Consider the following 56563-nt stretch of genomic DNA (forward strand, 5'->3'; position numbering starts at 1 on the left):
CCCACATGGCGGTATCCAGATGCAGCTGCTGCGTTTTCAGGCCGTCTTTATTCAGGGTTTCGATCACGTATTTGGTACGCGCTTCGGCATCCGGGTGGCCCGGCTCGCCTTTCAGCAGCACAAACTGCACCACGCCGTCTTTGTTCAGATCCCAGTTGGCATTGGCTTTCCAGTGTTTCTCAATCAGCTCGCCCTGCTTGACGCCGGACTCTTTAGAATCGGTACCGACATAGTAAGCCTTGTCGTAGCTGGCCAGCGCTTTAGCAGAAGGCTCTTTGTTGAAGAAAACAATCGGAATATCGTTGGCTTTGGCTTTACTGATAACCACCGCCGCCGCCGCCGGATCGACAAGGTTAATCGCCAGCGCCTTCACGCCTTTCGCCACCATCACGTCAATCTGATCGTTTTGCGTTGACTGGCTGTTCTGCGAATCGTTCATCAGCAGCTGAATGCCGCTGCTGTTTTTCGCTTCCTTCTCGATATCCTTGCGCACCACGGACATAAAGTTGTCATCATATTTATAAATGGTTACGCCAATGCGGGTATCGGCCGCCTGCGCCGTTGCGCCAAACATCATGCTGGCAACCAGGGCTGTGAGGGTGAATGCCTTCTTCATTGTTCTCTCCGGTTCTTTGTAGGGTCGGTATGCGTGTGCAGCCGGACCGTGTTGTTATTCTGTCCCGGCCAGGCACGGCCATCTTAGTGAAGCAGATGTTAATTAACTGTGAACTTACTCACGGATTGAAAACGGTTACATGGCGGTATCGTTGCGTATAGTGATCGCCGCCACACTTTGGCAGGGCGCGACGGAATGACGGCGCACCAGCGTTGGCATAAAGCAGTGACCGGCCGACTCGTCCAGCAGGCCCGCCGCGCCTTTTAACGCCAGTTCGGTAGCCAGTTTAGCCATGGAAACAATAGGATAGCGGACGGTCGTCAGCTGCGGGTCGGTATAGCGGGAAATGGGGATATCGTCGAAGCCAATCACCGACAGCTGCTGCGGCACCGCAATGCCGTTATCTTTCAGCGCGGTCAGTGCCCCGGCGGCCATGCTGTCGTTATAGGCGAACACGGCGCTGAGGTGGAGATTACGCCCCAGCAGCTCCACCATCGCCGCCTCTCCGCCCTGCATATCCGGCTCGGCGCTGGCGATCCAGCTTTCGGCAGGCTGGGTAGCCTGCTCGGCCAGCGCCTGCCGCCAGCCCGCGCGTCGCTGGTCTGTATCTTCGATAGTATGGCTCGACCCCAGATAACCGATGCGCCGGTGGCCCTGCTGTTGCAACATGCGCATCGCCATCAGCGCGCCGCTGACGTTGTCCAGGCAGACGCAGCGGTGCGCGTAGCCCGGCACGACGCGGTTGATCAGCACCATGCCGGGCACCTGATCCATCAGCGAGGCCAGCTCGTCGTCTGCCAGGGCTTTGGCATGAACGATCAGCGCGCCGCAACGCTGACGGATCAGCACCTCGATAGCGTGCCGCTCTTTGTCCGCCTGATGATAGGAGTTGTTGATAAGTACGTGTTTTTGCATACGCTGCGCGACGGTATCCACCGCTTTGACCAGCGCGCCGAAGAAGGGATCGGAGACGTCCATCACCACCACGCCGATGGTATCGCTAACCTGGGAAGCCAGCGCCTGCGCGTTGGCGTTGGGTCGGTAGCCCAGCTGGCCGACGATGCCCAGCACTTTTTCCCGCGTTTCCTGTGTGACCGCCGCGCTGTGGTTAAGCACGCGTGAAACCGTCGCCACCGACACGCCAGCCTCACGGGCTACATCGCGAATGGTGATCATGGCTGACTGCCTGTGGAAGATAAGGTTTGCATAGCCCTCCCGGATGCGTTGTTTGCGGGGCTATTCTGACAAAGGGCAAGGCAAGACTGCGTGAATCAGGTCACACTGATGAAAACGGTTACATCCCTTTCCGTCACATTTGTGACGCTTATCATTTTTGTAACATTACGTCGCGGCTGCTCAGACGGGTGAGCTGACGCCAGCACCATTCGACCGGCCCCTGGCGGAAATAGCGCAGCCAGCACAGCGAAAAGAGGAGATTTACCAGCCAGACCAGCAGCACTACCACCAGCAGCTGCGGCCGATCGAGCCGGTTGAACCAGCCGAAATGGTTAAAAAGCGTGGTGCAAAGCAGCGTTTGCAGTAAATAGTTGCTCAGCGCCATCCGCCCTACGCTGCTGATGGCGCGCGTGAGGGTAAAACGGGCCAGCGTAGGCCAGAAACCAAAGCAAAGCGCGGCATAGCCGATAGCCTGAAGCGGCGCGCTCAGCTCGCGCGGCAGCTGTAAATAGAACGCTGACGGATAAAATGCCCAGCCGCAAGCCCACTGCAGATAAATGCCCGGTATTTCGATGATGGCCGCCAGCAGCAGCAGGATCAGCGCAGTGCGCCGGTAGTGGGTCAGGCTCCAGCGCCCCTGTAGCCAGCCGCTGCGCATCAAGGCGCCGCCAATCAGCATCAGGCCGGCCAGCTGCCAGCCGTACTGCGCCGCCAGCGACAGCAGGCCTGACGAGAGCAGATCGAGACGGTTGCGCACCGCTTCCCAACCGCCGTGGGTTTTCCAGAAGGTTTCATACTGAATATCCGCCGCCCCCGCCAGCCAGGAATTGTTAGGCTGATGGCCCGACAGCAGGCCGAACACCAGCAGCACGCCGCAGCCCACGATATAAAGCATCACGCCGGTATTAAACAGCTGCCGCGTCGAGGAGACGTCGCGGATCATCCGCCAGGCTACCAGCCCAATCAGCCCGTAATCCAGCAGGATATCCCCTTCCCAGAACAGCAGACAGTGCAGAAAACCGAGCAGCACCAGCCAGCTCAGGCGCGCCTGTAGCCAGCGTTTGCCGCGCGAAAGCAGCAGCTGCAAGCCGCCGCCAAACAGCAGCGCAAACAGCGCGAGGAATTTCAGCTGGGCAAAGAAATCGATCAGCGCCCACGTCCAGGCATCGCCCGGCGTAACGCTGCCCTGCCACGCCGGGTTCAGATAGGCGGCGCCCGGCAGACCGAAGGCGTTAATGTTGAGCAGCAGGATCCCCAGAATGGCGATGCCCCGAATAAAATCCAGCGTCTGAATACGAGGCATCGGCAGGCCCTGACTGTGGTGAAGGGTAACAACTGGCTACGACGGCGCGCCGTAGCTTAGCTGTGGCGAACGGCGCGCAGAAACTCCTGACGGGTGTTCTGGCTGGATTTGAACAGGCCGCCCAGTGAAGTGGTGGTGGTGGCGCTGGTCGCATCACGAATGCCGCGCGCTTTTACGCAGTAGTGCACCGCGTCGATGGAAACCGCGACGTTATTGGTGCCAAGCAGCGTTTGCAGCGCAACCAGGATCTGCTGGGTCAGCCTTTCCTGTACCTGTGGACGGGAAGAGAAAAACTGCACGATGCGGTTAATCTTCGACAGGCCAATCACTTTATCTTTCGGGATATAGGCTACCGTCGCTTTGCCGTCGATGATCACAAAGTGGTGCTCGCAGGTGCTGGTCAGCGTGATATCCCGCACCGTCACCATTTCGTCCACCTTCATTTTGTTTTCAATCAGGGTGATTTTCGGGAAGTTGGCGTAGTCCAGGCCGGAGAACACCTCATTCACATACATCTTAGCGATGCGGTGCGGCGTTTCCATCAGGCTGTCATCTTCTAAATCAAGATTAAGCAGCTGCATGACTTCGGTCATGTGCCCGGCGATCAGCCGCCTGCGGGTTTCGTCATCCATATCACGCGCAGGCGAGCGTAGGGGTGTTTCCAGTCCACGCGCAAGCAGCGCTTCGTGAACAAGTGTGGCTTCCTGACTTAACGTAGCCATGGCGATCTATTCTCCAGCAGGTGTAACGCCGGTCCCGACGGGACCGGTACAATTTCAGAGGGCGTATTTTGGTACACAACGCGTCGTTAATCCAGCGAATCAAGCTAAACCACCCTGAAACTGTTTCATGCAGCACCGGGATCGCGCCGCCAGACCAGCAGCCCGGCCACCAGCAGTCCCGCGCCCGCGACGTAAAGCGCTGGCTCAAGGCGATGGGTAAAAGTGGTGGAAAGTGCGGAAACCAGCGGCCCGGCCAGCTGGCCGATAGCGTAACCGGTGGTCAGCAGGCCTGCCATATACCGGCTATGGCGCGGCGCCATCTCGCGGGCATATTGCAGCGAAAGCGACACCAGGTTAAGAAAGCCAATGCCCATCAGTATTGAACCGACCACCAGCCCGCTCAAACCCGGCACCACGGCGGCGCACAGCACGCCCAGCGCCTGCGCCCACAGGTTAAACGCCAGCCGCGTATTGGATGAACCGATATGCCGCATAACAATGCCCAGCCCGACGCCTAACACCGCCGTGCCGCCAAAAATGGGCCAGACAAACTGCGCAAAAGCGCTGGCAGGAAAACGGGCCGCCGCCATCTGCGACAGAAACGTGGCGGGAATGATGTAGCCAAAGCCGGCCAGGCTGTAGCTCCAGACCAGCTTTTTCAGCCCGCTGGTCAGCACCAGCGGTTCCGGCGTGGTTTCGGGCCGGTGCAGCTCGCCTTTACGCGGCAGGAAACGAAAAATAAGAGAAGCCAGCACCAGCGCCAGCACGCCATAGGCGCACCAGGCCTGCGCGGCGCTGACCTGGCGTGCGTGAAGAAACACGGCCAGCAGCCCGCTCAGAAAGATGCCCATGCCCGGCCCGGCGAAGACGGCGGCGCTTAAGCCGGGACGGCCATATTTATGCAGCTGCTCGTTGCTCCATGCCGCTACCAGCACCATCGCCCAGCCGCTGGCCCAGCCGATCGCAAAGCGCACCACGCCGTGCAGCCAGGCGTCGGACACGCAGGCGGAAAGCAGCGTCAGGATCACCGCGCCGCCGATGCCTGCCTTAAGCCTGGCCTCCACGTGCGTGGTCGTCCGCATCGCGTTCCAGGAGCCGCAGAGGTAGCCCAGGTAGTTGAAGGCCGCGACTACCGCCGCGCTGGTCAGCGTCAGCTGATGCTCCGTAATCATCAGCGGCACCTGCGGCGTAAAGGTAAACCGCCCAATGCCCATCGCGACAATCAGCGCAATAAAAGCGCTTAGCGCTACCCGTATTGCCATTTGTTCTCCCTTCCGGCTTTATCCGGCTTGATGAAAGTGTTGCAGTCAGTCTGCATCATGGATAGACTTACAAAAAGTGAATAATAGAAACCAACTTGTTTACGAAAAGAGAATAAATGGATCTGACCCAGCTTAAAATGTTCTGCGCGGTAGCGGAGACCGGTTCGCTGGCGCGCGCCGCCGAACAGCTGCATCGCGTGCCGTCCAACCTGACGACCAGGCTGCGCCAGCTGGAGCAGGAAACGGGCATCGATCTTTTTATCCGCGAAAAGCAGCGCCTGCGGCTGTCGCCGATGGGCCATAATTTTTTGTGCTATGCGCAGCGGATCCTGGCGCTCAGCGAGGAAGCGCTGGCAATGACGCACAACGGCGAGCCTGGCGGCATATTTGCGCTGGGATCGATGGAGAGCACCGCCGCTGTCCACCTGCCTTCTTTATTGTCAACCTACCATCAGCGCTATCCTGAGGTCACGCTGTCGCTGGTCACCGGTACCTCGGGTGAAATCATTGAGCAGGTGCGGAAAGGCACGCTGGCCGCCGCGCTGGCCGAAGGCCCGGTCGTGGCCGACGAGCTGAACAGCTGCAAAACCTTTAGCGAGCGTATGGTGCTGATCAGCAACCTGCACCATGCGCCCATTCAGCGCCCTGAAGATGCCGCAGGCGATACGCTGTTCGCCTTCCGTCCCGGCTGCTCTTACCGTCTGCGTTTAGAAAACTGGTTTCGTCAGGCGGGGATTTCACCCGGCCCGTTTATGGAGATCCAGTCCTATCACGCCATGCTGGCCTGCGTAGCCAGCGGCGCCGGGCTGGCGATACTGCCGGAATCGGTGCTGGAAAGGATCGCCGCGCCGGGCCAGGTGCAAAAACATGCGCTGCCTGCGGATATCAGCGAGACCACGACTTACCTGGTGTGGCGTCGGGATGCGTTTACCCCCAACGTCAAGGCGCTGAAGTACCTGATTATAGAGCAATCACCGGACGATGAAATTCAGCCATAATTAAATGGTTTGAGCGGCGTCAGGCCGCTCGCCAGATCCCTGCCAAATGGCAACCTCTACAAGGAATAAACTGATATGCAGATGATTAAAACTCGCGCCGCTGTTGCCTGGGCCGCCGGCGAGCCGCTGTCGATTGAAGAAGTCGACCTGATGCCGCCGCAGAAAGGCGAAGTGCTGGTACGCATCGTCGCGACCGGCGTCTGCCACACCGATGCCTATACCCTTTCAGGAAAAGATCCTGAAGGCGTGTTCCCGGCTATTTTGGGCCACGAAGGCGGCGGTATTGTCGAAGCGGTTGGCGAAGGCGTTACCAGCGTGGCGGTCGGCGATCACGTCATTCCGCTGTACACGCCGGAATGCGGCAAATGTAAGTTCTGCCTCTCCGGCAAAACCAACCTGTGCCAGGCTATCCGCGCCACCCAGGGCAAAGGGCTAATGCCGGACGGCACCACCCGTTTCTTTAAGGACGGCAAGCCGATTTTCCACTATATGGGCACCTCGACCTTCTCTGAGTACACCGTTATCCCGGAAATTTCACTGGCGAAAATCAGTAAAGAAGCGCCGCTGGAAGAAGTTTGCCTGCTGGGCTGCGGCGTCACCACCGGTATGGGCGCGGTGATGAACACGGCCAAGGTAAAAGAAGGCGATACCGTGGCGATCTTCGGTCTGGGCGGCATCGGCCTTTCGGCGATTATCGGCGCGAAGATGGCGAAAGCGGGCCGGATTATCGGTATCGATCTCAATACCAGCAAGTTCGATCTCGCCAGAAAGCTGGGCGCCACCGACCTGGTTAATCCAAAAGATTACGATAAGCCCATTCAGGATGTGATTGTTGAAATGACCGATGGCGGCGTTGATTTCTCCTTTGAGTGCATCGGCAACGTTAACGTGATGCGTTCCGCGCTGGAGTGCTGCCACAAAGGCTGGGGCGAGTCCGTGATTATCGGCGTGGCTGGTGCAGGCGAAGAGATTTCTACCCGCCCGTTCCAGCTGGTGACCGGACGCGTCTGGCGCGGCTCCGCGTTTGGCGGCGTGAAAGGCCGCTCGGAGCTGCCGGGGATCGTCCAGCGCTACCTGGATGGTGAATTCCAGCTGAATGATTTCATCACCCACAATATGCCGCTGGAAGAGATCAACGACGCGTTCGATCTGATGCACGAAGGGAAATCTATCCGTTCCGTGGTGCATTTTTCTAAATAAGGAGACAAGGATGGTATCCACCCTGGAGTTACTGGAAGAACACCGCATGTTTGGCGGCTGGCAGCAGCGCTATCGCCACCAGTCGGCCACGCTGAACTGCTCTATGACCTTCAGCATTTTTTTGCCGGGTCCGAAAGGCGATACCGCCCCGCCGGTGCTCTGGTTTCTGGCCGGGCTGACCTGTAGCGACGAGAATTTCTCGACCAAAGCGGGCGCGCAGCGCGCGGCGGCAGAGCTGGGTCTGGTGCTGGTGATGCCGGATACCAGCCCGCGCGGCGAAGTGGTGCCCAATGACGAAGCCTACGATCTGGGCCAGGGTGCCGGATTCTATCTGAACGCGACCCAGGCGCCGTGGGATGCGCATTTTCGGATGTACGACTACCTGACGGAAGAGCTGCCCGCGCTGATTGCCGGCAACTTTAACGTCAGCGATAAGCAGGCGATTATGGGCCATTCTATGGGCGGTCACGGCGCGCTGATGCTGGCGCTGCGTAATCCGCAGCGCTATGTTTCGGCCTCCGCCTTTGCGCCGATCGTTAATCCAACGCAGGTGCCGTGGGGCGAAAAAGCCTTTACGGCCTATCTGGGCGAGGATCGCGCGCTGTGGGAAGCCTGGGACAGCTGTCTGCTGATGCAGCAGGCGACGCATCCGCTGCCGATGCTGCTGGATCAGGGCGACAGCGATCAGTTCCTCGCCGATCAGCTGCGCCCGGAACGGCTGGAAGCGGTGGCCAGCGAGAAAAACTATCCGCTGACCGTGCGCATTCAGCCCGGTTACGATCACAGCTACTACTTTATCGCCAGCTTCGTGGAAGATCATCTGCGCTTCCATGCCCGCTATTTGCTGGCGTAACCCTTCAGGGCCGGGATCTTCCCGGCCTTTTTTTTCTTGCGCTCCCCTCAGGATCCGCCCTGCAATAGCAATACATCCTCCTGTCGGCATGGCCATAACCACTTGTAGTGAAGCCGTAATGGTTATTATAATAATGGTTACTATATGGAGCGGAGGCCAGGGAAATGGCGATTTATATCCATAAGCGCCTGGACAAGATGTTTGCAAAAGCTGGCATTGCAGATACCGACCTTTGTCTGGCCGCAAGGGAGATTGAGTGCGGCAACTATGAGGCAGATTTGGGCGGGGGCGTTAAAAAAAAGCGGATTGCTTTGAATGCAGGCAAACGCGGCGGCGCCCGCACAGTGGTATTTTTTAAAAAAGATAACAATCTGTTTTTTTTATGATGGCTGGCTGAAAGACGGTTCGAAAAAAGCGGCAAAAGAGATTGGCGAGGATGAGCTGGAGATTTATAAGAAGCTCGCCAGAGCTTATTTTAAAGCGGATAAAAACATGCTGGATCGACTGAAAGCAAGCGGGACGTTCAGAGAGGTAAAACAATGAAAACGAAACCGGCCGAGTTACATGAGATGCTTGACGATGCTAAAGAGCTACAGGCGCTGGGGCTAATGAGCAATAACGATGTGCAGGAAATCGCTGCCCGCGTCAGCCTGCGTGAGTTTCGTCAACGTATTGCCGCAGTCCGCACCATGTCCGCCAGCGAAATCAAAGCCGTTCGCGCCCGCTGGGGACTGACCCAGGCCACGCTGGCCTATACGTTGGGCATGACGGTAGACAGCGTTTCCAAATGGGAGCGTGGCGAGATTACCCCAAGCGGCCCGGTTCTGCGCATACTGAACACGCTGGCGGTAAAAGGCCCCGATGTTTTCGCTATCTGAGCACAAACGCAGGGTAAAAATCTGAGCGTCAGGGAATTAACAATGATGCGCCAGACAGAGAGGGAAGCAATGCACAAGAGAGCCGGCAAGAAACCGACTCGTCCATTCAGGAAACCGGCTCGCTGACCAGGCCATCAATCAGCACCTGCGGCGTCCCCTGCGAGCAGCGCTCAATACGGCCCCGCACGCCGTATACCTTCGCCAGGCTTTCCGGTGTAATCACCTCTTCCGGCAGACCGTCAGCAATCAGGCCGCCGTTTTGCAGCATCAGCACGTGCTGACCGTGACGCAGAGCGATATTGATATCGTGCACCACGACTACGGTAACGATATTCCGCTTGCTGGTTTCCCGGCGCACTAAATCCATGACGTGGAACTGATAGTTAAGATCCAGCGCGCTTAGCGGCTCGTCCAGCAGCAGCAGCTCCGGGCGACGGATCAGCGACTGCGCCAGGCCAACCAGCTGCTTCTGGCCGCCGGAAAGCTGATCGAGGTAGCTCAGCGCCAGATGCGCGATGCCCAGCCTTTCCAGCAGCGCCATCACTTCCGCCTCGCTCGTCGCGCTACCGCGTGCGCCGGAAGCGCGCTGGGCGACAATAATGGATTCAAGCACGTGCAGATGCACGCCAGCGGGCAGCGACTGCGGCAGGTACACCACTTTTTCCGCCCGGCGGGCAAACGGCTGGCTCAGCAGCTCCGTGCCGTTCAGCCACAGCTCGCCCTGCGCCTGATTCAGTCCGGCAATCGAGCGCAGCAGCGTGGATTTTCCGCAGCCGTTCGGCCCCAGCAGCACGGTGATTTTGCCTCGCGGCAGCAGCGGCACGTTCAGGTTGCTGATAATCTTGCGTTTAGGATAACCGGCGTGAAAGCCTTTAATAGCTAAACCGTCCATCAGACGCTCCCCCGATGACGCAGAATAATGCTCAGGAAGAACGGCACGCCGACCAGAGAAGTGACGATGCCGACCGGGATAATCACGCCGGGCACCAGGTTTTTCGACACCACCGACGCCATTGACAGCACCAGCGCGCCGGTCAGCGCGCTGGCTGGCAGGTAAAAACGGTGATCCTCGCCAAAGATCAGGCGAGCGATATGCGGCGCCACCAGGCCGATAAACCCGATTGGGCCGACAAAAGCCACCGCCAGCGCGGAAAGCACGCTGATGCGCAGCAGCGTGCCCAGACGCAGGCGGCGCACGTCAATACCAAAACTGACGGCGCGATCTTCGCCCAGGCGCAGCGCGGTGAGCTTCCAGGCGCTCATCATGGAGAACGGCAGAACCAGCAGCAGCGCCAGCGTCAGCACGCCCAGTTTCTCCCAGGAGGCGCGCGCCAGGCTGCCCATCGTCCAGAACACCAGGCCCTGCAACGTATCTTCGCTGGCGATAAACTGCATCATGGATACCAGCGCGTTAAAGGTAAACACCAGCGCGATGCCGAACAGCACCACGCCGGAAGTCGCCACGCGCGTCCAGCGGGTAACGCCGTCCAGCATCAGCGCGGCCAGCAGCGCAAAAATAAAGGCGTTAGCTGAGATAAACCACTGATCCGGGATACCGGGCAAACCGATGCCCAGCACGATAGCCAGCGCGGCGCCAAAGGCGGCGGCGGAAGAGACGCCCAGCGTAAACGGACTGGCCAGCGGGTTATTCAGGATAGTCTGCATTTCCGCCCCGGCCAGCCCCAGCGCCAGCCCGACCACCACTGCCATCAGCGCGTAAGGTAAACGAATATCCCAGACGATAACGCGCGAACCGGCATCCACGCTCTGCGGCGACAGCAGCGTTTGCCACAGCGTTTCCAGCGACAGGCCCGACGGGCCTAAAGTAAAGTCGAACAGCAGCGAAGCGAGGATAGCCAACACCAGCACGCCCATAAAAAACAGGCGGCGGCGCAGCAGATGATGATAACGATCCATCGCGCCTTCGTGCTGTTGGACGCTGGCGTAGCGGTCGGTGTTGTGGGTCACGCTCATGGTTTCTACCTGTCATGGAGTTCGCACCAGGCCGGCTGCAAACCCTGAAAATTAGCAAAGCGGAAAACGTACGGCGCTAACAATAAAGGAAATGATAATAGTTATCAATCCTATATGTAACAGAGTATGTCAAAGAAAAAGGCGCGGAAACCGCGCCTTCACCCTTATTTAAATTTGGGGAACTGCATTTCGCTGTATTTCACAAAGCGCGTGCGCTTCGTCAGCTTGTAGCCGAACCAGATAATCAGGAACAGCGGGATGCCGATATAGGTTGCCGCCGCGCCGTACCAGTCGATGCGATCCGCCAGGAACGCCTGGTAGTTTTGCCCCAGGGTGATGATCAGGCAGAGCACGAAAGCGAAGATCGGCCCCAGTGGGAAGAACTTAGAGCGGTACGGCAGATCGTTGATATCGTAGCCCTGCGAGACAAAGCCGCGACGGAAACGGTAATGGCTGATGGCTATCCCCAGCCAGGCGATAAAACCGGTCATGCCGGAAGTATTCAGCAGCCAGAGATAGACCGTCTGGTTGCCGAACATTGAGGTCAGGAAACAGAGCGCGGCAACCACGGTGGTGGCATACAGCGCATTGCGCGGCACGCCGCCTTTTGACAGCTTGCCAAACATACGCGGCGCTTTGCCTTCGCGCGCCAGCGTAAACAGCATACGGGTCGACGCATACATGCCGGAGTTGCCCGCTGACAGAATAGCGGTGAGGATCACGGCATTCATGATCGCCGCCGCTGAAAGCAGCCCGGCATGTTTAAACACCAGCGTGAACGGGCTGACGCTGATGTCTTTCACATCGTTACGCAGCAGGCTTGGGTCGGTGTAAGGGATAATCAGGCTGATCACCAGGATCGCCAGGATATAAAACAGCAGGATGCGCCAGAAGACCTGACGAACCGAGCGCGGAATATTTTTGGCCGGATCTTCCGATTCGCCTGCGGCGATACCAATCAGTTCCGTTCCCTGGAAGGAGAAGCCGGCAATCATCGCCACGCCGATCATGGCGGAAAAGCCGCCGGAGAAAGGCGCATCGCCGATCTGCCAGTTACCCCAGCCCGCGACCGGCTGGTCGCCGCGCAGAATGCCGAGGATCATCATCACGCCCACTACGATAAAAATCACTACCGTGACCACTTTGATCAGGGAGAACCAGTATTCTGCCTCACCAAAGCCCTTTACCGAGATGTAGTTGAGCAGGAAAATAACGCTCAGAAAGAGTACGCTCCAGATCCAGCCGGGCGTATCGGGGAACCAGTAGGTCATCACCAGCTGCGCGGCAACCAGTTCAATCGCCACGGTCACGGCCCAGTTGTACCAGTAGTTCCAGCCCAGCGCAAAGCCGAAGCCTTCTTCAACGAAGTTGGAGCCGTAGGTAGAAAAGGAGCCGGATACCGGCATAAAGGCGGCCAGTTCGCCGAGGCTGGTCATCAGGAAATAGACCATCAGGCCGATCAGGGCATAGGAAAGCAGCGCGCCGCCGGGGCCAGCCTGGGAGATAGTCGCGCCGGAAGCGACAAACAGGCCGGTGCCTATGGAACCGCCGATGGCGATCATCGTCAAATGACGCGCCTTTAGTTTGCGCTGTAATTCAGGCTGTTGTGTTGTTTTTGTGTCATGATCCATTGGTAAATGCTGTGCTCTGGCTAAAATGAGGCGCGATTGTAACAAACTCCTTCGTCAGAAGAAGTCATTCCGCGACGTTATAAGATAGCTTCATGATCTGCGGCGAATTATTAGCGCCTGATTAAGCCCCGTTTTTCTGACTGCTCCGCTTTATTCCGCGCAGTAGCTTAGAAAACGCAGCAGCGCCTTCGAGAGATGCTTCTGCCGATGATGAATACGGTACAGCGTGCGTTTGAGTTTGGGCAGCGGGATCGGCACTTCTTTTAACGTGCCTGCCGCCAGCTGTTCCGCAATAACCCGCCGCGACAGACAGCTGATGCCCATCCCGTGGCGCACGGCATGCTTGATTGCCTCTGAGTTGCCCAGCTCCAGCGCCAGGCTAAACTGCGGCAGATGCGAAAGCAGCAGATAATCGACGATTTCGCGCGTGCCGGAGCCGTGTTCGCGCAGGATCCACGACGCGGCCGCCAGGCTTTCCAGCGTCACCGGCTGACGCAGAATAGCCGCGTCGGCGGCGGCAAAAACCACCAGCTCATCTTCCAGCCAGGGTTCGCCAACCAGCTCGCTGACGTGGCACGGCCCTTCGATAAAGCCCACATCGACGCGAAAATCAGCCACGGCGTTAATCACATCCTGGCTGTTGCCCACGCTCAGCTCCAGCGGCAGCTCGGGAAAGTCGCGCCGCCAGCCGGCAATCATGCCCGGCAACAGATAGTTACCAATGGTGCTGCTGGCGTAGACCCGCAACGCGCCGTTATCTTCGCGAAACAGCTGTTCGATTTCAGTGGTTTGCTCCAGCAGCGCCACCGCCCGTGGATAAAGCAGGCGGCCGTGCTCGTTAACCACCAGCCGTTTTCCGACCCTGTCGAACAGCTGAACGCCCAGCTGATTTTCCAGATCCGCCAGCGCCGCGCTGACCGCCGACTGCGACAGCGACAGCACCTGCGAGGCCTGAATTGTCGAGCCGCTTTTCAGCACCTCAGCAAAGACCTCAAGCTGCCTTAATGTGATATGCATTGTTCTTCCTTACTGACTCCATGTCTTCACCAGCCAGATAATCATCGCCAGCCATACCAGCAGCACTATCGCCAGCCAGCCGCCAAGCTTCTTTTTCCTGTGGGCCTGCCGGGCGGTTCGCTGTTGGCTGGCGGCCCTGACCTCCGCCGGCAGCAGGCGCAGCAGCAGCATCATGCCCGACGGCACGATAATAGCGTCGTCCAGTAGCCCAACAAAGGGAATAACGTCGGGAATAAAATCAACGGGGCTTAGCGCATAAACCGCCAGCAGCACGGCCATGCCCTTTTGCCACAGTGGCGTACGCGGATCGCGGCAGGCATACCACAGCGTGACGCCATCTTTTCTGATTACGCTTACCCATCTTGTTAATCGCCTGAACATCCCCGCCCTCTCATATCACTTATTCTGGTTAATTATAAATATATAATCAATTTCTCTTTTAAGCCAGCCTGCGCCATGCTGCGTCTGTCTACTAAGGAGGCTGATATGGCTGAACTGGCATTTCCTTCTTCTCGTCCGCTGCGCTATGGCGCAGGCCTCGGGCTGGCAATGCTGCTGGCCGCTGCTGCCCTTCAGGCTGGCAACCTGCCCGTGCTGAAAACGGCCGGGCTGGGCACCTTAACGCTGGCGATGCTGTTGGGGATCGTAGCAGGCAATACGGTTTATGGCCGCCTGGCTGCGCGCTGCGGCACAGGCGTACACTTTGCCAAACAGCAGCTGCTGCGGCTTGGCATCATGCTGTACGGTTTTCGGCTGACCTTTCAGCAACTTGCCGATATCGGCTTAAGCGGCGTGCTGACCGATCTGCTGCTGCTGACCTCCACTTTTCTGCTGGCCTGCTGGCTGGGCCGTCGCGTGTTGCATCTGGATCGCGATACCGCCTGGCTGATTGGCGCGGGCAGCAGCATTTGCGGCGCGGCGGCGATTATGGCGACGGAGCCGGTAATTAAAGCGGAGCCGCAAAAAGTGGCGGTAGCGGTGGCTACCGTGGTGCTGTTCGGCACGCTCGGCATCTTTCTTTATCCACTGCTATGGCATGAGCTGGCCGCTCTGCTGCCGGGCCTGACGCCGACGCAATGGGGGATCTTTACCGGCTCTACGCTGCATGAAGTGGCACAGGTAGTGGCGGCCGGGCACGCCGTGAGCGCGGAAACGGAGAACGCGGCGGTCATTACTAAAATGCTGCGCGTGATGATGCTGGCGCCCTTCCTGCTGCTGCTCAGCCGTTTCGTGCGTGCCGACGACAGCGGCGGCGGCGAAGTAAGCTTTCCCTGGTTCGCGCTGGGTTTTATCGGCGTGGCGCTGTTTAACTCGCTGCATCTGCTGCCGCCGTCGCTGGTTAGCGGCCTGAACGAGCTGGACAATTTTTTACTGGCCGTGGCGATGGCGGCGCTGGGATTAACCACGCAGTTCAGCCTGTTGAAAAAGGCGGGACTAAGGCCTTTACTGCTGGGCCTGCTGTTATTCGTCTGGCTGCTGCTGGGCGGCGGCGCGATAAACCTGGCTATCCAGCATTTGCTGGCATAAATCCGCGCCGTTTCCGGTTATCATGGCCCGCTTTACAGTAAAACCAACAGGAGAGCAGGCATGAAATATATCGGCGCCCACGTCAGCGCATCCGGCGGCGTGGATCAGGCGGTGCTTCGCGCCCATGAAATCGAGGCGACGGCCTTTGCGCTTTTCACTAAAAATCAGCGTCAGTGGCGCGCGGCCCCGCTGAGCAAAGAGGTGATTGCCGCTTTCCGCAACGCCTGCGAAAAATATCACTACAGCGCCGCCCAGATCCTGCCGCACGACAGCTTTTTAATTAACCTGGGCCATCCACAGGAAGAGGCGCTGGAGAAGTCCCGCCTCGCCTTTATCGACGAACTACAGCGCTGCGAGCAGCTGGGCCTGACGCTGTTGAACTTCCATCCCGGCAGCCATTTGCAGCAGATTGACGAGGACGCCTGCCTGAAGCGCATCGCCGAATCGGTTAACGTCGCGCTGGATAAAACCCAGGGCGTCACCGCCGTGATTGAAAATACCGCCGGTCAGGGCAGCAATCTGGGCTTCCGCTTTGAGCACCTGGCAGCCATTATCGACGGCGTAGAGGATAAGTCGCGCATCGGCGTCTGTATTGACACCTGCCACGCCTTTGCGGGCGGTTACGATCTGCGTACTGAAGAAGATTGCGTGAAAACCTTTGAGGAGTTTGGTCGCGTGGTGGGCTTTGAGTATCTGCGCGGGATGCATCTTAACGATGCCAAAAGCGCGTTTGCCAGCCGCGTTGACCGTCATCACAGCCTGGGCGAAGGTAATATCGGCAATACGGTGTTCAGCTGGCTGATGAAGGATGCTCGCTTCGACGGTATTCCGCTGATCCTGGAAACCGTCAATCCTGATATCTGGAAAGATGAAATCGCCTGGCTCAAGTCGCAGCAGGTCTGATCTATAGACGAAAAAAAAGCGCGGTCGCCCGCGCTTTTTTATTATGCCCGCCTGGATCAGGCTTTAGCCATTTCCGCTTCCGGGCGCTTCAGCACCGCGTAAGAGAGTCCGGCAACCAGCGTGCCGACGATAATCGCTATCAGATAGCCCAGCACCGGCGTAATAGCGCCAGGGATCAGCAGCACAAACAGCCCGCCGTGCGGCGCCATCAGCTTCGCGCCTACCCACATAGAGATAGCGCCGGTCAGCGCGCCGCCAACGATACAGCATGGCAGAACGCGCATCGGGTCACGCGCCGCAAACGGAATAGCGCCTTCGGAAATAAAGCACAGGCCCAGCACCAGCGCCGCTTTGCCGCCTTCCTGCTGGCCTTTGTTGAATTTCCGGCGCGCCACCAGCGTAGCGACGCCCATCGCCAACGGAGGCACCATGCCGCCCGCCATAATGGCCGCCATCGGCGCATAGGTTTGCGAACTGAGCAGGCCGACGCCAAACGCATAGGCCACTTTGTTCACCGGGCCGCCCATATCGGTACACATCATGCCGCCCAGTACCGCACCCAGCAGAACCGCGTTACCCGTGCCCATATTGCTCAGCCAGTGGGTCAGCCCCGCCATAATCTGGGCAACCGGGCCGCCAACCACATAAATCATCAGCAGGCCGGTGATCAGACTGGCGACCAGCGGAATAATCAGGATCGGTTTTAACGCCTCCATACTCTGCGGAAGCTTAAGCTTAGCGCTGATAAACTTCGCGGCGTAACCGGCAATAAAACCGGCAATAATGCCGCCAAGGAAACCGGCGTTGATGGTGCTGGCCAGCCAGCCGCCAATCAGGCCAGGCGTCAGACCAGGACGATCGGCAATTGAGAAGGCGATAAAGCCCGCCAGCACCGGCACCATCAGTTTGAAGGCGCTGCCGCCGCCGATTTCCATCAGCGCCGCCGCCAGCGTGCCCTGCTCTTTAAACGCGGTAATGCCGAAGGCGAAAGAGAGCGCGATGCTCAGGCCGCCTGCCACCACCATCGGCAGCATATAGGAAACGCCGGTCAGCAGATGACGATAGGCGCCTGCGCCCTCTTTTTTCTCGCCCTGCGCCGCTGGCTGGCCGCCGCCCTGCGGCTGATAAGGTTTGGCCTGCGCCAGCGCCTTATCAAACTCCTGTGCGGTTTTCTTCAGCGCCAGGCCGGTCGAGGTGCGATACATCGGCTTACCGGCAAACTTAGCCAGATCGACTTCAATATCCGCCGCCACGATAACCAGGTCAGCCTGGGCCACTTCTTCCGGCGTAATGGCATTGCCCGCGCCTACGGAGCCGCGCGTTTCGACTTTCACCCACCAGCCGCGTTTTTTCGCTTCGGCGTCAATGGCTTCGGCCGCCATAAAGGTGTGCGCCACGCCGGTTGGACAGGCGGTAATGGCGACGATGCGTTTTGGCCCGCTGGCAACCGCGTCGGCCGTGTTCACCGCGGCAGGTTTAGCTACGGCGGCAGGCGCCTGCCAGGCTTTCGCCTCGGTTTGCGCGCGGGCCAGCTCTGCTTCCGGCTGGCGCAGCAGCTGCTCCGCCGTGGTCTGATAAACGGTTTTACCCGTCAGGTCGATGTTGGCGGGCAGCGTGTCGCCCACCAGGATCACCTGGTCCGCTTCGGCCAGATTTTCCGTTAGCGTCAGCCCTTTTGCGGCCGCGCTCGCTCTGGTGATATTTTTTGCCAGATGACCGGTAGCCAGTCCCAGCGAAGGATCAAGTATCAGCAGCGTTTTCATTATGCCTCTCCTGCTGTCAGTTAAAAGGTTTCAGGTCGACGCGCGCCATCATCGCGGCCAACTGGGTACGATCGCTTACGCCCACGTTGCTCTGGCTTACGGCCAGGGCTGCTACGGCGGTAGCCAGGCGTAGGGTATGCTCGCTGGATTCGCGCATCAGCAGGCCGTAAATCAGCCCGCCCACCATTGAATCCCCGGCCCCCACGGTACTCACCACCTCACAGGCCGGCGGTTTGGCGATCCATTCGCCTGAAGCGTTAACCCACAGCGCGCCTTCTGCGCCCAGCGAAATCACTACGTGGGCGATCCCCTGTTCACGCAGCGCATGCGCCGCCTCAATCACATCCTGCAGGGTCGGCAGCTTGCGCCCGGCCCAGATTTCCAGCTCGCGACGGTTTGGCTTAACCAGCCAGGGCGCGGCTTTCAGGCCCGCCACCAGCGCTTCGCGGCTGCTGTCGAAAATAATGCACGGGCAGTGCGTGCGCAGCGCGATCATCCACTCCGTAAAGGCATCGGGATTGACGCCTGCGGGCAGGCTGCCGCTGACGCAGACCATATCGAACTGGCCCAGCCACGTCAGAGAATCCGTGGTGAAGCGCTCCCAGTCCTGCGGGGTGACGTCAAAGCCGGAAAAGTTAAGATCGGTGACCTCGCCATCTTTTTCAGTCAGCTTAACGTTGATGCGGGTACGGCCTTCGACCACCTGAAAACGGTTAGCAATGCCCAGATCGCTAAACAGATGCTGAAAGCCATCCTGATTCTCTTTGCCCAGGAAGCCGCCAACGGTGACATCGATGCCCAAATCTTTCAGCACTTTGGCAACGTTGATGCCTTTCCCGGCGGCGTGCAGGCCGGTGGTTTTCACCAGGTTGACTTCGCCGCGCTCGATTTCCGGCGTATAGCCCACCAGATCGTAAGCGGGGTTCAGCGTGATGGTTGCTACGCGTCTGCTCATGCCGCCCCCTCGCCTAAACCAGCGCTGATAGCCTCGCCGATCGCATCCAGCGCCGCGCGGGCATCTTCGCCGCTGGCGGTGAAGCGCAGGCGGTGGCCTTTTTTCACGCCCAGCGCCACTACTTTCATCAGGCTGCGGCCGTTAGCCGGCTTGCCGCTGCCGTCAAGGTTGGTCACCGTGACGTCGCAGTTGAATTTTTTAATGACGCTGACCAGCGCCGTGCCCGGACGGGCATGCAGGCCGTGCTCGTTGCGGATAGTAAACTCTTCCGTCAGCGTATCGGCCTGCTCGGAGACTTCGCTGGTCAGCAGCGCCAGGATCCCTGCGGCATCGGCGCTCAGCAGGCGATCCGCTTTTTGCTTAATCAGCAGATCGCTTAGATAGTTCAGCACGTTCAGCGGCTGCTCGTCGGCTACGGCAACGGTCACCAGCAGCGCGGCTTTTTCGCCGTCTACTTCAAAGGGTGTCGCGCTGCGGCTTACGGCGACGGCGCTGCCCAGGTTGCCTTCGGTGCTGTCGCTCAGCCAGACGCCCTGCCCTAAATTCAGCGGGCGCGAAGCGATAACGCGGCTGACAAAGCTCGCATCAACCGCGCCGGCCTGCTGTAGGCGACCGGCGTTCAGCGCCTGGAGCGTCATCAGATCGGTGGCCGCCACGTCAACTGTGATCAGCGAGGTGTCGAATTTAAATTCCGTTCCCTGCTTTTCCCCCATCAGCAAACCGCGCAGTGTTTCTGCGGAATCCGTGGTTTTCAGCTGTTCCGCCACGCTGTCATCGCTCAGCACGTGCGTCAGCTGACGCAGCAGCGCCAGATGCTCGTCCGATTTAGCGGCGATGCCGATCACCACATAGGCGGTCTGGTCTTCGCCCCAGGCGATGCCCTGCGGAAACTGATAAACCTGCACGCCGGTTTTCAACACCAGATCGCGCGTGTCGGTCGTGCCATGGGGAATAGCGATGCCGTTACCCAGATAGGTCGAGGTTTGCTGCTCGCGGGCCAGCATACCGTTAACATATCCTTCACCCACGTTGCCGGCTGAGGTTAAAGCGGCTGCCACCTGTCGGATGGCCTCTTCTTTATCTCCGGCCCTGGCACCGGGATGGATTGCATTCAGTTCAAGCTGGAACATAGTTCTCCTCACTGCTTCATTGAATCGTTTCAGCTGGCGGACGGAAAAATAAGCTTTCAGGCCGCTAACTGCCTGTGCAGACGACGCTGAAACGTTTCAATGATTTTGGCCCCGTTCCTGCGTTTATGGCAAGTTTTACTGCCAACGGCATAGCAGATTTTTGAAGCGACGCACACTTCGACTTTTCTTTTTGGGAAAAAGGTTTCATCGGCTGATGGATGGCTGATGCCTTACTTTTAGCCAACAGGCAATTAACACCAGGCGGTCTGTTTTTCCAGATCCAGTAGCCAGACCATCGCCTCTTCCCGACTGTTACGGCACATTTCAGCATCGGGTTTCAGGCTGCCGCAGACCGACGGCCGCAGCGGCGAGGTAAAGATTTTGCAGCGCTGCTGTTCATCCAGCTGAACGCAGGGCGTGTTGGCCGGTTTGCCGTCGGGCATTCCGGGGATCGGTGTGGAAATAGACGGCGCGGTACAGCAGGCACCGCAGGAAGCTCGACATTGCATTGGTTATCCCCTTTAAGAGACGCGACAATAGCAGGCGCGCTGTGGGAATACTATGGCAGCCATCCCCGCTTTTCTTCCTCGTTCAGCACTTGCCTGAAGCCGTCAGCAAGAGTAATTTGTCGCGAACATTTTCATTGCCCCTTTCATCGAGATAACACAATGCCAAGAGCAAACGAAATCAAAAAAGGCATGGCCGTCAGCCATAACGGTAAGCTGCTGTTAGTCAAAGATATTGATGTCCAAAGCCCCAGCGCGCGCGGGGCTTCTACCCTTTATAAAATGCGTTTTACCGATATTCGCACCGGCATGAAAGTCGAGGAGCGCTTCAAGGGTGACGACATCCTGGAAGCGATCTCACTGAGCCGTCGTCAGGTTACCTTCTCTTACGTAGACGGTGACGAATACGTCTTTATGGATGACGAGGACTACACGCCTTACGTCTTCAAAAAAGATCAGATCGAAGAAGAGCTGCTGTTTATCCCGGAAGGCGGCATTCCGGGCATTCAGGTGCTGACGATGGACGGGCAAATTCTGGCGCTTGAGCTGCCGCAAACGCTGGATATGGAAATTATCGAAACCACGCCGGGCATTAAAGGCGCTTCCGCCAGCGCGCGTACCAAGCCTGCCACCATGAGCACCGGCCTGGTGATCCAGGTGCCGGAATACCTCAGCAGCGGCGAGCGCATCCGCATCCATATTGCCGAACGCCGCTATATGGGCCGCGCAGACTAATAAAAAGGTATTCGCGCCTGCCCTTATGGGCCACGCAGAATAACAATAACGGCAAGCGCGCCAGTTCTCATAGGCCGCGCAGACTAATAAAACGGCGAGCGCGCCACGCCTCGCCGTTATTGTTATATTATTACACTACTACCGATAGTTAACGATCAGTATGCCCTGTCGTCGCGCCTGGTCCAGCCATTCAACGTCGATACGGGCGATGCCGGATGGCAGCGTACCGTTGGCCTGTAGCGAGATCGGCGATACTTTTAGCTGGCCGTCGCGATAACAGGTAGCGCTGATTTGATTCTGTTCCTGTTGCACAGCGCAACCCGGCTCCGTGATCGCTCCGGAAAAAGTGATAACGCCGGTGCCTGCGGCTACCGTCGCCAGCGCGCTACCTGCCGGAACCATCAAAAAAAGGGCCAGCGAAAAGTTAAGTTTGCTCATACTTACCTCATTTATTAGCGTCTCTTAATTAACATAGTCGGCAATACGCTTTCCGAAAGCCGATAAGCACAACCGGCCACAACTCAAGGAGAAAATAATGACTCGCGTAAACCTGATTACCGGTTTTCTGGGCAGCGGCAAAACCACTACGCTGCTGCATCTGCTGGCGCAGAAACCACAGGGAGAAAAGTGGGCGGTGCTGGTTAATGAGTTCGGCGAGGTAGGTATAGACGGCGCGCTGCTGGCGGAAAGCGGCGCGGTGCTAAAAGAGATCCCTGGCGGCTGCATGTGCTGCGTTAACGGCCTGCCGATGCAGGTGGGCCTGAATATGCTGCTGAAGCAAACCAGGCCCGACCGTCTGCTGATTGAGCCGACCGGCCTTGGTCACCCTAAACAGATCCTCGACCTGCTGTCTGCGGAGGTTTATCAGCCCTGGCTGACGCTGGATGCCACGCTCTGCCTGCTCGATCCACGTCAGCTAGGCGATGCCCGCATTACGGCTAATGAAAACTTCCGCGATCAGCTCGCCGCCGCCGATATTATCGTGGCCAATAAAGAGGATCGCTGGGATGAGGCCACGCTGGCAGCGCTGCAAGACTGGCGCGCGCAGGACGCTTTACAGCGCCCCATTATTCCCGCGCGTTTCGGCCAGATCGCAGGCGAACTGCTGACGCGTCCACGTTTGAATCAGCAGCCGCTGCCGCAGGCGGCACACCATCATGCCAGGCCCGCTTCGCGACTGGCGGCGCTGGCACCCGTGCAGAATACGCGCTGGCGGCGTTCGCTGAATCAGGGCCAGGGCTACTATTCCTGCGGCTGGGTGTTTGATGCAGAAACCGTGTTCGATACGGTTGGCGTGTTGGAGTGGGCGCGGCTCGCTCCGGTTAGCCGGGTAAAAGGCGTGGTGCGCATTCAGGAAGGCCTGCTGAGCGTGAATCGTCAGGGCGAGGATCTTAATATCGAAACGCGTCAGGCTGCGCCGCCAGACAGCCGGATCGAAATTATTCATGAAGAAGAAGCCGACTGGAACAGCCTCCAGGCATCTTTGTTGAAACTTCGTTTAACTGCTGTTGTATAATGTACGCCGTCACTTCTTCTTAACTTAATCTTAATAAAATGCGTGCTAATCAACTGATCACTATCCTGGTGCTTAACGCGCTGGGACTGGCGCTCTTTTTTTCCTGGTATTTGCCGGAAAACCACGGCGCCTGGTTTACGCTCGATAAAAGCCTTTTTTATTGGTTTAACGAGCGGCTGGTAACCAATAAAGCGCTGTTATGGCTGGTGGCTATTACCAACTTTCGCCCTTTTGACGCGGTGTCGCTGCTGGCGATGGGCGCGCTTTATTACAGTTTCTGGCGGCGTGAAACGCCCCAGGGGCGCAGGCGGCTGCTGGCTATCGGTATTGCTATGCTGCTGACGGCGGTGGTGCTGAACCAGCTTGGTCATCTGATCCCGGTTTCGCATCCCAGCCCGACCAAATATTTCCCGGACGTTCATCACGTGACGACATTAACCGGCATTCCAACTAAAGATGCCTCTTCCGATAGTTTTCCTGGCGATCACGGCATGATGCTGATGATTTTTGCCAGCTTTATGCTGCGCTACTTTGGCGTTCGTGCTTTTTTAATTGCCGTGGGGATCGTGCTGATATTCGCTACGCCGCGCATTATGATTGGCGCGCACTGGTTTACCGATGTTGCGGTAGGCTCGCTTTCCGTGGTGCTGGTAGGGACGAGCTGGTGGTTAATTACGCCGGGCAGCGACTGGCTGGTGAATATTTTATATCGTGCTTTACCAGGTAAATATAAGCCGGCTAATTAATTAAGCCGCTTTTTTTACCGTTTTCAGGAAGCAACGAAAAGCGATTTACGCCACTTTCGTTGCTTTTTTATGCGATGTAGCTCTCAAAATCCCACTTTATGCTACAGCTGCCGTGATGTTTGATCCCCAGCGGAATCTTCTGCCTTTAAGAAACGTACAGCAGTATTAAACTGAATTGTGGCTAACACGCATTTTTTAACGCTCTTTTAGCCTTTCACGCCTCAGGTTTTCAGCGTTTGTGCCGATAAAGTGGCCAGACTACGACCTCTCTGTTTCTTATGATAAAAATCAATAAAAAAGTCGTTAAAACCCCTCGCCAGCACGCAGTTAATCGGGTAATCTCATTTCCGATTAGGACAAAGCTGTAAGATATTTCCATTATTTACATTTTAAACTGTGCGCTTTCGCACAATTTGAATTTTGTGGAATTGTTTTGCCCGTGTGCGCTAATTAATCTCGTTCCGTTTCGCATAGCTAGCGACTTCTGTCGTTAAGGACTTCAAGGGATCACAAACATAATGGTCAAGTCTCAACCGATTCTGAGATATATATGGCGGGTATTGCCCGCAGTGGCTTTAGCCACGCTGCTTTCAGCCTGTAGCTCGACGAATACCAACAGCAATGCACAAACTGATACGCATGCAGTTAATGGCCATAACGGCTTTTTACTTCAGGCGTCTCAGGATGAATTCGAACAGATGGTTCAGAATGTGGATATTAAATCCCGCCTGATGGATCAATATTCGGACTGGAAGGGCGTTCGTTACCGTCTTGGCGGTACCAGTAAACGCGGCATTGACTGTTCTGCCTTTGTGCAGACCACCTTTCGTGAACAGTTTGGCCTGGATCTGCCCCGCTCAACCTATGAACAGGAAGACACCGGCAAAAGCATCCAGCGCGGCAAACTGCGCCCGGGCGATTTAGTGCTGTTCCGCGCCGGCTCTACCGGCCGCCATGTCGGCATCTACCTGGGCAACGATAATTTCGTGCATGCCTCTACCAGCAGCGGCGTGATGATTTCCAATCTCAACGACGCTTACTGGAAAAATCGCTATCGCGAAGGCCGCCGGGTACTAAGCCGAACGCAAAGCTGATCCCCCTGAAGTCTGTGCAAAACGGTTCCGAGCCCCGCTATAAGCGGGGTTTTTTATGGGTAAAGGCTGGCTGCTTCCTGGCTCTTCCCCTTTTTCACTAAAGCCCCGTTGGAAAACGGCAAAGAGAGGCCAGCACAAAGAAACCTGTTTCCCGCTGAGCCTGACACTCTTGCTTTAATATTAACTGGCACTAATTTGTTATTAATAACAGACGCACAAATATTTATATTCAAAAGCTTTTTGGCTACATCGGCCGTTCTGATGGTTTGTTTTATTGCGCCCTGCCTGCGCGCACGAGCGAAATAACTGACATAATGCGTTAAAAAACCGAAGCTAATCATAATAATAAGAAGACAAACGGCACTTTCCCGGTATATCCTGCCGGATTGAAACGGCGTCTGTTGTGCAGGACAGCGCAATGACTTAACCGGCACTTTCGGGAGATAAACCCCATGCCACTCTCATCAAGCCTTACGCGGCCACTTCTCAATCCTCGCAAGATTGCCTGCTTCAGCGCGACCCTCGGCTTACTTCTTTTTCTGGCATTTATCATCATCGCGCTGGCCGTTATGCTTCATCGCCGGGCCGACAATCACGATGAAATGGCCAGAAACACCCAGGCCTATGTGCTGACGATGCTCGATGAACTAAAGCGGAAACTGTTGCCGCTACAAACGTCGCCTCGCCCTGCCTGCTCCGCCATAAAAAATGACCTGATTGAGCGCGCCGCCCTGGATGATAATATTCAGGCTATCCTGATGGTTAATCACAATCGGGCATGGTGCTCTTCGCTGGCCGGAGAAACCCAAATCGCTATGCGCCAGTTTTCCCCTACGACGGACACCCGCAAGCCGCTTGATATTCAGCTTGCCGCCGCGCCGCTGACGCCTGATAAACCGGTTCTTCACCTCTGGTTGCAGAATGGCGAGGCAGGCAACGGCCTGCTGGTCACGCTAAAGATTAATCTGACGCCCTGGCTACTGTATACCGAACGGCAGCATGAGATTTCAGGTATAGCTATTGTGACCGGCAAGCGGGCGTTAACCAGCTGGGAACAGCGCGTAACGGCAACCAGCTCGCTGCCCGACGATCCGTCAAAAACCATGACGCTACCCGGCTATCCTTTACAGCTAAAGCTTTATGGCGGCAGGCTGAATAGTGACGATATTACGCTGGTGCTGCTGGCCGGTTTGTTGCTGAGCCTGACCGGCGGCTTTGCCTGCTATGCCCTGCTCACGCTCTTTATCCGACCGGGCAAGGAAATCCTGCAGGGCATTCGGCGCGGGGAATTCCACGTAGAGTACCAGCCGGTTATTGCCGCGGCGACCGGCCAGGCCTGCGGTCTGGAAGCGCTGCTGCGCTGGACGCATCCCGAAGCTGGCGCCATCCCGCCCGACGTTTTTATCCGCTACGCCGAAAACAAAAATTTGATTGTGCCCTTAACCCGGCACCTGTTTGAACTGGTGGCGCGCGATTGCCATACGCTGCAACATGCCGTGCCGGCCGGCATCAATCTCAACCTGAACCTTTCGCCTGCTCACCTGGGCGATAAAACCTTTTTCCAGGACGTTTTAGCATGGCTGGAAGCGATGCCTAAGGATCACTTCAGCTACGTTTTTGAAATTACCGAACGGACTATGGTAGAAACCCGCAACGCCCAGTCGGTGTTCGACTGGCTGCGCGGCCAAAATATTCGTATCGCGCTGGATGATTTCGGCACCGGACACAGTGCCTTAATTTATCTGGAAAAATTCCGTTTTGACTATCTGAAAATAGATCGGGGATTTGTAAAAAACATCGCCCGCGAGTCGTTTTCTTCGCCGGTGCTGGATGCGGTGCTGGCGCTGGCGAAAAAACTCAATCTGCTGACGGTAGCTGAAGGCGTAGAAACCGGTGAGCAGGCGCGCTGGCTGCGCCACCGTGGCGTCTGTCATTTTCAGGGCTATTTATTCAGCCGCCCGCGTACGGTGACGCAGCTGATTGATTATTTTCAGCATGAGCCCCGCAGCGAACCGGCTGCCGGATGAGTTATTGCGCTACGCTTTTTAAATGTGCTTCGCTGGCGCATTGCGCAATGCTCTGGCAGGCTGGGGATCGCGCTGCGTTTTTTATCAGGATCGGATAATAAGATGATTTTTCGCTGGTTAGCTTTGCTGCTGTTCTGCTGCGCCGCGACGACGGCACGGGCTGAAGAAATTCATGAGAGCTACGCCTTTGCCCAGCTGGGCGAGCCTAAATATGCCGTGAACTTCACGCATTTTGACTACGCCAATCCGGCTGCGCCCAAGGGCGGTAGCGCGACGCTTGCCGCTATCGGCACTTACGATAACTTTAACCGTTTTGCCTCGCGCGGCAATCCGGCGCAGGGCACGGATACGCTTTACGATACGCTGTTCGTGAACTCAGAAGACGAAGTGGGCAGCTACTATCCGCTGATTGCCGAATTCGCTCGCTACCCGGATAGCTATCGCTGGGTGGAAGTCACGCTGAATCCCCAGGCGCGTTACCAGGACGGTTCATCCATCACCGCAGAAGATGTTGCTTTTACCTTTAATAAATTTATGCAGCAGGGCGTACCGCAGTTTCGGGTGTTTTACAAAGGCGTCACGGTCAAAGCCATTGCGCAGCTGACGGTGCGCTTTGAGCTGCCGGTCGGCAACAAAGATATGATGCTTTCGCTGCTTACGCTGCCCGTTTTCCCGCAGAGCTTCTGGAAGGATCATAATCTCAGCGAGCCGTTACCTGCGCCGCCGCCCGGCAGCGGGCCGTATCGCGTGTCGGCCTATAAAGTCGGTCAGTCCGTAACCTGGTCACGGGTCAAAGATTATTGGGCCGCTAATTTGCCCGTCAATAAAGGCCGTTTTAATTTCGATACGCTGCGCTACGATTACTATCTGGATGACAATGTGGCTTTCGAGGCGTTTAAAGCGGGCGCGTTTGACTTTCGTGCCGAAGGCTCCGCCAAAAAGTGGGCCACCCAGTATCGCGGCCGGAATTTCGACAGCCATTACATCGTGAAAGACGCAAAGCCGAATACCGTGGCTACCTCCTCAAACTGGCTGGCGTTTAACGTACAGAAACCCCTGTTTGCCGATCGCCGCGTGCGCGAAGCAGTTTCGCTGGCGTTCGATTTTGAGTGGATGAATAAGGCGTTATTTTACGGCGCTTATAAGCGCACCCGCAGCTATTTTCAGAACACGGACTATGCCGCTACCGACTATCCCGACGCTAAAGAACTGGAAATTCTGGCGCCCTTTAAGGGCAAAATTCCTGATGAGGTTTTCTCGCAGATTTATCAGCCGCCTCACACCGACGGCAGCGGGTACGATCGCGCCAATCTGCTGAAGGCCACGGCGCTGCTGGAGCAGGCCGGCTGGACGTTGAAAAATCAGCGCCTGGTCAACGCCAGCGGCCAGCCTTTCACCTTTGAACTGCTGCTGCGCAGCGGCGGCAACGATCAGTGGGTGCTGCCTTTTCAGCACAATCTGGCGCGCCTGGGCATCAACCTGGTCATCCGGCAGGTAGACAGCTCGCAATATCTGGCCCGCATGCGCAAAAGCGACTTTGATATGCTGGTTTCGCCCTACCCGGCTATCCCCTACCCCGACAGCAACCTGCAAATTTACTGGTCAAGCGCCTATGTAAATTCCACCTACAACCGGCCGCATGTCGCCAGCCCGGTAATCGACCAGCTGATTGAAAAGATAAATCAGCATCAGAGCGATGAAGCCGCGCTGCTGCCGCTGGGTCGCGCGCTGGATCGGGTGCTGCTGTGGAACTATTACATGATACCGATGTGGTATGGTGCCAGCGATCGCTATGCCTGGTGGGATAAATTTTCGATGCCCGCCACGCGGCCGACTTATTCTTTAGGCTTCGACAGCTGGTGGTATGACGTTAATAAAGCCGCGCAGCTGCCGGCCCAGCGTCGTTAAGGAGAGCAGTTTGGGCGCCTATTTGCTACGCAGACTTCTATTAATCATTCCCACGCTGTGGGCGATTATTACGATTAACTTTTTTATCGTGCAGATTGCGCCGGGCGGCCCGGTCGATCAGGCGCTGGCCAATATCGAATTCGGCCAGACTACCGGAATGCCGGGCGCCGGCAATACGCCGCAGGCGCAGGGACGCAGCGCGCTGCATGCTCAGCCCGGTGACAGCCAATATCGCGGGTCGCGCGGGCTGGATCCGGAAGTGGTGGCGGAAATCACCAAACGTTACGGTTTCGACAAGCCGATGTATCAGCGCTACCTGGATATGCTGTGGAACTATGTGCGCTTCGATTTTGGCGACAGCCTGTTCCGCAGCAGCTCGGTTGTGCAGCTGATTAAAGAGAGCCTGCCGGTTTCCGTCTCGCTGGGGCTGTGGAGCACGCTGATTATCTATCTGGTCTCTATCCCGCTTGGCATCCGCAAAGCCGTGCATAACGGCAGCGCCTTCGATATCTGGAGCAGCTCGCTGATTATCATCGGCTACGCCATTCCCTCGTTCCTGTTCGCCACGCTGCTGATCGTGCTGTTTGCAGGCGGCAGCTATCTGGACTGGTTTCCGCTGCGCGGGCTGGTGTCGGCGCAGTTCGACTCGCTGCCCTGGTACGGCAAAATCACGGACTATCTCTGGCATATTACCCTGCCGGTGCTGGCGACGGTGATCGGCGGCTTCGCCACGCTGACTATGCTGACCAAAAACTCGTTTCTTGATGAAATCCGCAAGCAGTACGTGGTCACGGCGCGGGCCAAAGGGCTGGACGAGAGCAAAATTCTCTACCGTCACGTTTTCCGCAACGCCATGCTGCTGGTGATCGCCGGTTTCCCGGCCACCTTTATCAGCATGTTCTTTACCGGATCGCTGCTGATTGAGGTGATGTTCTCTCTGAACGGGCTGGGCCTGCTGGGCTACGACGCCACCATTCAGCGTGACTATCCGGTTATGTTCGGCACGCTTTACATTTTCACCCTGATCGGCCTGCTGCTGAATATCCTCAGCGATATCACCTATACGCTGGTCGATCCGCGCATTGATTTTGAAGGTCGCTGATGAGCCGATTAAGCCCCGTTAATCACGCGCGCTGGCAGCGTTTTCGACATAACCGTCGTGGCTACTGGTCGCTGTGGATTTTTGCCGTTCTGTTTGTGCTCTGCCTTGGCTCCGAGCTGCTGGCTAACGATAAGCCGCTGCTGGTGCGCTACGATCATCGCTTCTATTTTCCGCTGCTGGTGGACTACAGCGAAACCGATTTTGGCGGCCAGCTGGCGACCAAAGCCGACTATCAGGATCCGTGGCTGAAATCTCGCCTGGATAAGGAAGGCTGGGCCATCTGGGCGCCGATCAAATTTGGCGACGGCACCATCAATTTCGCCTCCAGCGTCCCCTTCCCTTCGCCACCCTCGCTGCAAAACTGGCTGGGCACCGATGCTAACGGCGGCGACGTGCTGGCAAGGATCCTCTACGGCGCGCGTATTTCGCTGCTGTTTGGCCTGATGCTGACGCTGATGTCCAGCGTAGTCGGCATCATCGTCGGCGCCTGTCAGGGCTATTATGGCGGGCGGGTAGATTTGTGGGGCCAGCGCTTTATCGAAGTCTGGTCGGGTATGCCTACGCTGTTTCTGATTATTTTGTTGTCGAGCGTGGTGCAGCCCGGCTTCTGGTGGCTGCTGGCCATTAACGTGCTGTTTGGCTGGATGCAGCTGGTCGGCGTGGTGCGCGCTGAATTCTTACGCGCGCGCAACTTTGACTATATTCGCGCCGCGCAGGCGCTGGGCGTCGGCGACCGGACTATTATGCTGCGCCATATGCTGCCGAATGCGATGGTGGCGACGCTGACCTATCTGCCCTTTATTCTGTGCGGCTCTATTACCACGCTGACCTCGCTGGATTTCCTCGGCTTCGGGCTGCCGATGGGGTCGCCTTCGCTGGGCGAGCTGCTGCTACAGGGCAAAAATAACCTTCAGGCGCCCTGGCTCGGCATGGCGGCCTTTTTCTCGCTGGCGATCCTGCTGTCGCTGTTGATCTTTATCGGTGAGGCGGTTCGTGACGCCTTCGATCCCAGTAAGGTGCACTGATGTCGTTGCTGACCGTCAAAAACTTAAGCATTGCCTTTCGCCAGGCCGGCGTTGAGCGTCAGGTTGTCGATAATTTGTCGCTGAGCGTCGCAGCGGGCGAGACGCTGGCGCTGGTGGGCGAATCCGGCTCGGGCAAAAGCGTGACCGCCCTGTCGATGATGCGCCTGCTGCCCACGCCGCCGGTGGTCTATCCGCAGGGCGAAATCCTGTTCGCCGGTCAGGACGTGCTGAAGGCCGACGAGCGCACGCTGCGCGGCCTGCGCGGCAACCGTATGGCGATGATTTTTCAGGAGCCGATGGTGTCGCTGAATCCGCTGCACAGCATTGAAAAACAGCTGTATGAGGTGTTATCGCTGCACCGTGGCATGCGCGCGGCGGCGGCGAAGGCCGAGATCCTTAGCTGTCTGGATCGCGTGGGCATTCGGCAGCCCGCCAGGCGAATGGGCGATTTTCCGCATCAGCTTTCCGGCGGCGAACGGCAGCGGGTAATGATTGCGATGGCGCTGCTGACGCGGCCTCAGCTGCTGATTGCCGATGAGCCGACCACCGCGCTGGACGTTACCGTGCAGGCGCAGATCCTGGTTCTGCTGAAGGAGCTGAAGCAGGAGATGAATATGGGCCTGCTGTTTATCACCCACAACCTGAATATTGTGCGGCAGCTGGCCGACAACGTGCTGGTGATGCGTAACGGCCAGGGCGTGGAGCGCAATACCAGTCGCCAGCTGTTCAGCGCGCCCGAACATCCCTATACCCGCACGCTGCTGGATGCGGAGCCGGAAGGCAGCCCCGATCCTGTTGACAGCGCGGCGCCACCGCTGCTGAAGGTCAGCAACCTCAGCGTCGCTTTTTCCCTGAAAAAGGGTCTGATGCGCCGCGTAGTGGGTGCGCATCAGGCGCTGAAGTCGCTGAGTTTTGAGCTACGTCCGGGCGAAAGCCTGGGGCTGGTCGGGGAATCCGGCTCGGGCAAAAGCACCACCGGCCTGGCGCTGCTGCGGCTAATCAAGGCCAAAGGCGAAATCTGGCTGGGCGACAGACCGCTGCACCAGTGGGATCGCAGGCAAATGCTGCCGGTACGTCGGGAAATGCAGGTGGTTTTTCAGGATCCGAATTCTGCGCTCAATCCCCGGCTGAACGTGCAGCAGATCATTGCGGAAGGCTTGCAGGTGCACCAGCCTGAACTGATCGCGGAACAGCGCGAGGCGCTGGTGATCCAGGCAATGCAGGAAGTGGGACTGGATGCGGAAACCCGTCATCGTTACCCATCGGAGTTTTCCGGCGGACAGCGGCAGCGCATCGCCATCGCGCGCGCGCTGATCCTTCAGCCGCAGCTGATCGTGCTGGATGAACCAACCTCTTCACTGGATCGTTCCGTACAAAAACAGATCCTGGCGCTGCTGAAAAAGCTCCAACGGGATCGTCAGCTGGCCTATATTTTTATCAGCCACGATCTGCGCGTAGTCAGATCGCTGTGCCACCAGGTGGTGGTGCTGCGACAGGGAGAAGTCGTGGAGCAAGGCGATTGCGAAACTATTTTTACCGCGCCGAAAGCGCGCTATACGCAGGAGCTAATTGCGCTTGCCTGAGGCCTGGCTCAGGCAGGTATATTTTTAAAGGCTTCAGCAATGCCGACGCCAAAGTTTTTCAGGCGGCAGGTAGTGGCGCATTCATCATTACGCGCCACGAACAGGCACGGCTCGCCTTCCCACTCGACCACGGCGCAGTCGAGCTGAATTTCCGCCAGCGCCTCTTTCAGCATCTGCATGATATCCCAGGCCTGTACGCCCTGATGACTGAGCAGGCTCAGGCCTACCAGGTCATCCTCCGCCTCTGTACCACTGAGCGCACGCGGCTCCAGCCGCTTTCCGGCTCCCCAGCGATAGCTTTGCGGCAGGCGATGCACCACCGAATGTTGTAATCTGTTCACCCCTACTCCCCAGCCCGTAGCCATCATCATTTCTGCCTGTTTCTGGTCGTGGACATACCCCATCTGCGAGGGCTTAGTACCGCCAGTTCGTGATTTTGTTCTCATTTTTACCGCGTCGGCGCCGTAATAACAATCAATTTTGTTGCACAAAAGTAATTTAAGCTTAGTTATTTTTACAATAAGGCAACATTATAGCGTGTATCAGCAGAAAAGCCGGGAAGCAAGGCTTCCCGTTTTGGCGAGGATTAAGCGGGTCAGGCTATTACGCGGATGCGGGCGTCGATGTTATGGCAAGCTGCGCTGACGGCTTTTACGCGGGCGCGTGGCGTAGATAAACAGCAGCACGGAAAACGTGGCGCAGATAAAAATGGAGCCAACCATCGGCCAGGCGCTGGTAAAGGTCATGGTGGAGAGCAGCGCGCCGACCAGCGCGCCCACGCCAAAGCGCAGCGTGCCCGCCAGCGAGGAAGCGGTGCCCGCCATATGCGGAAACTCTTCCAGGATCACCGCCATGGCGTTAGAAGAAACCATCGCCACGCAGCCGATAAACATTGCCACGCCAAACACCAGCGGCAGGAAACCGAGGTTCAGTGCGCTGACCACCACCAGCCAGATGCCCATCGTAAACTGGATCAGCAGCCCCAGACGGAACATCGCCAGCGGGCCGAAGCGGCGCACGCAGCGGCTGTTCAGCAGCGTCATCAGGAACAGGAAAACCACGTTCAGCGCAAAGTAGTAACCAAAATCCTGCGGCGAAATATGGTTCAGCTCGATATAGACAAAGGGGCCGGCGTTAAGGAAAGAGAACATCCCGGCAAAGGAAAAGCCGCTGGCCATCATATAGCTGAACACGCGCTTGTGGCGAAACAGCGACAGAAAGTTGCGCAGCGTGGTGCGCATATTGAATTTTTGCCGCTTATCGTGCGGCAGCGTCTCTTTGATCTGCGTGACCACCAGCAGCGTGGTGACCACGGCGGCCAGCGAGATAGCCCAGAAGATGGCGTGCCAGTTCCACAGCAGCAGCATCCAGCCGCCCAGGATAGGCGCCAGCAGCGGCGCGATGGTGGTGACCAGCATGACAAAGGACATCATGCGCGAGAACTCCTCTTTCGAGTAGCTGTCGCGCATCAGGGCGCTGATCACCACGCTGCCCGCCGCCGCCGACAGGCCGTGCAGCAAACGCATAAAGATCAGCTGATCGATGGTTTGCGCCAGCGCGCAGGCCGCCGCCGCGACGGCGAAAATCAGCGTGCCCACGGCTATCACTGGCTTGCGGCCAAAGCTGTCGGCCAGCGGGCCGTAGATTAACTGCCCCAGCGCAAAGCCCAGGATATAGAGGTTCAGCGTCATCTGCACGCTGCCGGCCGACACGCCAAATTCGCGGGCGATTTGCGGAAGCGCAGGCAAATACATGTCGATCGACAACGGCATTAGCATAGCCAGCAGGCCAAGAATAACGACCAGTCCCGCCGACGAGTTCTTTTCCTTACGCATCCCTGTTTCCTTATTTTAATTCTGCGGGCAGTCTCACGCTGGCGATCTCTTCCGCCGTCAGGGCGCGATACTCGCCCGGCTCCAGTTCCTCATCCAGCACGATATCGCCAATACGCTCGCGATGCAGCGCCACCACGTGGTTACCCACCGCAGCGAACATCCGTTTTACCTGGTGATAGCGCCCTTCGCTGATGGTCAGCCGCACCTGATTTTCACTGATGACTTCCAGGCTGGCTGGCTTAGTGAGGTCTTTTTCGTTATGCAGCTGCACGCCTGCGGCGAACTGCTCCGCCGTATCCTCGGCCAGCGCGTTTTCCAGCGTCACCAGGTAGGTTTTTTCACAGTGATGGCGCGGCGAGGTGATGCGGTGCGACCACTGGCCATCATCGGTCATCAGCACCAGGCCGGTGGTGTCGATATCAAGCCGCCCTGCCGCGTGCAGTTTATACGCGGTGGGCTCTTCCAGAAAATAGAGCACCGTTGGGTGATCCGGATCGTCGGTGGAGCAGACGTAGCCCTGCGGCTTGTTCAGCATAAAATAGCGCGGGCCGATCTGCAGCCGTAACGGATTGCCGTCATATTCCACTTCGCTTTCCGGGCTGAGCTTAAAAGACCCTTCGCGCACCACTTCCCCATCAACCGTCACCTTACGCGCGCGCAGCTCGCGAGCGGCAATCGCCCGGCTGACTTCCAGTTGCTGAGATAAAAATTTATCAAGTCGCATTAAATCTGCACTGCCTGTTTCAATGAATGAATTCACCGTTCCTGTAGGGAACGTCAGAAGAGAGTAACAGCAGAAGTATATCGGGAGTTGCGGCTCAGGCACAGAGGCGCGCGCGCACGGAGCGGACTTTCGTGGCATAATGCGGCTTTGCTCGCGGATTTAATCATGTCCTTTACCCTGCGCCCCTACCAACAGGAAGCCGTTGACGCCACGCTCAGCTACTTCCGTCGCTCTCACCAGCCCGCCGTGATTGTCCTGCCGACCGGCGCGGGCAAAAGCCTGGTGATCGCCGAACTGGCGCGGCTGGCGCGCGGACGCGTGCTGGTGCTGGCGCACGTCAAAGAGCTGGTGGCGCAGAACCACAGCAAATATCAGGCTTACGGCCTGCAGGCCGATATCTTTGCCGCCGGTCTGCAAAAGAAAGAGAGCCGCAGCAAGGTGGTGTTCGGCAGCGTACAGTCGGTGGCCCGCAATCTGGCGCAGTTCGACAGCGAGTTTTCGCTGCTGATTGTGGATGAGTGTCACCGCATTGGCGACGCCGAAGACAGCCAGTACCAGCAGATCCTCAACCATCTGCGCCAGCGCAATCCGCAGCTGCGCCTGCTGGGCCTGACCGCAACGCCCTATCGCCTGGGCAAGGGCTGGATCTATCAGTTCCACTATCACGGCATGGTGCGCGGCGACGAGCGGGCGCTGTTTCGCGACTGCATCTACGAGCTGCCGCTGCGCTATATGATCAAACACGGCTTTCTGGTGCCGCCGGAAAGGCTGGATATGCCGGTGGTGCAGTACGATTTCAGCCGCCTGACCGCCAGGGAAAACGGCCTGTTCAGCGAGGCGGATCTCAACCTGGAGCTGAAGCAGCAGCAGCGCATTACGCCGCATATTATTCAGCAGATCGTTGAGTTTGCGCAGGATCGCCAGGGCGTGATGATTTTTGCCGCCACGGTCGAGCATGCCAAAGAGGTGCTGGGCCTGCTGCCCGACAGCAAGGCGCTGATCAGCGCCACCACGCCTGCCGCCGAGCGCGATGCCCTTATTACCGCCTTTAAAGCGCGCGAGCTGCGCTACATGGTTAACGTGGCGGTCTTGACCACCGGCTTTGACGCGCCGCACGTCGATCTTATCGCCATCCTTCGCCCTACGGAATCGGTCAGCCTGTATCAGCAGATTGTCGGACGCGGGCTGCGGCTGTGCCCTGGCAAAACCGACTGCCTGATCCTGGACTACGCGGGTAATCCGCACGATATCTTTACGCCGGAAGTGGGCGCGCCCAAGGGCAAAAGCGACAATAAACCGGTGCAGGTTTTCTGCCCGGCCTGCGGCTTTGCCAATACGTTCTGGGGCAAAACCACCGCCGACGGCACCATTATTGAGCACTTTGGCCGCCGTTGTCAGGGCGTGATGGAAGACGACGACGGCGAGCGCGAGCAGTGCGACTTCCGCTTCCGCTTTAAAAGCTGCCCGCACTGCAACGCCGAGAACGATATCGCCGCCCGCCGCTGCCATCAGTGTGACGCGGTGCTGGTCGATCCCGACGATATGTTGAAAGCGGCGCTAAAGCTGAAGGATGCGCTGGTGCTGCGCTGCGCTGCGATGGTGCTGGAAAACGGTCGCGATGAGAAAGGCGAGTGGCTGAAGGCGCGCTATTTCGATGAGGAAGCAACCGAAGTGAGCGAGCGCTTCCGCCTGAGTACGCCCGCGCAGCGCAAAGCCTTCGAGCAGCTGTTTATGCGACCGCATCAGCGAGCGCCCGGCGTGCCGCTCGGCTGGGAAAACGCGGCGGATATCGTAGCGATGCAGCCGCTGCTACGCCATCCCGATTTTGTGGTGGCCCGCAAACAGCGCAATTTCTGGCAGATCCGTGAAAAAGTGTTCGATTATCAGGGCCGTTTTCGACGCGCTAATGAGATCCGTTAGGGCACACGGTGTTTAATGCGTTGCCCGCACCGGCCTTGCCTGCTACAATGCGCCCCGCTTTTGCCGCTGGCGAAAGCTGAACAATCCAACCTGTTGCTGGGTCGCCTGTAGCAGGATAATTACTTAGAAAGAGACTGAACAATGTTCACTATCAATGCAGAAGAACGTAAAGAGCAGGGTAAGGGTGCGAGCCGCCGCCTGCGTACAGCTAACAAATTCCCGGCCATCATCTATGGCGGTAACGAAGCAGCTGTAGCTATCGAACTGGATCACGACTACGTGATGAACATGCAGGTTAAGCCTGAGTTCTACACCGACGTGCTGACTCTGGTTGTTGACGGTAAAGAAACTAAAGTAAAAGTGCAGGCTGTACAGCGTCACCCGTTCAAGCCAAAACTGCACCACATCGACTTCGTTCGCGCTTAATCGCCGACCGATCTCTGTGTGAAGAAAACGCCGCTTAATGCGGCGTTTTTTTATGGGCGTTTGTCAGCAGCGGGCATCCCTGCCGCTGCGCTTATTTGCCGCCGCTGCGACGCTGTAGCTGGTCGCGCAGATTAGGCGGCGTGCCTTTGATGGTCAGCGTATCGGTAGCCGGATCCCAGAAAATGCGCTCGCCCAGCAGCATGGCGTCAAAGTTAATGGTCAGCCCGCCGCCGCTGCCGGCGAACTTCGTCAGCTGGCGCAGCGTGCTGCGATCCGCCGGGAAGCTCTCTTCCAGCTCGTAGCCCTGCTCCTGGGTGAAATCCTGAAAGGTTTTTTCGCCCAGCGGCGCCAGCTCTTTCGACAGGCCTTCCAGCTCAATCTCTTCGCCCGACTGCAGCTGTTCGTTACAGTAGCTGTAAACCTGCTGGCGATAGTTCTGACGCTCGTTTTTATCCAGCGCCGCCTCGGCACAGTAGTCGTCCACCGCCTGGAGCAGACCACGGTTTTGCGCTTTGGTATCCAGGCCCACGCTGGCACCAAGGAAATCCATAAAGAAGTCGGCGACCTTGCGCCCTACTCTGCCACGCAGGAAGGTCAGGTAGCGAGTTGATTCCGGATTGGTTTCCCATTCGGTCAGATCGATACGCGCCACGATATCCGCATGGTTGATATCCAGATAGTGCGTGGTGCTGATATCCAGCTCTTCGTTAACGCGCATGCTGTTCTGGCTGTTCAGCACCGCAACCAGCAAATACTCCACCGCCAGATAGCGATAGTGGGCAAACAGCACGACGCCGCCGTCCGCAAAGGGATACTTAGCGAGTTCGTCGCGTAAACGTCCGGTCGCCGCGCGGCTGAAGGCCAGAAAATCATCCTGGCCCTTCCGGCAGTTGCGCAGCGCGTCGGCCAGCTCGCTCTCTTCATTAAACAGGCCGTAAGCCTTGCTTTTGGCGCTGTAGACGCGATGCAGCTCCTCCATCATCGCCGTAACCGGGCCAGTGGCCGGCAGCAGCGACTCCCGCAGCACCAGCTCCAGCGTCTGCTCGTCACGCTTAATCATCTGATGAAGGGCAATCTGCTCGATATCCAGACTCATGTAAACTCTCCTTTAAACTTAAGCGCGTATTCAATCACCGAGCGTGGTCGGGATCAACAGGCAACAACATTAACCTTTTCCACATGATAAAATTGCAGAAAGAATCGCGCTTTTACGGTAAGATGCCGCCTTTTAATACTCGATAAATTTGACGCTATGCCACAATCATCCCGTTACAGCGACGACCGCGTGGAAAAACTCCTCGCCGAAATGGTCAACGTGCTTGAAAAAGACAAGGCGCCCACCGATCTCTCTTTGATGGTGCTGGGCAATATGGTGACTAACCTGCTGAACACCAGCGTTGCTCCGGAGCAACGCCGCGCGCTTGCGCGTTCATTTGCCGAGGCGCTTCAGGCTTCGGTACGTGAAGATAAAGCACACTGATGTGATCCCGCTATGGTAACAAGTCAGCCGCGCTACCGTGATAAAGTCTCCCAGATGATTGGCTGGGGGCACTGGTTCGCCCTGTTTAACATTATCTTTGCCCTTATCCTGGGTAGTCGCTATCTGATTGTTGCCGACTGGCCTGCCTCGCTGGTCGGGCGTATCTATGCGTTTACCAGCTGGACAGGCCATTTTAGCTTTATTGTTTTCGCCGCCTATCTGCTGATTGTTTTTCCCCTGACGTTTGTGGTGATGTCGCAAAGACTGCTGCGCTTTCTTTCCGCCATCATCGCTACCACCGGGCTGACGCTGCTGCTTATTGACAGCGCGGTGTTCGCCCGCTTCCACCTGCACCTCAACCCGGTCGTCTGGGAGCTGGTGGTCAATCCCGATCAAAGCGAAATGGCGCGTGACTGGCAGCTGATGTTTATCAGCGTACCGGCTATTTTCCTGGTCGAGATGCTGTTCGCTACCTGGAGCTGGCAAAAGCTGCGCAGCCTGAATCGCCGCAGCTTTGGCAAGCCGCTGGCCGTGCTGTTTATCGTCACGTTCTTTGCCAGCCATTTGATGTATATCTGGGCCGATGCGAATTTCTATCGGCCTGTCACCATGCAGCGTTCCAACCTGCCGCTCTCTTATCCGATGACGGCCCGCCGCTTTCTGGAACGCCATGGCCTGCTGGATGCGCAGGAGTATCAGCGCAGGCTGGTGCAGCAGGGTAATCCGGAGGCGCTTTCGGTCGCCTATCCGCTGAACGATATTACTTTCCGCGATGGCGGCACCCGCAGCAATCTGCTGATCGTCACCGTGGATGGCCTGAACGAGGCCACGATGCCGAAACAGCTGCCGCATCTGGCCCGGTTCGCTCAGGACAACGTGCGTTTTACGCAGCATTTCAGCGCGGGCAGCCAGGCCGACAGCGGTCTGTTCGGCCTCTTTTACGGTATTTCGGCAGGCTATATGGACGGCGTGCTCTCTTCGCGCGTGCCTTCGGCGCTGACGGAGGCGCTGGCGAAACAGGGTTACCAGTTTGGCCTGTTTGCCAGCGACGGCTTTGCCTCGCCGCTCTATCGTCAGGCGCTGCTGGCGGACTATTCGCTGCCCACTTCAGAAAGCCAGTCTGATGCACAAACCGTTGCGCAGTGGCAACGCTGGCTGGAGACGCAGAAAGCGAAAAGCGCCCCCTGGTTCTCCTATCTTTCTTTGTCCGGCGGCAAAAACGCTGGCGTGGCGAAAGAAGCGGCACGGCGCTACGCGCGCAGTGCGGCAGAGGTGGATGGGCAAATCCAGAACGTGCTCGCCACGTTACAGGAGAAAGGCCTGCTGGATAATACGGTGGTGGTGATCACGGCGCAGCACGGCGTGGCGTTGAACGACGATGACGATATGGGCAACCGTGCAAACCTACAGGTGCCGCTGGTGATCCACTGGCCGAATACGCCATCGCAGCAGATTGATAAGCTGACCAGCCATCAGGATATTATGACTACGCTGATGCAGCGGCTGCTGCACGTGCGTACGCCAGCTTCTGATTATTCGCAGGGCGAAGATCTGTTTGCCGTGCGCCGCAGCCATAACTGGATAACCAGTATGCATGACGGCCAGCTGGTGGTGACTACGCCGAACCTGACGCTGGAGCTGAACAGCAACGGCAGCTATACCGCCTGGGATGCTCAGGGCCAGCGGTTGAAAGATCACAAGCCGCAGCTGACGCTGCTGTTGCAGGTGCTGACGGAAGAGAAACGCTTTATCGCTAACTGAGGCGTGGGTTTTAAAGATTATTTCCCGCGCCCTGCTCTGCGTAAACCAGACGGCAACGTTGGCTATTTTCATAGCAGTCAACGTGTTAGCCGCTTGCAATCGTAGCGAATTTGCGTACTATTAGCTCACGCGTCGGCACGTAGCGCAGCCTGGTAGCGCACCGTCATGGGGTGTCGGGGGTCGGAGGTTCAAATCCTCTCGTGCCGACCAAATACATATTCTTTCAGTACCGGTTACTGATGGAAACCCCGCAAGAACCCGCATTCTCTTTGAGTTTGCGGGTTTTTTGTTGCCTGTAGGTAGCGGGATTTAACGTATACAAATGGATTTTTTAAGATCGGCCTGGAGAGGCTCACAACTCTGTCCGACCGGGCAACGAACTGTTCCTGACAGGTGTAAGTCGCTTCGTTAATAGTCACTATATGTACACTCATCGCCACGCTGTAAGGCTTTATTTGCATCGTGATGCACTAAAAGTAAGGCTTATTTGCGGTCAATCCACAGTAGTTATGGCCTGGCAAAGGCATCACTACTGAGTCTGTCAGTCAGGGACTCATTTTGGGATCAGGATAGTACAGAGCGCTTGATAAGCCTGTCCTCGTATGATGTACATTTCCCCAAATGCCCCATAAAAAAGAGGCTCATCAGTCCCTTCCTGGTCAGTTTCTCTTCAAATAGCCTACAAACTGCCCTTGCTTCATCAAAGCGACTTTACCGCTCTTATAGATGATCACACTAAACAGCCCTTGCTGATAGGCTGTAGCCTTCTCTGTGATTTCATCCACAGCCGCTGGTTTTCCGTCAACAGTGACAATCCCTAAGCTGTCCCTCTTAACAATGACATCATATCCTTTCCATTGCGCAACCTTACCAGCAGGAACGGTGTGATTGGGTGTAGGAGACACACAGGCAAAGTTAACTATATTCATGGAAATAGCGACTATAAGTAAAAGTTTCTTCATTTTTTATCCATCCACTCTCTGACAAGATGAGAAGCAGCAAAGCCAGCAATACCACACACGGCAAAAGCTATCCAACAGAAGCTAAGATCCGCGCTGCCCTCTCAACAATAGACAGATCCTGTCCTCACGCTGAAACCTGTCCGCAGGCCTACGGACTAATGCCCCGGGATGGCTGTGATACCGGGCCTGATTTCAGAGCACTTCAATGTAATCGAAGATATCGGCGCGGGCCAGATCGCGAGTTTTGTAGATCCTTTTCTTATACGCTCTTTTTTCAGTAAATCGAAGAACGACTCGGCCACCACATTATCCCAAATATTGTCATGCCGGCTCATACCCGGTGCAAGGCTGTTAGCCCGGCGGCGCTCTTTGTTATGAGAAAATCCTGACATATTAATTTCATTAACTGAATGATATCTTTGAGAATCCCTGAGCCAACGTGACTGATAGCAATGGCCAGCTATACGGGCGGTTACAACAGTGGCCGGGCACAGGGAAAACTAAAGCGGTTTTAACTCTCATTCTTTCAGGAAAACTGACTATGACGGTGAATATAAGCGGCAAGAATACCCAACGGCACGTGGCCATTTTTAACTGCGCTGAACAAGGACACGTCAACCCGACCCTGGGGCTGGTCAAGGCACTGGTCGCGCGGGGCTACAGGGTCAGCTATACCACCTCGCCAGAGTTTTCCTCTCTTGTCGCTTCCTGCGGCGCCACGCCGGTTCTGTTTGAACCCACTTTTACCAAAGAGAAGCCACGACCAGAGGAGATGGGCTACGTTGTCCGCGAGCTGGCACGGGAAGCACAGGCGACCTGTCGCCCTTTGCTGGCGGCCTTTGAGAACGACCGGCCCGACATTATCGCCTACGGCCCGCTTAGCTGGCTGGGCAAGATATTCGCCCATCTTTGGCAAGTTCCGGCCATCAGCCTTAATCCTACCCACGTCAGCTATCAGGGGCAGTCCGAGGAGTGGCTGGGCCTGTCGGGCGAAGAGTGGCCCTGCATACCGATTCTGGAAAAAATGCTGCACGACAATAATTTGAACGTGGATCTTCGTGCCATCCTGGCTGCCCGCGATACTGCCATTGCCTTTATTCCGCGCTCTTTTCAGGAAAAACCAGACACTATTCCCCCTGGCGTAACCTTTGTCGGGCCCGAAATCAGGCCACTGGCCGCGCAGCCTGGCTGGCGACTAAAAACAGCAGGACGGCCGGTTGTCGTCATCTCGCTGGGTTCGGTTTATACGCATCAGACCGCCTTTTTCCGCACCTGCATTCAGGCTTTCACCAATAGCGAGTGGCATGTCGTAATGGCTATTGGCCGCTATGTCGATTCTGCCCAGCTGGGAGAGCTGCCCGCCAATATTGAAATTCACCGTCAGATACCCCAGCTTGATGTGCTACAGGCGGCAAGCCTGTTTATCACCCATGCCGGAATGAACAGCCTGATGGAGGCCGTTTATTTCGGGGTGCCGATGATAGCCGTACCGCAGCAGGCCGAACAACGCCTCAATGCCCGGCGGATTCAGGCGCTGGGCATAGGAAAATATTTGCCTCGGGAAACCCTTTCTGCAGCCAGTCTGCTTATGGCATCGCAGGAGATAAGCGCCGATCCGGCCTGTCAGAGAAACCTGGCCGTCTTACAGCAAGAAATCTCTCAGGCAGGCGGTGCCAGCGCTGCCGTAGACGTGTTCGATCGGATCATGGCAGCAGGTCAACACGCCGCCTGACTGGCTTTTAAACCGCTGGTGATGGCCCGCAACGGTGTGAGGGCCTGAACTGATGGGCAGACGTCAGGCTTTTAAAGATAGATCAAAGCCCCTCACAGGGCTATTTTATCGCAAATGCATTCAGGGGCTGAAAATGACCAGAAGGGAAAAGCCAAAAGCGTGCGGCTGATATCAACGAGGTGGTAAACGCAGCGTAACCAAGACTGTCCTCGGCCCCCCCGTTAGCGCCTCTCTTTATGCTTATCTGTTTCCTCCTTTGCTGAACATCTACGCCTGACCGCATGCTGCTGCCTGCCCGCAAATAACTCCCCAGGTCTGTTGGCCAGCGACGTCGTAGCAGGATATAGCCTTTTCTAAACCTTCAAACTATGTAAAAAGTGTGATGACGATCACTTTCGGATTGAATTTTATGCGGCCGGCTCTAGAATGACGCGTTTTGAGTTTTGCGGAGCAGAAGCCTATGACTGATATGAACACCGTTACCGTTTCACGCAAAGTTGCCTGGTCACGCGTTCTGGCTTTGGCTGTTGCTGCGTTTATCTTTAATACCACGGAATATATGCCTGTCGGCCTGCTGTCCGATATCGGCCATAGCTTCGGCATGGAATCGGCGCAGGCGGGCATTATGCTGACCATCTATGCGTGGATTGTGGCGCTAATGTCGCTGCCACTGATGCTGATGACCAGCAATACCGATCGGCGCGTGCTGCTGATTGCGATCTTTGGCCTGTTTACCTTTAGCCATGTGCTGGCCTTTTTCGCCTGGAGCTTCGACGTGCTGCTGCTGAGCCGCGCGGGCGTAGCGCTGGCCCATGCGCTGTTCTGGTCTATTACCGCATCGCTGGCGGTCAGGCTGGCCCCGCCGGGTAAAAGAGCGCAGGCGCTGAGCCTGATTGCGACCGCTACCGCGCTGGCTTCCGTGCTGGGCCTGCCGTTGGGCAGAATTATCGGTCAGGCATTCGGCTGGCGCAGCACCTTCCTGGCCATTGGCGTCGGAGCTTTAGTGCTGCTGGGTCTGATTTTAAAAATTATGCCGCGCGTGCCGTCGGAGCATACCGGCTCGCTGAAAAGCCTGCCGGATCTGCTGCGCCGCCCTGCGCTGGTAGGCCTTTACGTGCTGGCCGTCGCCGTGGTGACCGCGCACTTTACCGCGTTTACCTACATTGAACCTTTTGTCGAGAAAGTAGCCGGATTTGACCAAAGCTTCGCCACGCTTCTGCTGCTGATTTTCGGCATTGCGGGCATTACCGGCAGCATTATTTTTGGCAAGAGCGGCGAAAAACGCCTGTCGCCGCTGCTTACCGGCTCTATCGCACTGCTGTCGATCTGCCTGCTGCTGCTGGCGTCGGTAGCGGCCAGCAAGGCCGGTCTGATTGTGCTGGGGCTGTTCTGGGGCATGGCCTTTATGATGATCGGCATGGGGATGCAGATGAAAGTGCTGACGCTGGCACCGGACGCCACCGATGTTGCTATGGCGATGTTCTCCGGTATTTTCAATATTGGCATCGGCGCGGGCGCGCTGCTGGGCAATAAGGTTAGCCTGGATCTTTCCATGTCCTCGGTGGGCTATATCGGCGCTATACCTGCCGTCGCGGCGCTGGTGCTGGCGGTGGCGCTCTTCCGCAAGACAAAAGAGCAGCCGTCCACCCATGAAGGCAGCGTGATTACCGAAGTGAAATAAACTCAGGGCGCAGTCATCTGCGCCCTTTTTTACGGCTTTACGGCCGCTGTGCCCTCTCTGCCAGCAACCGCCCTGCCCGTTCGCGCTTAGCCGTTGGGCAGTGCCTTCTTTTTCCCTCGGAACAGAATAAGGTTCCTCAGCGTATCTCTGACGGCCGGTTCAATGTATTTAGTGATCAGCCAGGCAACCAGGTAAAGCGCGGCGACTACCGCTATCGGCATAAAGACCATCACGTAATCGCTGCTGATATGGCGCTCCAGCTTCCTTAACGTAGCGATCAGCATGTTTTCATGCAGCAGATAGATGGTGTAGCTGATAAAGCCGGTGAGCGTCAGGAACTTTCCTGACAGCAGTCGTTCCACAAGCCGGCTGTAAAAGCTGACGATAAACAGCGCCAGCATCAGCAGCAGCGGTAAAATAACGATATAGCCATTGTTTTTGATGTAATAACTGAAGTTAATCAACACCGCCACCAGCACCAGTGCGTAATGGAATTTGGCGTCGCGCTGATGCAGCCGCTCATACACCAGGCAACCGATCATAAACCATGAGTAGTGGATAAAGCCGAACTTGGAGATAAAATCCGCAATGGCCGGATGACCAATCATTTTGAAGGCGGAGGCGCCCGCCACCAGAAACATCGGCACCAGCAGCGAAGGCAGGCAGTATTTTCTGCCCAGCGTAAAGTAGACGGCACCGATAAAGATATAAAACGCGGCTTCAACGTAAAGCGACCAGAACGATCCTTCCAGCGGTTTAAAGGTCACACCGGTCAAATACTGGAGTATCTCCGGACTGATAAAAGTCAGGCCCGGAATGGCATTGGCCGGATGCGGGACGCCGAGCGGTCTTTCGCTAAATAAGCTGGCCGTAGCGAAGATCAGCAGCGTTACTATCAGCATGGCCGGGAAGAGCCGCAGCCAGCGCTTAAACATAAAATTTATAAAGCTTTTTGATTTATCCAGGGTCATAAAAATAACGAACCCGGAAATCATAAAGAACAGCGGCACGCCCAGATAGCCCCAGGCGAATAAAGGAAAATCCTTAGTAAACGAAACGTACCCCAGGTATTCAGGCCATCTGGCCCAGGCATGAAAGCCGATCACCAGCAGTATTGCCAGTCCCCGCATTCCATCCAGGTGTTTTATTCGCGTTTCCATGGTGACCTCTGATAGCCTAAAACAACAAAAGCGGCAACATAGCACTCATAAACAACACTTCACACATGGGAGGAATCTTAGAAAAGGATGCGGCATAAAAGCTGGCCGCCAGAGAAGCAGGGTTGTAAAAAAATCACCTTAATTTTAAATAACTTACAAATTATAACGAAAACGAGCATAAGGTGACGTCTCTTACCGGAAAGTTCTGAAAAAGCTTTGCCTGTCTGTAAACGTTTACAATTCAGCCTTTTTGCCCGCCGCCCAGCTTATTCAGATAGTGAAAGTAACCATTTTCCACACTTGAATATCGCGCTAATTAATTATTATCAGAAATTATCAGCCAGTGGTTACTGAGATATCAGCCAGATCAAGGCGGTATGGTGGTTTAGCGCTGACTGGCCAACAGCCTGATACAGCCGCGTATAATTCCTTACAGCCTTCGGGGCTCAGGCGTCAGGCGTCAGGCGTCAGGCGTCAGGCGTCAGGCGTCAGGCGTCAGGCGTCAGGCGTCAGGCGTCAGGCGTCAGGCGTCAGGCCAGCATTTTCAGCGCGCTGCGATCCTGAGGCCAATTATAAATCATTAAAAAGTCGCTAATTTATCTTCAATGCGTTGACCAGAAAGCCTCTACGAAAGTGCTTCCGTCATAAAGCACACTTCTTGCCGGCCCGGTTGGCATTAGCCTTAATCTTAAAGCCAGACGCTGCAACAAAACTGTCATCTTCTTGACATAGGCTGACCCTACACTTTTTGAGGCAGTAACAGGTAACCCAATGGCAATCATTAAGGCAAGAAATTACAGGGACGCTGAAGAGATGCTGCAGTCCGGTATCAGCAAGGTTGAACTGGCCTATGACATTGACAGCGATGATTTTTTTCGATTCGCCAGCCACTGGTGCGATCGCGGCGCGAAGATTTCCCGCGGCAATAAGCACTTTGTCGTTTCACTGAAAGGGCTGCACATTCCTCCCAACAAGTAACCTGCGCCGCGCTTTACTCTCGGTACGCTAACCTGCTTAAATCCTCTTTTTGATTAACAGGCAGAAGAAATGCGTTCTGATTGGCTCAACAGACCGGCACAGAGCGAACCGGCGATTTTGTCGGGCGCCACCTTACCCAAAGATCGGTTTTTAGCCGCGCCCGTCAGTTCCCGACTGGCAGAACATCCTGATGTTCTGCTGGTACAGGCCCGCTACGATCTGGCTTATTACAGCGACCAACTGTTCACCGACTATCGCCTGCCCTTCCCTGCTCACCTGAATAAAGCCGTGGCGAAACGCCGGGCGGAATACCTTGCCAGCCGCTTGTGCGTGCGTGCAGCGCTGCGTCAGTTTGGCTTTGACGACTTCCTGTTGACTAACGATGCCGACCGCGCGCCGGTCTGGCCAGAAGGAATAGCGGGTTCCCTTTCGCATACCCGCGCCTGCATCAGCCTCCTGCTGGCCGATAAGGTGACGGGAAAGCAGCCCGGCGTGGATTGCGAAGAGATTATGCGGCCCGAAGCGGCGGAAGAGATGCGTGAGATGATTATTAACGAGCGCGAACACGGCATTTTACAGAGCAGTGGCGTGCCGTTCGCGACCGCGCTCACCGCCGCTTTTTCCCTCAAGGAGAGTCTGTATAAGGCGCTGTTCCCGCTTTTCCGCCAGTTTATGCATTTCAACGAGGCGGAAATCATCGCTTGCCGGGCCGGACTGACCAACGTCACGCTGCGGTTGAACCGGGCCTTATCGCCAGGCTTTCCCGTCGGCACGCTGTTTACCGGCCGCGTGGCGCTGGCTGAAGGGCAGCTGACCAGCTGGGTCATCGTCACGCAGGCGGCCGATACGCCCACTGGCCCTTATTAAGCCATAGCCTCAGGCTGGCTTATCCATTTTTTAGCCAGCCTGAGTGACGGCAAGCCGGCGTCGGCAGGCTAGTCGGTGCCGGTGCGTTTTACCGCATCCAGCGTAGCCTGATCGCGCGCTTCGCCGATCAGCTCGCTTAGTTTGCCTTCACGCATTTCCAGCAGCCTGTCGGCGTGCAGAAAATAGTGGTCGTCATGGCTGATGGCAACAACGGTTTTGCCCATCTCTTTCAGCCACGGCAGCAGCTCGCGGTAGAAGATGCGGCGGAAATGCGGATCCTGATCGGCGGCCCATTCGTCCAGCAGCAGAATGTCGCGCTGCTCCGCCGTAGCAAGCAGCATCGCCAGACGCTTGCTCTGCCCTTTCGACAGTTTAAGGTTCAGCACCCGGTTGCCTTCCAGCTTGAGTTTATCCTGCATATGCAGGCGCTCCAGCCACAGCTGTACCTGAGCCGGATCGGCCGGCTCGCCGCTGGCGTCGATCAGGCGGTCAAACAGGTGAACATCGGTAAAGACGGCGGAGAAAAGGCGTCGATAGTCCGCCATCTCCGTTGCCGCCACCGGCACGCCGTCCAGCAGGATCTGCCCGGATACCGGCTGATAAAGGCCGGTCAGCAGCATCGCCAGCGTGGATTTACCGCTGCCGTTGCCGCCGATCAGAAAGACCAGCTCGCCGCGTTTCAGCGTCATGTCGATCGGGCCGACGGCAAAGCCGCCGTCGCCATAATGAAACACCACGTCACGCAGCTCCAGCGTTTGCCACGCACGCGCGGCGGCGGGCTGCGCAAAGCTTTCCTGGTAAGCCGCCAGCCTGAAGGTGTGGAGCTTGTTAAAGGCAACCTGGGCGCTCAGCAGCGTAGGCAGCGCGCCGACGGCGGAAAGCAGCGGCGTGCGCAGGAACAGCAGCGTCAGCGAATAGGTCGCCGCTACCGCCGTATTCGCCCAGCCCAGACCGTTAGCCATAAAGAAGACCAGCCCGATGGCGCCCAGCATCATGATATTCGACCAGTTCACCGCGCTGAGATGGAAAGTATCGGCGCGCACAATATGGTGACGATATGCTCGAGCGTCTTCCTGATAAACCGTCTCGTAAATTTGCTGCGCGCGCTGGCGGTTAAGCGCCAGCTCTTTGCGCCCTTCGATAATGGTTTGATAGTCGGCGTAAAGCGCGTCTTCAAGCTCGCGCAGCTTCGCCAGATGGCGATAGACTCTGGAGACCAGCAGCCAGCCGCCGACGATGGTGATGGTCAGCCAGAGAGTGGTGATCAGCAGCATTTTCGGCGACAGCCACGCCAGGTAAGCGGCCGAACCTAAAGTCAGGATCACGCCCTGGATCAGCTCGGGCAGGCGCACAAAGGCAAGGGTAATGCTGCGGACGTCGCTGGTCAGCGCGGCCAGCAGCTGGGCGCTGCCGATCTGTTCGATACGTTCGATCTGCGTATCCAGAATGCGTCGAATAAACTCACCGCGCAGCCGATAAACAAAATGGTGGCCAAGCAGCGTCAGCGCCAGCTGCGAGGCCAGGGTCACCGCCATCAGTAGCAGCAGCAGCCCAAGGAAAGACGGCAGCAGCCAGGTACCGGCGTTCAGCGAAACAATCAGCTCGCGGTTGATAAAAGCGATCAGCCCGATACCGAGCGCGGCGCTCAGCAAACTGAGGCCAATAACCAGCACAAAAGGCCAGCGATACTGGCGGTAAACGACGCGAAGCAACTCCATGACACTATCCCATTATTCTGAGCAGCCTGCAGTTTAATGAGAAGCGGGACGATAGCAATAATAATTCTCGTTTACCGAAAAGCGCGCCGGAAGGTCAGATTATAGCGAAATGCGCCGGTGGCCGGATGGCTGCCCGCTTTTAACGGCAGGATGCCGTGATAGCGCAGGCGCGACGGCCCGCCCCATACCACCACGTCGCCATGCTCCAGCAGCACGCGCTGCACCGCGTCGCCTCGCTCGAAGCCGCCAAACTGAAACACGGCGGGCAGGCCCAGCGAAACAGAGACGATAGGCTGGCGCATATCCTGTTCGTCCTTGTCCTGATGCAGGCTGAGCTTCGCCTCCGGCGCATAGCGGTTAATCAGGCAGGCATCGGGCTGAAAATGGGGAAAACCGGCCTCTTCCGCGCAGGCCACCGCCAGCTGACGGAAGCGATCCGGCATCGCCGGCCAGCGCTGGCCGCTAACGCTGTCGTATTCGCTGTACTGATAGCCGCGCGCGTCCGTCGACCAGCCGAAATCGCCGCAGTTGGTCATCGCCACCGACATGCGGTGTCCGCCCGGCGTAATGCGGTGATGAAAAGGATTCTGCGCGGCGATATCGTCAACCAGCGCCAGCAGCGCTGCCGCCTCGTCCCGCGCGCGTCGACGCAGGATAGCCGCGCCTTCCGCCAGCGGCTCCAGCCAGGGCGCTTCTTCACTAAATAAGTCCAGCATAATGGCTCCTTAGCGGGCCGTTGCCCGTGAGTAAATGCCGCTATTGCGCTTCCGGCAGCAGGAAGGCGCTGAACTGCGGCGACATCCAGCTGCTAAAGCCGTTGCCCTGCTTCACGATCAGATAAACCGCCAGCTGTTCGCGCAGCGCCAGCGCCTTCGCCTGCTCTTCGCCAAGCACCATCAGGCCGGTATCCCAACCGTCTGCTTCCAGCGCGGTGGTCGCGATCACCGTTGCGGAAACCAGCTTGTGCTGGATCGGCTCGCCGGTGGTCGGATCGATCACATGCGAAATGCGTTTGCCGTTCAGCTCATAATAGTTGCGATAGCTGCCGGAGGTACTGATACCGTGCCCCTGCAGATCCACTACCGCCTGCACCGCGTTTTCTTTATCGGTAGGCTTCTGGATCGCTACTTTCCACGCCTTGCCCTCGGCGTTTTGGCCGCGCGTCAGCACCGCGCCGCCAACGGAAACCAGGTAATTATTGATCCCTTCTTTTTCCAGCAGGCGCGCCAGATGATCGGTGGCGAACCCTTCTCCCATGGTGGACAGATCGACATAAAGATTCGGCAGATCCTTTTGCAGATAAGCCCCTTCGCTGCGCTGGATAACGCGCAGATGTTGCAGGCCGGTCAGCGCGCGCGCCGCCGCAATCTGCGCCTGCGTCGGCACGGTGGCAGGCTGCTTAACCGGCCCAAATCCCCACAAATTGACCAGCGGCCCGACGGTGATGTCCATTTTGCCGTGCGTTTTCTGGCCGATGCGCAGCGCCAGAGTGACGATGTCCGCCATGTTGTCGCTGACCGGCTGCGGGTCGCTGCCGCGATACTGATTAAAGCGCGAAAGCACCGAATCGGCTTTCCAGGTCGACAGCTCCCGATCGTCATTGTCCAGCTGCTGCTGTACCGCTTTTTGCAGATTTTCTTTCAGGCCGGGGTCAACGTTGGCGAGGCTAACCCTCCAGAATGTTCCCATAGTGCGTCCTTCCAGCACCATGGCTGACGCACCAACGGTTTCACGATGACGGTCACAGCCGGAAAGCAGGATAAATGCTGCCATAACAGGATAGTACAGCCATTTCTTCTTCATATTACGCAAATTTCCCTGCAATAGTTTTGGTCCTGAAAGCGTGAAAATGCAGCATGGCGCCGGACCAGGCGGGGTTGATCTTCTGACGGATGCTACTCAGTATACCCATTGAACCCACTTTACCGCGGCGCTTTGCCGCAATAATGGAGGTCTTTATGATCTACTTTCTGCTGCCTTTCGTCTGTCTCGCGCTGATTATCTTTTCAGGCTACAAGCATTACAAGCAGACGCATACCAGACAGCTCAATCGTCCACGTTTTCGCTGAGAAAGTGGTCAGGGAGGTACGCTAAGCGCAGGGAAACGGCGAAGAGTTAAGAAGCGGGAGCGCATGGCGCGCTCCCGCGTAAATCAGAACTGGTATACTAAGCCCAGCGCTACTACGTCATCGGTGTTGATGCCGGCAGCGTCGGTAAAGTTGTTGTCATCAAGCAGGTTGATCTGGTAGTCAACGTAGGTAGACATGTTTTTGTTAAAGTAGTAAGTCGCGCCTACATCCACATATTTTTTCAGGTTCTGCGTGCCGTATCCTTCGATATCGGAGCCGCGAGAGCTGACGAACGCCAGAGACGGACGCAGGCCGAAGTCAAACTGATACTGCGCCACCACTTCCCAGTTATCCGCCGTGTTGGCGTAACCGTAGATGCTGTCGTCGCTTCTGCTGTCGCCAAAGCGGGTTGCGTTGTAAGAACGGGTATACATCGCCGCCAGGTAGATGTTGTTAGCATCATATTTCAGACCGCCGGTATAGGCTGTTGCCTTGTCGCCGTTACCCAGAATGCCGTTGGTGTTATTGTTCTGTTCGTTGGTGCGGTCAGAGCTGAACATCGCCGCGCCGATACCGAAGCCGGAACCCAGATCGTAAGTGGTGGACAAACCCCAGCCGTCGCCGTTGCGCGCCAGCACGTCACGTCCGTCCAGCTCGGTGCCGCTGTTGTTTTTGCCCTGATACTGGATAGCGAAGTTCAGGCCTTCAACCGCACCGAAGAAGTTGTTGTTGCGGTAGGTCGCCAGGCCGCTGGAGCGCTGGAACATAAAGTTGTCCGCGCCGTAGGTGTCGCCGCCGAACTCCGGCAGCACGTCGGTCCATGCGCCGATATCGTAAGCCACGCCGTAATTACGACCATAGTCCAGAGAGCCCGCATCGCCGAATTTCAGACCGGCAAAGCCAACACGCGTGTAGCTGTCTGCGGTGCCTTCATTTTCCGTGGTGTTCAGCGCCGCCTGGTATTCCCACTGGCCGTAACCGGTCAGCTCGTTGCTGATTTGGGTTTCGCCCTTGAAGCCGAAGCGCAGATAAGACTGGTCGCCATCGGAGCCATCGTTATCAGAGAAATAGTGCAGGCCGTCTACTTTGCCAAACAGGTCGAGCTTGTTCCCGTCTTTATTGTAGATTTCTGCCGCGCCGGCAGAACCTGCGATCAGCATGGCCGGAACGACCAGGGAGAGAACGCGAAGTTTCATTTTGTATTACCCTCTTGTTATATGCCTTATTTACCACTGCGTGCTGAACGTCGAAAATTCAGTCGGCACCCTCATGGTAGAGCGCGGACAGTAATAATCTATAAAGAAAATGCTACTAAATTTCCGAATGTGTTTCATTTTGTAATTCAAATATTACAAAATGATAATAACCGGGAACTTTATGGCCGCACGCAGTGATAAAAAATAACGCACGTAATGTCAAGCAATAGCTAATCTTTGAAGATTCATATGGTTATGTAATGTTACTTGTGTGAGCACTGAATGATAAAAAGGCGTAGCATTTTGGTTTATAATAACCGGGCTATCATCATTTTATTTCATTATTACCTTCATTCACCCCGAATGTTTTGTTTTACCCTATTTTTCGGCCGAACCTTGTGTTCGGCTTTTTTTATGGCCGCTATCTGCAGAACGCCTCGCTGTTTCTACGGTTATAATTAAGGCCAAAAAAAACCGCTGAACGGCGAATGATAAAAGTTTATTTCATTCACTATTCAGCGGCGTAAGTAATTATCTTTCGCGCAGCGACTCTTTAACCTTATTCAGCGGCTTAACCAGGTAATCCATGACCGATTTCTGGCCGGTTTTAATTTCAACGTTCGCCACCATGCCGGGCACGATAGGGAATTTTCTGCCGGCCTTATTGACCAGCTCCGCCTTCTGCGTACGTACGTAAACGCGATAGTAATACTGGTCGCGTTTAACCTCGTCCTGCAGCGTATCCGGCGAAACCGTCTCCACTTCGCCATCCAGATTGCCGTAGATAGAAGAGTCGTAGGCGGTGATTTTGACCACCGCAGGCAAGCCCGGACGGATATAGGCGATATCGCGCGGGTTGATGCGGGTTTCAATCAGCAGCTGATCCTCCAGCGGAACAATCTCCATCAGCTTACCGCCCGGTTGCAGCACACCGCCGACGGTGGTGACCTGGATATCTTTGACGATGCCGCGCACCGGCGAATAGAGCGTGGCGCGCGTCAGCTGATCCTCTTTACCGGTCAGTACCTGGAGCTGAGCATCCAGATCGGCATTGTTTTTAACCTGTTCCTCGCGCGCGCGTACCGCGTAGTCATTTTTTGCCTCGTCGATCTTACCGCGCAGATCGCTAATCTGCCGACGCAGCCGGATCACCTCCACCTGCCCCGCCGCGCCTTTCGCCACCAGCGGCTCGGTCATGCGCAGCTCGTCCTGCACCAGCTTCATCGACTGGGTAAGGTTGCTGACCGTTTCCGTGAGGTTGCGCCGACGCGACTGGAAAAGCTGCGTCTCGCGCGCCACCAGCTCCGGCTCCTTGAGCGTTTCAGCGCTGAACGCCAGCGGCGCGCCGGTCAGTTCAGCACGCAGTCGTTCCGCCGAGGCGCGCAGCGTGCGGGCTTTAGCTGCCGCCTCGCCAAAATTGGACTGAAAGCGCGTGGGGTCGAGACGGCCCAGCACCTGGCCCTTTTCGACGATATCGCCTTCATGCACGTTCAGCTGATTGACGATGCCGCCGTCCAGGCTGTCGATAATCTGCGCGCGGCTGGACGGCGTGACTTTACCGGTGCCGACCGTGACCTCGTCCAGAATGGCGAAATGCGCCCAGACAAAAAAGATCACCAGCGCGGCGGTACAGAGCCAGATAATAGCCGAGGTGCGCTTTTCGTTACGTTTCAGGCTGCGGTCGATCAGTATCAGGCTCATGCTGCGTCCCCCTGTCCGCCGGTTTGCTTCGCCGTCTGCGCGGCGGCGGCGCGTAAAATGTCATCGCGCGGGCCGTCCGCCACGATGCGCCCGTTATCCATAACGATAATTCTGTCCACCAGCTTCAGCAGCGCCGGACGGTGCGTGACCAGCACCAGCGTGCGGCCCGACAGCCAGCCCTGCATCTGCCGGATCACATACTCTTCCAGCGCTTCATCCATCGAGGCGGTCGGCTCGTCCATCAGCACCACCTGCGGCTGCCGCAGGATCATGCGGCTGAGCATCACCATCTGCCGCTGCCCGCCGGACAGGCCACGCCCGCCCTCGTTGATAATACGGTCAAGGCTGGACGCATCCTGCTGCACCAGGCTCAGCGCGCCGCTGACCTTCAGGGCCTGGAGCATTTCCTGCTCGCTGGCGTGCGGATTGCCCAGCATCAGGTTTTGCCGCAGCGTGCCGAAAAACAGGCGCGAGTCCTGCGACAGCCAGCCCAGCTGACGACGCAGATCTACCGGATCGATGCGCTGAACGTCCACGCCGTCGACGATCACTTTGCCCTGCGTTGCCCGCGCCTGGCCGGCCAGCAGCTTCAGCAGCGTGGATTTCCCCGCGCCGACCTTACCGAGGATCGCCACGCGCTCGCCCGGCTTGATTTGCAGCTGGTTGATGGTCACCACGTTTTTGACGTTTTCCTCATCGTAGCTGTATTGCACGCCGCGCAGATCGTAATGGCCGGTCAGCGTCGGACAGTGCGCCATTTCGCCCTCTTCCGGCTGATCCAGCGGTTTTTTCAGCAGCTCATCCAGACCCGCCATCGCGGTTTTGGCATGTTGCCAGCGCGAAAACACCATGGTCAGCTGCATCAGCGGCGCGATAGTGCGCGACGAGAGCAGACTGCTGGCGACCAGCGTCCCGGTGGTGATATCGCCGTTCAGCACCAGGTAAACGCCGAACACCAACATGCTGGCATAGGTCAGCTGCTGCACCGTCGAGGCCCAGCCGGTCAGCCTCGCGCCCCACAGCCTTTGCTGCATGCCGATGGTGGCGCTGACCTCATGCGTCTGCTCCCACTGCCGCTGGAAATAGGGTTCCGCCTGTAAAGATTTGATATCTTCGATGCCTTCGATGGTTTCCACCAGCACCGCGTTGCGCAGCGCACCCTCACGTAGCCCCTCTTTCGCCAGCTTCGCCATCGGGAACTGTACCAGCAGCCCCGGAATAACGATCAGCGGGATCGCCAGCAGCGGAATAATCACCAGCGGGCCGCCGATAAAGCCCATCAGGCATAAAAACAGGATCACAAAAGGCATATCCGCCGCCGCGCCAACGGTGGTCGAGGTCAGCAGCTCGCGAACCTGATCGATTTCACGCAGCTGCGAGATAAAAGACCCGGTGGATTTTGGCCGCGCTTCGTTGCGAATATTCATCGCGCGCGCGAACAGCATGGAGGAGACTTTCAGATCGATGCGCTTTCCCATCAGATCCGAAACCTGGGTGCGCATCAAACGAATCACATATTCGATGGCGGCGGCAATCAGCACGCCGGCGAACAGTACCCACAGCGTCGGCTCCGACTGCGCCGGGATCACGCGGTCATAAACCTGCATGGAGAAAAGGATGCCGGCCAGCGCCAGCACGTTGCCGACCACCGAAGCCAGCGAAATCTCCATGATGCGGCGGCCCATGCCGCGAAAGTTTTCCCAGAACCAGTGCTTTTTGTACGGCTGCACAAATTCGTCGATGCGCGCGTCGCGTCCGCGCGCCGCCACGCCGACAATGCCGACCTGCTCCTGGCTTTGCGCCAGCAGCAGCGCCAGCTCGCTTTCCCGCACCACGTCGCCGCCGTCGCTCAGCCAGTAGCGCGCTTTGCCCTCCGTATCGATGGTTTCCACCACCACCACGCTGCCGTTTTCCATAATCAGCACCACCGGCGTCACCTCCTGCCGCCAGCGAATTTTATCGCGCGGCATCATGGTCAGATGCAGGCCCAGCAGGCCCGCCAGCCGTTCCAGCTGCTGCGCGGGCGTCAGATGCTCGAACCAGCGCATCTGCTGACGCAGCGTGGAGCCATCCGCCGGTTTGCCAAAGCGCGCCGCCACGCGCAGCATCGCGTCAATCCAGTTTTCAGTACTAGCGGTTTTGGTCATAAGTACGGCCTTATCTTGTTTGGCATCAGAGCGATGGCAGGGTTTGTCCGCTGGTG

General features: G+C 57.1%; 53 protein-coding genes, 1 tRNA gene and 1 pseudogene (2 of these 55 running past the window's edge). 26 read left to right on the forward strand and 29 right to left on the reverse strand.

Annotation, left to right across the window (positions count from 1 at the left end):
• From mglB to QZH36_RS13905, 5 genes are all read right to left on the reverse strand, one after another.
• Window positions 1-616, reverse strand: the 5' portion of a protein-coding gene (gene mglB / locus QZH36_RS13885) for a galactose/glucose ABC transporter substrate-binding protein MglB (RefSeq protein WP_253459968.1). Its footprint begins 377 nt before the window's first position; only the first 616 of its 993 coding nucleotides appear in the window; the start codon lies at window positions 614-616; the stop codon falls past the left edge of the window.
• Window positions 617-751: 135 nt separating this feature from the next.
• Window positions 752-1792, reverse strand: a complete 1041-nt coding sequence (gene galS, locus QZH36_RS13890) for an HTH-type transcriptional regulator GalS (protein WP_253459965.1) — start codon at window positions 1790-1792, stop codon at window positions 752-754.
• A gap of 151 nt (window positions 1793-1943) precedes the next feature.
• Entirely contained in the window at window positions 1944-3095 is a 1152-nt protein-coding gene (yeiB, locus tag QZH36_RS13895; RefSeq protein WP_301251136.1) for a DUF418 domain-containing protein YeiB, read from the reverse strand.
• A 56-nt stretch (window positions 3096-3151) separates the two neighbouring features.
• Window positions 3152-3817 (reverse strand): GTP cyclohydrolase I FolE, encoded by a 666-nt coding sequence (folE, locus tag QZH36_RS13900; RefSeq protein ID WP_125288176.1) that lies wholly within the window; start codon window positions 3815-3817, stop codon window positions 3152-3154.
• A gap of 125 nt (window positions 3818-3942) precedes the next feature.
• Entirely contained in the window at window positions 3943-5079 is a 1137-nt protein-coding gene (locus QZH36_RS13905) for a YbfB/YjiJ family MFS transporter (protein ID WP_253459959.1), read from the reverse strand.
• Between the two features lie 116 nt (window positions 5080-5195).
• Here QZH36_RS13905 and ptrR point away from each other — a divergent pair, with 116 nt between their 5' ends.
• From ptrR to QZH36_RS13935, 6 genes are all read left to right on the forward strand, one after another.
• Window positions 5196-6077 (forward strand): putrescine utilization regulator PtrR, encoded by an 882-nt coding sequence (ptrR, locus tag QZH36_RS13910; protein WP_253459956.1) that lies wholly within the window; start codon window positions 5196-5198, stop codon window positions 6075-6077.
• Window positions 6078-6152: 75 nt separating this feature from the next.
• Window positions 6153-7277, forward strand: a complete 1125-nt coding sequence (locus tag QZH36_RS13915; protein WP_253459953.1) for an S-(hydroxymethyl)glutathione dehydrogenase/class III alcohol dehydrogenase — start codon at window positions 6153-6155, stop codon at window positions 7275-7277.
• A gap of 10 nt (window positions 7278-7287) precedes the next feature.
• Window positions 7288-8130, forward strand: coding sequence for an S-formylglutathione hydrolase (gene fghA / locus QZH36_RS13920; RefSeq protein WP_253459950.1), 843 nt, complete (start codon window positions 7288-7290; stop codon window positions 8128-8130).
• A gap of 164 nt (window positions 8131-8294) precedes the next feature.
• On the forward strand, window positions 8295-8516 hold the full coding sequence (locus QZH36_RS13925; protein WP_253459947.1) for a type II toxin-antitoxin system RelE/ParE family toxin: 222 nt from the start codon (window positions 8295-8297) through the stop codon (window positions 8514-8516).
• Window positions 8446-8673, forward strand: a complete 228-nt coding sequence (locus tag QZH36_RS13930; protein ID WP_253459943.1) for a type II toxin-antitoxin system RelE/ParE family toxin — start codon at window positions 8446-8448, stop codon at window positions 8671-8673. Before QZH36_RS13925 ends, QZH36_RS13930 begins: the two co-directional genes overlap by 71 nt.
• Window positions 8670-9008: a helix-turn-helix domain-containing protein gene (locus QZH36_RS13935; protein ID WP_253459939.1), complete on the forward strand. Its 339-nt coding sequence runs from the start codon at window positions 8670-8672 to the stop codon at window positions 9006-9008. The genes QZH36_RS13930 and QZH36_RS13935 overlap by 4 nt, the downstream gene beginning before the upstream one ends.
• Window positions 9009-9114: 106 nt before the next feature.
• Here the strand turns inward: QZH36_RS13935 and QZH36_RS13940 are convergent, their stop codons facing one another.
• From QZH36_RS13940 to QZH36_RS13960, 5 genes are all read right to left on the reverse strand, one after another.
• Window positions 9115-9903, reverse strand: a complete 789-nt coding sequence (locus tag QZH36_RS13940; RefSeq protein ID WP_253461271.1) for an ABC transporter ATP-binding protein — start codon at window positions 9901-9903, stop codon at window positions 9115-9117.
• A complete protein-coding gene (locus tag QZH36_RS13945) occupies window positions 9900-10982 on the reverse strand; it encodes a FecCD family ABC transporter permease (protein ID WP_253459936.1) in 1083 nt (360 codons plus the stop codon). The genes QZH36_RS13940 and QZH36_RS13945 overlap by 4 nt, the downstream gene beginning before the upstream one ends.
• 164 nt (window positions 10983-11146) lie before the next feature.
• Entirely contained in the window at window positions 11147-12613 is a 1467-nt protein-coding gene (locus QZH36_RS13950; RefSeq protein ID WP_125288184.1) for an amino acid permease, read from the reverse strand.
• A gap of 150 nt (window positions 12614-12763) precedes the next feature.
• On the reverse strand, window positions 12764-13630 hold the full coding sequence (gene yieE / locus QZH36_RS13955) for a DNA-binding transcriptional regulator YeiE (RefSeq protein ID WP_301730487.1): 867 nt from the start codon (window positions 13628-13630) through the stop codon (window positions 12764-12766).
• Between the two features lie 9 nt (window positions 13631-13639).
• On the reverse strand, window positions 13640-14011 hold the full coding sequence (locus tag QZH36_RS13960; protein WP_253459930.1) for a YkvA family protein: 372 nt from the start codon (window positions 14009-14011) through the stop codon (window positions 13640-13642).
• Between the two features lie 105 nt (window positions 14012-14116).
• On the opposite strand from QZH36_RS13960, the gene QZH36_RS13965 reads away from it, so the two are divergent.
• Window positions 14117-15157: a YeiH family protein gene (locus QZH36_RS13965; RefSeq protein ID WP_253459927.1), complete on the forward strand. Its 1041-nt coding sequence runs from the start codon at window positions 14117-14119 to the stop codon at window positions 15155-15157.
• 60 nt (window positions 15158-15217) lie between these two features.
• Window positions 15218-16060, forward strand: a complete 843-nt coding sequence (nfo, locus tag QZH36_RS13970) for a deoxyribonuclease IV (RefSeq protein ID WP_253459924.1) — start codon at window positions 15218-15220, stop codon at window positions 16058-16060.
• 56 nt (window positions 16061-16116) lie between these two features.
• Here the strand turns inward: nfo and fruA are convergent, their stop codons facing one another.
• From fruA to QZH36_RS13990, 4 genes are all read right to left on the reverse strand, one after another.
• The gene (fruA, locus tag QZH36_RS13975; RefSeq protein WP_253459921.1) at window positions 16117-17823 is read right to left on the reverse strand and encodes a PTS fructose transporter subunit IIBC; all 1707 of its coding nucleotides are present in this window, start codon (window positions 17821-17823) and stop codon (window positions 16117-16119) included.
• A 16-nt stretch (window positions 17824-17839) separates the two neighbouring features.
• A complete protein-coding gene (gene fruK / locus QZH36_RS13980; protein ID WP_253459920.1) occupies window positions 17840-18778 on the reverse strand; it encodes a 1-phosphofructokinase in 939 nt (312 codons plus the stop codon).
• A complete protein-coding gene (gene fruB, locus QZH36_RS13985) occupies window positions 18775-19908 on the reverse strand; it encodes a fused PTS fructose transporter subunit IIA/HPr protein (RefSeq protein WP_253459917.1) in 1134 nt (377 codons plus the stop codon). Before fruB ends, fruK begins: the two co-directional genes overlap by 4 nt.
• 251 nt (window positions 19909-20159) lie before the next feature.
• Window positions 20160-20417 carry a YkgJ family cysteine cluster protein gene (locus QZH36_RS13990; RefSeq protein WP_125288192.1) on the reverse strand — a complete coding sequence of 86 codons (258 nt, stop codon included), beginning with the start codon at window positions 20415-20417 and terminating at the stop codon, window positions 20160-20162.
• 159 nt (window positions 20418-20576) lie between these two features.
• On the opposite strand from QZH36_RS13990, the gene yeiP reads away from it, so the two are divergent.
• A complete protein-coding gene (yeiP, locus tag QZH36_RS13995) occupies window positions 20577-21149 on the forward strand; it encodes an elongation factor P-like protein YeiP (RefSeq protein WP_253459914.1) in 573 nt (190 codons plus the stop codon).
• Between the two features lie 138 nt (window positions 21150-21287).
• Here yeiP and QZH36_RS14000 read toward each other — a convergent pair whose 3' ends face one another.
• Window positions 21288-21587, reverse strand: a complete 300-nt coding sequence (locus QZH36_RS14000) for a YmdA family protein (RefSeq protein WP_301730488.1) — start codon at window positions 21585-21587, stop codon at window positions 21288-21290.
• Window positions 21588-21684: 97 nt separating this feature from the next.
• On the opposite strand from QZH36_RS14000, the gene QZH36_RS14005 reads away from it, so the two are divergent.
• The 8 genes from QZH36_RS14005 to yejF all read left to right on the forward strand — a co-directional run bounded on the left by QZH36_RS14005 (window position 21685) and on the right by yejF (window position 32150).
• Window positions 21685-22665, forward strand: a complete 981-nt coding sequence (locus tag QZH36_RS14005) for a CobW family GTP-binding protein (RefSeq protein WP_253459908.1) — start codon at window positions 21685-21687, stop codon at window positions 22663-22665.
• Between the two features lie 38 nt (window positions 22666-22703).
• On the forward strand, window positions 22704-23411 hold the full coding sequence (locus tag QZH36_RS14010; RefSeq protein ID WP_301730489.1) for a phosphatase PAP2 family protein: 708 nt from the start codon (window positions 22704-22706) through the stop codon (window positions 23409-23411).
• Window positions 23412-23929: 518 nt separating this feature from the next.
• Window positions 23930-24505: a bifunctional murein DD-endopeptidase/murein LD-carboxypeptidase gene (mepS, locus tag QZH36_RS14015; protein WP_125288197.1), complete on the forward strand. Its 576-nt coding sequence runs from the start codon at window positions 23930-23932 to the stop codon at window positions 24503-24505.
• A 452-nt stretch (window positions 24506-24957) separates the two neighbouring features.
• Complete coding sequence (locus QZH36_RS14020; protein WP_301251146.1) at window positions 24958-26532, forward strand: cyclic di-GMP phosphodiesterase; 1575 nt, start codon at window positions 24958-24960, stop codon at window positions 26530-26532.
• 102 nt (window positions 26533-26634) lie between these two features.
• Window positions 26635-28440 carry an extracellular solute-binding protein gene (locus QZH36_RS14025; protein WP_253459896.1) on the forward strand — a complete coding sequence of 602 codons (1806 nt, stop codon included), beginning with the start codon at window positions 26635-26637 and terminating at the stop codon, window positions 28438-28440.
• 10 nt (window positions 28441-28450) lie between these two features.
• On the forward strand, window positions 28451-29542 hold the full coding sequence (locus tag QZH36_RS14030; protein WP_253459893.1) for a microcin C ABC transporter permease YejB: 1092 nt from the start codon (window positions 28451-28453) through the stop codon (window positions 29540-29542).
• Window positions 29542-30567: a microcin C ABC transporter permease gene (locus QZH36_RS14035; RefSeq protein WP_301251148.1), complete on the forward strand. Its 1026-nt coding sequence runs from the start codon at window positions 29542-29544 to the stop codon at window positions 30565-30567. Before QZH36_RS14030 ends, QZH36_RS14035 begins: the two co-directional genes overlap by 1 nt.
• Window positions 30567-32150, forward strand: coding sequence for a microcin C ABC transporter ATP-binding protein YejF (gene yejF / locus QZH36_RS14040; protein WP_301730490.1), 1584 nt, complete (start codon window positions 30567-30569; stop codon window positions 32148-32150). Before QZH36_RS14035 ends, yejF begins: the two co-directional genes overlap by 1 nt.
• An 8-nt stretch (window positions 32151-32158) precedes the next feature.
• Here yejF and QZH36_RS14045 read toward each other — a convergent pair whose 3' ends face one another.
• The 3 genes from QZH36_RS14045 to rsuA form a co-directional block, all read right to left on the reverse strand.
• Entirely contained in the window at window positions 32159-32491 is a 333-nt protein-coding gene (locus tag QZH36_RS14045; protein ID WP_253459886.1) for a YejG family protein, read from the reverse strand.
• Window positions 32492-32776: 285 nt separating this feature from the next.
• Window positions 32777-33985 (reverse strand): Bcr/CflA family multidrug efflux MFS transporter, encoded by a 1209-nt coding sequence (locus QZH36_RS14050; protein WP_301730491.1) that lies wholly within the window; start codon window positions 33983-33985, stop codon window positions 32777-32779.
• A gap of 10 nt (window positions 33986-33995) precedes the next feature.
• Window positions 33996-34709: a 16S rRNA pseudouridine(516) synthase RsuA gene (gene rsuA / locus QZH36_RS14055; protein WP_253459880.1), complete on the reverse strand. Its 714-nt coding sequence runs from the start codon at window positions 34707-34709 to the stop codon at window positions 33996-33998.
• 165 nt (window positions 34710-34874) lie between these two features.
• On the opposite strand from rsuA, the gene radD reads away from it, so the two are divergent.
• Window positions 34875-36629 (forward strand): DNA repair helicase RadD, encoded by a 1755-nt coding sequence (gene radD / locus QZH36_RS14060; RefSeq protein ID WP_301251151.1) that lies wholly within the window; start codon window positions 34875-34877, stop codon window positions 36627-36629.
• 141 nt (window positions 36630-36770) lie between these two features.
• Window positions 36771-37055, forward strand: a complete 285-nt coding sequence (rplY, locus tag QZH36_RS14065) for a 50S ribosomal protein L25 (RefSeq protein ID WP_125288207.1) — start codon at window positions 36771-36773, stop codon at window positions 37053-37055.
• 91 nt (window positions 37056-37146) lie between these two features.
• Here the strand turns inward: rplY and yejK are convergent, their stop codons facing one another.
• On the reverse strand, window positions 37147-38151 hold the full coding sequence (gene yejK, locus QZH36_RS14070; RefSeq protein ID WP_253459876.1) for a nucleoid-associated protein YejK: 1005 nt from the start codon (window positions 38149-38151) through the stop codon (window positions 37147-37149).
• A gap of 156 nt (window positions 38152-38307) precedes the next feature.
• Between yejK and QZH36_RS14075 the strand changes: the two genes are divergently transcribed.
• The 3 genes from QZH36_RS14075 to QZH36_RS14085 all read left to right on the forward strand — a co-directional run bounded on the left by QZH36_RS14075 (window position 38308) and on the right by QZH36_RS14085 (window position 40506).
• Window positions 38308-38535 (forward strand): YejL family protein, encoded by a 228-nt coding sequence (locus tag QZH36_RS14075; protein WP_125288209.1) that lies wholly within the window; start codon window positions 38308-38310, stop codon window positions 38533-38535.
• 12 nt (window positions 38536-38547) lie between these two features.
• Window positions 38548-40296: an LPS biosynthesis-modulating metalloenzyme YejM gene (gene yejM, locus QZH36_RS14080; RefSeq protein ID WP_253459874.1), complete on the forward strand. Its 1749-nt coding sequence runs from the start codon at window positions 38548-38550 to the stop codon at window positions 40294-40296.
• A gap of 133 nt (window positions 40297-40429) precedes the next feature.
• Window positions 40430-40506 (forward strand) — tRNA-Pro (locus tag QZH36_RS14085).
• 449 nt (window positions 40507-40955) lie between these two features.
• Here the strand turns inward: QZH36_RS14085 and QZH36_RS21480 are convergent.
• Window positions 40956-41258 carry a hypothetical protein gene (locus QZH36_RS21480; RefSeq protein WP_445235127.1) on the reverse strand — a complete coding sequence of 101 codons (303 nt, stop codon included), beginning with the start codon at window positions 41256-41258 and terminating at the stop codon, window positions 40956-40958.
• Between the two features lie 198 nt (window positions 41259-41456).
• Window positions 41457-41614: pseudogene (locus QZH36_RS14095) on the reverse strand (IS3 family transposase); the annotation flags it as partial.
• Window positions 41615-41799: 185 nt separating this feature from the next.
• Here QZH36_RS14095 and QZH36_RS14100 point away from each other — a divergent pair.
• Both QZH36_RS14100 and QZH36_RS14105 read left to right on the forward strand, forming a co-directional pair.
• Window positions 41800-42990, forward strand: a complete 1191-nt coding sequence (locus QZH36_RS14100; protein WP_301730492.1) for a macrolide family glycosyltransferase — start codon at window positions 41800-41802, stop codon at window positions 42988-42990.
• Between the two features lie 469 nt (window positions 42991-43459).
• A complete protein-coding gene (locus QZH36_RS14105) occupies window positions 43460-44671 on the forward strand; it encodes a sugar transporter (RefSeq protein ID WP_301730554.1) in 1212 nt (403 codons plus the stop codon).
• A gap of 86 nt (window positions 44672-44757) precedes the next feature.
• On the opposite strand, the gene QZH36_RS14110 is transcribed toward QZH36_RS14105, so the two are convergent.
• Window positions 44758-45831: an acyltransferase family protein gene (locus QZH36_RS14110; protein ID WP_301251153.1), complete on the reverse strand. Its 1074-nt coding sequence runs from the start codon at window positions 45829-45831 to the stop codon at window positions 44758-44760.
• A gap of 771 nt (window positions 45832-46602) precedes the next feature.
• On the opposite strand from QZH36_RS14110, the gene QZH36_RS14115 reads away from it, so the two are divergent.
• The gene (locus QZH36_RS14115) at window positions 46603-46809 is read left to right on the forward strand and encodes a hypothetical protein (RefSeq protein WP_125288215.1); all 207 of its coding nucleotides are present in this window, start codon (window positions 46603-46605) and stop codon (window positions 46807-46809) included.
• A 69-nt stretch (window positions 46810-46878) separates the two neighbouring features.
• Window positions 46879-47676 (forward strand): 4'-phosphopantetheinyl transferase family protein, encoded by a 798-nt coding sequence (locus QZH36_RS14120; RefSeq protein ID WP_253459869.1) that lies wholly within the window; start codon window positions 46879-46881, stop codon window positions 47674-47676.
• Between the two features lie 68 nt (window positions 47677-47744).
• Here QZH36_RS14120 and QZH36_RS14125 read toward each other — a convergent pair whose 3' ends face one another.
• The 7 genes from QZH36_RS14125 to QZH36_RS14155 form a co-directional block, all read right to left on the reverse strand.
• Complete coding sequence (locus QZH36_RS14125; protein ID WP_253459866.1) at window positions 47745-49394, reverse strand: multidrug ABC transporter permease/ATP-binding protein; 1650 nt, start codon at window positions 49392-49394, stop codon at window positions 47745-47747.
• A 71-nt stretch (window positions 49395-49465) separates the two neighbouring features.
• Window positions 49466-50110, reverse strand: coding sequence for a DNA oxidative demethylase AlkB (gene alkB / locus QZH36_RS14130; protein ID WP_301251903.1), 645 nt, complete (start codon window positions 50108-50110; stop codon window positions 49466-49468).
• A 40-nt stretch (window positions 50111-50150) separates the two neighbouring features.
• Entirely contained in the window at window positions 50151-51197 is a 1047-nt protein-coding gene (gene apbE / locus QZH36_RS14135; RefSeq protein WP_253459859.1) for an FAD:protein FMN transferase ApbE, read from the reverse strand.
• Window positions 51198-51546: 349 nt separating this feature from the next.
• Window positions 51547-52659, reverse strand: a complete 1113-nt coding sequence (gene ompC / locus QZH36_RS14140; protein WP_301251905.1) for a porin OmpC — start codon at window positions 52657-52659, stop codon at window positions 51547-51549.
• A 531-nt stretch (window positions 52660-53190) separates the two neighbouring features.
• On the reverse strand, window positions 53191-54360 hold the full coding sequence (locus QZH36_RS14145) for a beta-barrel domain-containing protein (RefSeq protein ID WP_253459854.1): 1170 nt from the start codon (window positions 54358-54360) through the stop codon (window positions 53191-53193).
• Window positions 54357-56507 (reverse strand): type I secretion system permease/ATPase, encoded by a 2151-nt coding sequence (locus QZH36_RS14150; protein ID WP_301730493.1) that lies wholly within the window; start codon window positions 56505-56507, stop codon window positions 54357-54359. The genes QZH36_RS14145 and QZH36_RS14150 overlap by 4 nt, the downstream gene beginning before the upstream one ends.
• Window positions 56508-56532: 25 nt before the next feature.
• Window positions 56533-56563, reverse strand: partial view of a TolC family outer membrane protein gene (locus QZH36_RS14155; RefSeq protein ID WP_253459848.1) — the end only. It continues 1322 nt past the right edge of the window; 31 of the gene's 1353 nt are visible here — the last part of the coding sequence; the start codon falls outside the window, past its right edge; its stop codon occupies window positions 56533-56535.

The sequence above is a fragment of the Erwinia wuhanensis genome (assembly GCF_030484085.1).
In the GTDB taxonomy this organism is placed as follows: Bacteria; Pseudomonadota; Gammaproteobacteria; order Enterobacterales; family Enterobacteriaceae; genus Erwinia; species Erwinia aeris.

What these genes read in the sequence shown, in the direction of transcription:
- galS (WP_253459965.1), bottom strand. Translation starts at nt 1,792, where the DNA reads ATGATCACCATTCGCGATGTAGCCCGTGAGGCTGGCGTGTCGGTGGCG.
- yeiB (WP_301251136.1), bottom strand. Translation starts at nt 3,095, where the DNA reads ATGCCTCGTATTCAGACGCTGGATTTTATTCGGGGCATCGCCATTCTG.
- folE (WP_125288176.1), bottom strand. Translation starts at nt 3,817, where the DNA reads ATGGCTACGTTAAGTCAGGAAGCCACACTTGTTCACGAAGCGCTGCTT.
- QZH36_RS13905 (WP_253459959.1), bottom strand. Translation starts at nt 5,079, where the DNA reads ATGGCAATACGGGTAGCGCTAAGCGCTTTTATTGCGCTGATTGTCGCG.
- ptrR (WP_253459956.1), top strand. Translation starts at nt 5,196, where the DNA reads ATGGATCTGACCCAGCTTAAAATGTTCTGCGCGGTAGCGGAGACCGGT.
- QZH36_RS13915 (WP_253459953.1), top strand. Translation starts at nt 6,153, where the DNA reads ATGCAGATGATTAAAACTCGCGCCGCTGTTGCCTGGGCCGCCGGCGAG.
- fghA (WP_253459950.1), top strand. Translation starts at nt 7,288, where the DNA reads ATGGTATCCACCCTGGAGTTACTGGAAGAACACCGCATGTTTGGCGGC.
- QZH36_RS13925 (WP_253459947.1), top strand. Translation starts at nt 8,295, where the DNA reads ATGGCGATTTATATCCATAAGCGCCTGGACAAGATGTTTGCAAAAGCT.
- QZH36_RS13930 (WP_253459943.1), top strand. Translation starts at nt 8,446, where the DNA reads ATGCAGGCAAACGCGGCGGCGCCCGCACAGTGGTATTTTTTAAAAAAG.
- QZH36_RS13935 (WP_253459939.1), top strand. Translation starts at nt 8,670, where the DNA reads ATGAAAACGAAACCGGCCGAGTTACATGAGATGCTTGACGATGCTAAA.
- QZH36_RS13945 (WP_253459936.1), bottom strand. Translation starts at nt 10,982, where the DNA reads ATGAGCGTGACCCACAACACCGACCGCTACGCCAGCGTCCAACAGCAC.
- QZH36_RS13950 (WP_125288184.1), bottom strand. Translation starts at nt 12,613, where the DNA reads ATGGATCATGACACAAAAACAACACAACAGCCTGAATTACAGCGCAAA.
- yieE (WP_301730487.1), bottom strand. Translation starts at nt 13,630, where the DNA reads ATGCATATCACATTAAGGCAGCTTGAGGTCTTTGCTGAGGTGCTGAAA.
- QZH36_RS13960 (WP_253459930.1), bottom strand. Translation starts at nt 14,011, where the DNA reads ATGTTCAGGCGATTAACAAGATGGGTAAGCGTAATCAGAAAAGATGGC.
- QZH36_RS13965 (WP_253459927.1), top strand. Translation starts at nt 14,117, where the DNA reads ATGGCTGAACTGGCATTTCCTTCTTCTCGTCCGCTGCGCTATGGCGCA.
- nfo (WP_253459924.1), top strand. Translation starts at nt 15,218, where the DNA reads ATGAAATATATCGGCGCCCACGTCAGCGCATCCGGCGGCGTGGATCAG.
- fruA (WP_253459921.1), bottom strand. Translation starts at nt 17,823, where the DNA reads ATGAAAACGCTGCTGATACTTGATCCTTCGCTGGGACTGGCTACCGGT.
- fruK (WP_253459920.1), bottom strand. Translation starts at nt 18,778, where the DNA reads ATGAGCAGACGCGTAGCAACCATCACGCTGAACCCCGCTTACGATCTG.
- fruB (WP_253459917.1), bottom strand. Translation starts at nt 19,908, where the DNA reads ATGTTCCAGCTTGAACTGAATGCAATCCATCCCGGTGCCAGGGCCGGA.
- QZH36_RS13990 (WP_125288192.1), bottom strand. Translation starts at nt 20,417, where the DNA reads ATGCAATGTCGAGCTTCCTGCGGTGCCTGCTGTACCGCGCCGTCTATT.
- yeiP (WP_253459914.1), top strand. Translation starts at nt 20,577, where the DNA reads ATGCCAAGAGCAAACGAAATCAAAAAAGGCATGGCCGTCAGCCATAAC.
- QZH36_RS14000 (WP_301730488.1), bottom strand. Translation starts at nt 21,587, where the DNA reads ATGAGCAAACTTAACTTTTCGCTGGCCCTTTTTTTGATGGTTCCGGCA.
- QZH36_RS14005 (WP_253459908.1), top strand. Translation starts at nt 21,685, where the DNA reads ATGACTCGCGTAAACCTGATTACCGGTTTTCTGGGCAGCGGCAAAACC.
- QZH36_RS14010 (WP_301730489.1), top strand. Translation starts at nt 22,704, where the DNA reads ATGCGTGCTAATCAACTGATCACTATCCTGGTGCTTAACGCGCTGGGA.
- mepS (WP_125288197.1), top strand. Translation starts at nt 23,930, where the DNA reads ATGGTCAAGTCTCAACCGATTCTGAGATATATATGGCGGGTATTGCCC.
- QZH36_RS14020 (WP_301251146.1), top strand. Translation starts at nt 24,958, where the DNA reads ATGCCACTCTCATCAAGCCTTACGCGGCCACTTCTCAATCCTCGCAAG.
- QZH36_RS14025 (WP_253459896.1), top strand. Translation starts at nt 26,635, where the DNA reads ATGATTTTTCGCTGGTTAGCTTTGCTGCTGTTCTGCTGCGCCGCGACG.
- QZH36_RS14035 (WP_301251148.1), top strand. Translation starts at nt 29,542, where the DNA reads ATGAGCCGATTAAGCCCCGTTAATCACGCGCGCTGGCAGCGTTTTCGA.
- yejF (WP_301730490.1), top strand. Translation starts at nt 30,567, where the DNA reads ATGTCGTTGCTGACCGTCAAAAACTTAAGCATTGCCTTTCGCCAGGCC.
- QZH36_RS14050 (WP_301730491.1), bottom strand. Translation starts at nt 33,985, where the DNA reads ATGCGTAAGGAAAAGAACTCGTCGGCGGGACTGGTCGTTATTCTTGGC.
- rsuA (WP_253459880.1), bottom strand. Translation starts at nt 34,709, where the DNA reads ATGCGACTTGATAAATTTTTATCTCAGCAACTGGAAGTCAGCCGGGCG.
- radD (WP_301251151.1), top strand. Translation starts at nt 34,875, where the DNA reads ATGTCCTTTACCCTGCGCCCCTACCAACAGGAAGCCGTTGACGCCACG.
- rplY (WP_125288207.1), top strand. Translation starts at nt 36,771, where the DNA reads ATGTTCACTATCAATGCAGAAGAACGTAAAGAGCAGGGTAAGGGTGCG.
- yejK (WP_253459876.1), bottom strand. Translation starts at nt 38,151, where the DNA reads ATGAGTCTGGATATCGAGCAGATTGCCCTTCATCAGATGATTAAGCGT.
- QZH36_RS14075 (WP_125288209.1), top strand. Translation starts at nt 38,308, where the DNA reads ATGCCACAATCATCCCGTTACAGCGACGACCGCGTGGAAAAACTCCTC.
- yejM (WP_253459874.1), top strand. Translation starts at nt 38,548, where the DNA reads ATGGTAACAAGTCAGCCGCGCTACCGTGATAAAGTCTCCCAGATGATT.
- QZH36_RS21480 (WP_445235127.1), bottom strand. Translation starts at nt 41,258, where the DNA reads ATGAAGAAACTTTTACTTATAGTCGCTATTTCCATGAATATAGTTAAC.
- QZH36_RS14100 (WP_301730492.1), top strand. Translation starts at nt 41,800, where the DNA reads ATGACGGTGAATATAAGCGGCAAGAATACCCAACGGCACGTGGCCATT.
- QZH36_RS14105 (WP_301730554.1), top strand. Translation starts at nt 43,460, where the DNA reads ATGAACACCGTTACCGTTTCACGCAAAGTTGCCTGGTCACGCGTTCTG.
- QZH36_RS14110 (WP_301251153.1), bottom strand. Translation starts at nt 45,831, where the DNA reads ATGGAAACGCGAATAAAACACCTGGATGGAATGCGGGGACTGGCAATA.
- QZH36_RS14115 (WP_125288215.1), top strand. Translation starts at nt 46,603, where the DNA reads ATGGCAATCATTAAGGCAAGAAATTACAGGGACGCTGAAGAGATGCTG.
- QZH36_RS14120 (WP_253459869.1), top strand. Translation starts at nt 46,879, where the DNA reads ATGCGTTCTGATTGGCTCAACAGACCGGCACAGAGCGAACCGGCGATT.
- QZH36_RS14125 (WP_253459866.1), bottom strand. Translation starts at nt 49,394, where the DNA reads ATGGAGTTGCTTCGCGTCGTTTACCGCCAGTATCGCTGGCCTTTTGTG.
- alkB (WP_301251903.1), bottom strand. Translation starts at nt 50,110, where the DNA reads ATGCTGGACTTATTTAGTGAAGAAGCGCCCTGGCTGGAGCCGCTGGCG.
- apbE (WP_253459859.1), bottom strand. Translation starts at nt 51,197, where the DNA reads ATGAAGAAGAAATGGCTGTACTATCCTGTTATGGCAGCATTTATCCTG.
- ompC (WP_301251905.1), bottom strand. Translation starts at nt 52,659, where the DNA reads ATGAAACTTCGCGTTCTCTCCCTGGTCGTTCCGGCCATGCTGATCGCA.
- QZH36_RS14145 (WP_253459854.1), bottom strand. Translation starts at nt 54,360, where the DNA reads ATGAGCCTGATACTGATCGACCGCAGCCTGAAACGTAACGAAAAGCGC.
- QZH36_RS14150 (WP_301730493.1), bottom strand. Translation starts at nt 56,507, where the DNA reads ATGACCAAAACCGCTAGTACTGAAAACTGGATTGACGCGATGCTGCGC.